The following is a 56,327-nucleotide window of genomic DNA, read 5'->3' on the forward strand; positions in this document are numbered from 1 at the left end:
CCCTCTCAGACGTTGGTGGGCATTTCGGGTGCGGCATGCTGGGAGTGGATTCCCTCGCCCCGTTTACGGGGAGAGGGTTAGGGTGAGGGGCAAATCCCGCTCGCGAAGCCAGGCCATCACGCCGCAGCCCGGAACTCGACCTCACAGTCGTTCATGAAGCACGTCTTGTTGAATAGCGTCAAATCCAACGGGTTTGGAAGCCGAACATTGCTGAGGTCAGGGCAAGGTTTCGCGATCGGGTCATAAGAACGGTCGATCTGCGCGACGAAGACGATAATCAGCCTCCTCTCGCGCGCGAAAACCTGAAGCGTGCGCACCTGCTCCATCAGAGCGGGATTTTCGCGTCGCTGGTCGAGGAGTTGCAGGTAATCGACGACAACGAGGGTGCCGCGTTCTGCCGAAGCCAGCCGACGAATGATGTAGCTCGCACTGATGGCATCCGAACTGTCGAATTCGAACTGATCCTGAAATGACACTCTATCGGCACCGATAGCTTGGAACCGGCCGGTAATATCCCGCTCGGTATATTCCAGCGAGAAGAAATAGCTGCGGTTTCCGGCCTTCATCGCCTCGACCGCGAGTCCAAGGCTCAGCAAGGTCTTGCCGTGGCCCGGCCGCGCGCCGACCAGCAGAAGATCGCCCGGCGCGAGGCCGGCATAAACCCGCTCGGCGATCGTGCGGCGCGACAGCTTGTTTGCCAGCAGGCTCCAATTGGCGAACCCCTCTTCCGCAGCGACAGCATCGAGCGCCTGATGCAGCGGAATTTTCTCCTGACGGGACGCAAGCTTCGCCTTGCGTTTCAATCTATGGACGGGTTGGGAAAGTTTCATCGTGACCTCCTATTGCGAGCCATGACCGCAACCCCTCCTTATGCCGGATGCCCGAACAGTAGGTTCGATGATCAAAAGACCCCGCATGATCGATACTTTCCCGATGGAGGGGGGAGGCTTGGGTCGAGCCGGAAACGATGATAGCCGAGTCGCTTGGAGCAGAAAACAGCAGCGCCCGCCGGTATCCGACGGGCGCGACGAATTTTCGGTACGATTGTCGGCTCAAAGTCGCCTGAGGAAACCGTCCGGCGAGGCCGTGATGGTGATCTTGTGCTCGATCTTATGGTCGATTTCGTAGATCAGCTTTTCGCCATCGCGACCAGTGCGGCCCTCGTTGGACAGGCGCTTCATATATTCCCAGACGGCCGTCTTCGGATTGTCGCCCTTGCCCCAGGGACGGTCGGCGGTAAAGCCTTCCGGCAGGTCTTCGACGCCTGTGTCCCAGACGACGCAATAGGAGCCCTTGCTGACATAGGGTGCGTAGAGCTCCAGTTCCTGCAGCACATGCTCGTGAGTGTGGTTGGAGTCGAGAAATACCATGATACGGCTATAGCCCTTGGCATGGGCGGCGATCTGATCCATGACGTCCGGCGCCACGGAGGAGCCCTCGATCAGGTGGATCTTATGACGCATCGGGTGGGCATCGATGGCACTGCGGTTATGGGCGCGGATGTCGATATCGACGCCGACGACCTTGCGGCGGCTGGCTTTGGGGTCAAGCACCGTGCCCGCGGTGACGGCATCGCAATAGTCGAGCAGCGCCAGTATCGAGGCACTGGTGACCAGTGAGCCGCCATGGGCGATGCCGGTCTCGATGATCAGGTCGGGACGGCAGGACCAGATAAGCTCCTGGATGGCGTAGAGGTCCTGCGGCACCTGGATGACCGGGCGGCCGAGCCAGGTGAAATTCTGCGCATAGCCGTGACGGATCGATTCACGCACCCAGACATTGGAAAGGCCGATGAAATCGCGGTCCTCACCAATCTTCCTGATATTGTCGGCAACGAGCTGGCGAAAATGTTCGACGGGATCCACGGTTTTCTCCTTTCAGTCCTCGATCCAGGCATAAAGCACCGTTTCCATGAACTGCGGCGAATGATGCCGCAGCGCGAAGCGGTAGCCCGGAACGAGCGATTTCAGATAATGGCTGATCACCGGAATATCCGATGGGTAGTGGTAGACGCAAATGGCGAGTTTGGGGCGGTGTTTGCGGATGGTTTCGGCCGCACCGCGCAACAGCGGCATTTCCATGCCCTCGACATCGGCTTTCAAGAAAGTGACGGGTTCGCCGGCAAGGAAGGCGTCCAGGCTTTCGATACGGAATTCTTCGCCGCCATGGGCATCGAGCGCAAGGCTGGTCATCTGGCCGCTCTGGCTTTCGGCGCGTGCGGTTTCGCTCGCCTCGCCGAGAGCGGCGGGGACGAGCGCGATCTGGTGGTCGTCCAGTGCCCATTCGCTGCGCAGGCGCGCTGCACGCGTTTCCAGGGAGCGGAATTGCCGTGCACCTGGTTCGAAGGCGACCGCCCGCTTGAAGACGCCGTAATGCGTCCAGATGAAGCGTTCGAGGCTGTCGCCGACATAGGCGCCGGCATCGACATAGATCTCCTTCTCGATGCCGCAGAATGGCGGTAGGGCGAAATACTGGTCCTTTTCGAAGACCTCCATGACATGGCGGCGGTCGCCGGTCAGCATAGTGGCCATGACAGCCCGCAGCACGGTTCGGGAATGCTCGTCCGCAAGCATCTCGTCGTGGATCGCAGCGAAGGCGGTGAAGTCGCGCGCCACATAGAAGGCATCGCAGGAGACATGGGGGATGCCGAGGGCAGCCAATCGCGCGGAGATCGGCAAGACGGCATGGCGGGCAGAAATGAACACGAGGTCGGGCTTGTCAGTGCCAATGGCCTCCGGTGCGTGTACCGGGACACCGGCGACCGCCTTTCCGGCCATCGTGGGATTACCATCGTAACAGCGGTTGAAGCGGATACCGGACGCCGGCAAATCGGCGAGGATCCAGCGGCCGAGGAAACCCATGCCATAGAGAGCGGCGGGCTGCTCGCCGGCGAGCACAGAAGCCGGGATAGCGGCCAGAATATCGCTTGCCATATGCGACAGTGTTTGGAGATCGAAAGCCATCACCGCATCCTCTCGGCCGGAATGGCATAGACGACTGCGCTGGTGCCGCAATAGCTATGGATACGAAACAACAGCCGATAATCCGGAAGCGTCCGCATCAACCAGAGCGGCGTGCGCCAGATGCCGTCATCATTGTGGTAGACGGTGGCGACGACGATCGGCCGGTGACGCAGCAGCGTCCGGCTTGCGCCCTTCAGCGCTTCGAGCTCAAAACCTTCAAGATGCAGTTTTATGAAGCTCGGCGCGATGTCGAGTGCATCGATCGGCTGAACCTCGATTTCAGTCGTGCCGGTGGCGGAAACCTGCGACGCATAGCCAAGCCCTTCGTGGAAGAGCGCCGTTCCAGCAGACGCACCGAGCGCAACATCGAGCACTTCCGGCCGCTTGCCGGCCTTCGGCCATGTCTCTGCGACAAAGGCGAAGAGAGTATTGCGGTTGGCGCTGTCGGGCTCGACAGCGACAATCCGATCCCAACTGCCATTCGTCAGCTGATCGAATTTATGGATGACACTGCCGAAATGCGCGCCGCCATCCAAAAGCACTTCGTGCGAGTGGAGCGTCGCGAGAATTTCGGGAATGAAGAAGCGGTCATTGACAGTGACGGGTGCGGTTTCGAATGTCCATTCCTGCCGGAGCCGCCGCCAGGCAAGAAAAGCCAGGTGATGGGCGCGAGAAATGTCGTCTCCCCAGCCCTCGGTCACTTTGGCGGTCATGGCGCGGTCGGTCGCGTCGAGGCTGCCGGCGAACCAGCCGTTGGAGAGCGGATGGATGTGACGGAAATTCTCGGCAAAATCGTAGAACGGCATGACATGCGCGAAACCGCGCGCCGCCAGATCGGCCTCGATCGGCACATAGGGCGCCAGCACCACTGAGACTAGCAGCAGATGGCTCTGCTTCAGCGTCGCCGGCACCTCATCGGGGTGATAAAGCGTCATGCCCTGCCAGTCGGGGTTTTGGCGCAGCGCTTCGGCATTGCGATCGACGACGAAGTCGAAATCCAGCCAGACAGCCTGGAGGAAATCACGGGCCATGCGGCCGAGATTGCCGGCGCCGTAGAGCGCGAGCGGCTTTTCCGATCTGGTTTCGGCAATGGCTGGCGTGGCCCCGACGATCTGGCTAAGCAGTGCCGTCGATCGCGGAATATCCGGCACGGCGGCGAAGCGCCGGGCCATATGGCGACCGTCGCTTTCTACGCGCTCGTCTACGATTTCCGCCATCGGTCTCCGAATCTCTCCGTGCAGCTACGAACGATTAGCGCGCCGACGCTTGCCCGTGGCTAGAGCGTGCTGCTATTCAGCGGCGATCGGGAACGCTTCAAGAGATCGAGATGAGCGATATCCTTCTCACAGGCGCCTCCGGTTTCGTCGGCTGCCAGATCGCCAAGGCGTTGCTCGAACGCGACCACCGGTTAAGGCTGGTGCTCAGGCCGAGCGGATTTGCCCGCAGCGGCCTGCCGGATGGCGTAGCGGAGGTCGTCGAGACCGCCGATCTGTTTGCCGAGGGGGCGGACTGGTGGACAGAGGCTCTTACGGGCATAGACACGGTGATCCATGCGGCTTGGTATGTGGAGCCCGGCAAATATCTCGATTCGCCGCGCAATATCGACTGCGCGATCGGCTCCCTGGCGATTGCCGAGGCGGCACTTCGCGCCGGCGTGCGGAAATTCATCGGCATCGGTACCTGTTTCGAATATCGGCTGCCGAATGCCGAGATCACCGAAACGTCCGAGCTTGGTCCGATTACGCTCTATGCCGCCGCCAAGCTGGCACTCTATCGCATGTTGRAAAAGCGTTTCGCGGGGACAGGCACGGATTTCGCCTGGGCCCGGCTCTTTTATCTCTATGGCGAAGGCGAGCATCCGGCACGGCTTTTCCCGACGCTGCATAGCAAGCTGTCATCGGGCGAGCCGATGTCGCTCTCCGCCGGAGACAAGATCCGCGATTTCCTCGATGTCGCCGAGGCCGGCCGGTTGGTCGCCACGCTGGCGGAGACCGACCAGACCGGCGTCGCCAATATCTGTTCCGGCAAGCCGGTCACCATCCGCGAGATCGCCGAGGGGATCGCCGATCTTTATGGGCGCCGCGATCTGCTGAGTTTTGGGATCGCGACCGTGCATCCTCGTGATCCCGCGGCTGTCGCCGGCATCTGCAATGTGAAGCCGATATAGGCAAAGCCCATCGGTTTGCGCCGATGGGCTTTGCATACGCTGCCGTGACCAGAATTAAGCGGCGACCGGCTGGCCGGCTTGACCGAGACGGGCGTCGACGGAGATTTCACCGGCGCCGACCGAGGCAAGCAGGGCATAGCCGCCGGCGAGCGTGATGTTCTTCCACATCATCAGGCCGTTGAAGACGGTCAGCAGGCCATTGGCCTCCGGCGAGAAACCGGGAATATTGATGGCGCCGCTATGGAAGACGAAGGCGGTGAACAAGCAGAAAAGCGCCAGCAGGCCGGCGGCAATGCGGGTCTGGAAACCGACGAGCACGGCAAGGCCGGAGACGAGTTCGAAGACACCGGCAAGATAGGCAAGAGCTGTGGCAGCAGGCAGGCCAGCACCCTGGATCATGCCGGCAGTCATGCCGGGATCGGTGAGCTTGCCGAAGCCGGAAGCGATGAACATGAGCGCCAGCAGCACGCGGGCGACGAGGACGACGATGGACTTGGACATTTCAGAACTCCCGTTCGGTTGAATGGTTGAAATATACTGCATCCTACCGTCTTCGAAAGATTGCCGATGGTTCACATATTGTCCATCAATAGTGAACAATGACTTCTTTCCGAACCGTGCAACCTGTTTCCGCCTTGCGGCCTATATGGACCGAACCTATTTAGCGGGCGTCTTACATCTCCATCTTCCCCATCATTTCATAAGGACTGCCCCCAGATGGCCGATCTTTCCGCCTTTCCGATCACCAAACGCTGGCCAGCAAACAACCCCGATGTCATCCAGCTCTATTCGCTGCCCACTCCCAACGGCATCAAGGTTTCGGCCATGCTGGAGGAGACCGGCCTTGCCTATGAACCGCATCTGGTGGATTTCGGCAAGAACGACCAGTTGACCCCGGAATTCATGTCGCTCAATCCCAACAACAAGATCCCGGCGATGATCGATCCCAACGGTCCGGACGGCAAACCGCTGGCGCTGTTCGAATCCGGCGCTATCCTCTTCTATCTGGCGGAAAAGACCGGCAAGTTCATTCCCGCCGATGCAGCCGGCCGCTATGAGACGCTGCAGTGGGTGATGTTCCAGATGGGCGGCGTCGGCCCGATGTTCGGTCAGGTCGGCTTCTTCGTGAAATTCGCCGGCAGGGAGTTTGAGGACAAGCGGCCGCGCCAGCGTTATCTCGACGAAGCCGCCCGCCTGCTCGGCGTCATCGAAGGCCGGCTTGCGGAGCGCAGTTACATTATGGGTGAAGAGTATACGATTGCCGATATCGCGCTCTGGCCCTGGCTCCGGACCATCAACGGTTTTTACGAAGCTGGCGAACTGGTCGGCATCAATCGCTTTCCGAAAGTGCTCGCCTATGTCGATCGCTGCCAAGCCCGCCCGGCGAGCAAGAAGGCCATCAACATCCCCGCTCGCAACTAAGCGGTCAGGAACCGGCTGGCGGCAGACGTCGCCGGCCCTCGCGGGTGTCAGTGGGTGCCGATAATGTCGGTGACCATGCGCGGGAAAACGAACACGCCCTGCATGCTGCCATGGGCGCTGTCGATGAAGCCGGTGGATTCGCCGACGCACATCAGCGGCTGGCGCTCGCCGGGACCGCCGATGATATAAGTCGAAAAACAGAACGAGGACGGCGTGGACGACGCGTTTTCGAGCAGTTCGAGAATGCTGACCCGGTCATTCGGCTCGTAGCAGCGCAGCAGCGTCAAAAGACCGCACTCCCCCTCGTCCAATCCATGGAAATAGCTGCTCACTTTGCCGATCTGGAACAGTCCGTTGGACAGGTCGCCGGTCCAGTTTTCCGAGGCGCAAAATTTCGATATCTCAAAACTATCCGAAAGTGCGATCGGCATCGGTCCGGAACTGGCTGTCAAAGGCGCTTTCGATTTTGATATCCTAAACACTTCAATGACCTGTCTAGAGCTTTTATGCCGTCGCCGGCCGTTTATTATTGTTCGGCGAAAACCTGTCCAATCCGGTCTCGTGCCCGAGCGTTCGCAGCAATTCAGCTATCCCCTCACATTCCACAGATCAATCGCTTCGGCCAAAACCCGGCGCTGACCGACCCGTACGTGCCATCAATCCAAATGCGTGCAAACGGCGTTTCGCGGACCCCGACTTCGTCCACCCCCGAATCGTGACCCATCTTTATAAGAGCTTTTCGATGAACGGCAATAGAAATTCGAGTCATACCGGGCTATTCAAATTTCTTCTGAGTGTAGATCCATCGTAAGCTGTAGTAGTGCGAGGCAGTTTCCTGACGGTGATTCACCTGCTTCAATATTATTTAGATTTATTCTTTGTAAGAAAAAGCAGGTAAGATCCTATTAACTTCGCAAGATAGACGTCGCCGGCATGCAAATGAATCGACAACAGACAGCGCTGTATGTCGAAGTTAAAATTCCTGAATCTCGAGTGCGAACGGGATTCTATCTTTTGCGTGAATTTGCGCTTCGCAAAAACCGCGCAAATAGTTCAACCTTGACATAGCAGAAAGGGCGCCATTGCTGGCGCCCTATCGGTAAATATACGGATTTATCCGTAAGGAGCTACGAACGAGGGGCAATGACCATCTTCTCGCTGTAAACAGCAAGCTCACGTCCATCGTTCATGCCGCCTTAGCGGCATGAAACCCTTGCGTCCGAACCGAGACGATGATCGTGATAAGGCTGGTGCCTCATCACATCATGTCCATGCCGCCTCTTCATGCCGCTTTGCGGCATGAAGCATCTTTGGTTGATGGGCGGCTTTATGGACGATGATCGTGATAAGGCTGGTGCCTYATCACATCATGTCCATGCCGCCCATGCCGCCCGGCATGCCGGCCGGAGCAGAGTCCTTCTTCGGCAGTTCGGCAATCATGGCTTCGGTGGTGATCAGCAGCGAAGCGACAGAAGCAGCGTTCTGCAGCGCGGTGCGCACAACCTTGACCGGGTCGACGATGCCCATGGCGATCATGTCGCCATATTCGGACGTCTGAGCGTTGTAGCCGAAGTTCTCTTCGTTCTTGTCGAGGATCTTGCCGACAACGATCGAAGCTTCGTCACCTGCATTTTCAGCGATCTGGCGAACCAGCGACTGGAGCGCGCGGCGAACGATGTTGATGCCGGCTTCCTGGTCGTCATTCTCGCCCTTGGCGGAGATCTTCGTGGAAGAGCGCAGCAGAGCGACGCCGCCGCCAGCCACGATGCCTTCCTGGACAGCCGCGCGGGTCGCGTTGAGCGCGTCGTCGATGCGGTCCTTCTTTTCCTTGACTTCGACTTCCGTCGAGCCGCCAACGCGGATCACGGCAACGCCGCCGGCGAGCTTGGCAAGACGTTCCTGCAGCTTCTCGCGGTCGTAGTCGGAGGTGGTTTCTTCGATCTGGGCCTTGATCTGGGTGACGCGGCCTTCGATGTCGGACTTCTGCCCCGAGCCGTCGACGATCGTGGTGTTTTCCTTGGAGATCGACACCTTCTTGGCGCGGCCGAGCATGTCGAGCGTGACATTTTCGAGCTTGATGCCGAGGTCTTCGGAGATCACCGTGCCGCCCGTCAGGWTGGCGATGTCTTCGAGCATGGCCTTGCGGCGGTCGCCGAAGCCCGGAGCCTTGACGGCAGCGATCTTGAGGCCGCCACGCAGCTTGTTGACGACGAGCGTGGCAAGAGCTTCGCCTTCGACGTCTTCAGCAATGATCAGCAGCGGACGCGAGGTCTGGACGACAGCTTCGAGCACCGGCAGCATGGCCTGGAGGTTCGAGAGCTTCTTTTCGTGCAGGAGCACATAGACGTCGTCGAGATCGGCAACCATCTTCTCGGCGTTGGTCACGAAATAGGGGCTGAGGTAGCCGCGATCGAACTGCATGCCTTCGACGACTTCGAGTTCGGTTTCGGCGGTCTTGGCTTCTTCGACCGTGATGACGCCTTCATTGCCGACCTTCTGCATGGCTTCAGCAATGTCGAGACCGACCTGCTTGTCGCCGTTGGCGGAAATGGTGCCGACCTGAGCGACTTCTTCCGAAGTCGAGATCTTCTTCGCCTTGGCAGCGAGGTCCTTGACGACTTCAGACACGGCGAGATCGATGCCGCGCTTCAGGTCCATCGGGTTCATGCCGGCGGCAACGGCCTTGGCGCCTTCGCGAACGATCGAGGCGGCCAGAACGGTTGCAGTCGTGGTGCCGTCGCCAGCGATGTCGTTGGTCTTCGAAGCAACTTCGCGGACCATCTGGGCGCCCATGTTCTCGAACTTGTCGTCAAGTTCGATTTCCTTGGCGACCGAAACACCGTCCTTGGTGATGCGCGGTGCGCCGAAGGACTTGTCGATGATGACGTTGCGGCCCTTGGGGCCAAGGGTGACCTTCACCGCATCGGCGAGAATATCGACGCCACGCAGCAGCTTTTCGCGGGCGGTGCGGCCAAACTTGATTTCTTTTGCAGCCATTTTACAAAACTCCCGGGCTCATGCCCATTGGTTGTCATGGATTGAAGGGAAGGCAATCAGCCGATAATGCCCATGAWGTCGGATTCCTTCATGATCAGAAGGTCTTCGCCATTGAGCTTGACTTCGGTGCCCGACCACTTGCCGAACAGGACGCGATCGCCTGCCTTGACATCGAGAGCGACGAGCGCACCCTTGTCGTCACGGGCGCCGGCGCCGACGGCGATGACTTCGCCTTCCTGCGGCTTTTCCTTGGCGGTGTCGGGGATGATGATGCCGCCCTTGGTCTTTTCTTCGGATTCGACCCGGCGCACAACGACGCGGTCATGAAGCGGACGGAAATTGATGCTTGCCATTGTCTGTTTCCTCGATCAAATGACATTGCCGGGTGCGACCCGGATGAAAGGACTGTTAGCACTCGCCTCGGGGGAGTGCTAACGGCAGGGCATTTAGGCTTAGGCCCGAAGAGAGTCAAGAATTTGTCCCGAAAATTTTTTCAAATGGTGAACGGCGATGAGGCTGCTATCGCCTCGCGCCATCGCGACTCCCCGCACTGATGCGGCGGCAGGATCTGCTGAGAAGCATGCGATCCTAAAGTTCGAAGTCCTGATCGTCTTCAATCTCGATCCAAGGCTCATCCTGCCGGACATGCCTGATATAGAGGATATCGACAGCATCAGTCGCAGCGGCGTAGTGGATTACATAGTCCGCAATGACAAAACGCCTGACTCCGTCGACAGGACAAGCGTCGTCCGGCCGACCCAATTGCGGATAAGACAGAAGATTGCGAAAACCCTTATCGATCTCATGGCGAAATCGCGCGCTCATGGCGAAATCGCGCGGCCGCGGATTGGCTATATTTCTTAAGATACTTGGTTTCGAATAAAATGAATTCGCGCGCGTGATCTGAGAGGCGGAGCTTCCTCAAGCGGCCTCGCCCTTAATAATGGCATCCACGTCACTCAACACATCATCGAGATCGTGATGCCGGCCTGCGGCGATTTCTGCTTTTGCGGCCTGGATGTTACGGATATCCTTGCCCTCCGATGCGAGATAGGCCTTCATCGCCCGCACCATCACCCAACTGCGGCTGCGACTGCAGAGGCCGGCAATCTCCTCGATTTCCGCCAGGACGTCACGCGGCAGCCGCAGCGTTATCGGATCACTCAGGTTCTTATGATTTTCCATCGGAAATCCCGTAGTTTGTAATACAAACCTACCATTCGGCGGCAAATCTGTCAATTTGGACGGGCGCCAACCGATGGCGGGCTGCGACCAAGATGCTCACGACGCGGGAAGCTGCCCAAGCATACGTGCAAGGCCCGGCATTTTGGCGCCGCTTTTCTCGCTGCACTGCATTTAAGCCTTGTCATTGCTCTGCCATTTTGCAATTTGGGGCGCAGGCAAGTCCCGGAGCAATGAATGGCGGAGCGCATCCAATCCTTGAACGACATCGTGAAACATTACGATGTCATCCTTTGCGATGTCTGGGGGGTGCTGCACAATGGCGTGAGCGCCTTTGCTGACGCCTCGGTGGCGCTGAAGGCAGCGCGCGACAACGGCCTGACCGTGGTGCTGATCACCAATTCGCCGCGCCCGCATCCCGGCGTCATGCGCCAGATCGAAGGGCTCGGCGTGCTGCCGGACGCTTACGATCGGATCGTCACCTCTGGCGACGTGACGCGCGGGCTGATCTCGGAGGGCCCGAAGAACATCTACTTCATCGGCGCCGGTAGGGATCACCCGCTGCTCGACGGTCTCGGTGTGACGCTCACGGGCGAAGATGAGGCCGAGATCGTCGTCTGCGCCGGCTTCGTCGACGATGAGAGCGAAACGCCCGAAATGTATCGTGAACTGCTTGCGCGGCTCGCGGCTCGCGATCTCGCGATGATCTGCGCCAATCCCGATCTGGTCGTCGAGCGCGGGCATCGGCTGATCCCATGCGCCGGCGCCCTTGCACAGCTCTACGAGGAACTGGGCGGCGATACCCTTATCGCCGGCAAGCCGCATAAGCCGATCTATTCCGCAGCGCTGGCCGTCGCCGAAGAATGCCACGGCCCCTTGGACCACGCTCGTGTTCTGGCAATCGGCGACGGCATGCCCACCGATGTGCGCGGCGCAATTTCCGAGGGCCTCGAACTCCTTTATATATCGGCCGGCATTCATGCCCGAGACTATATGGACGGCGACACCACCGATGAAGCTGAGCTCAATGCCTTTCTCGAACGCCATCAGGCGCATCCCCGCTGGTGGATGCCGCGGCTTGCGTGAATCCGGAGTGATGGCGCAATGACGGTTTTTCATCGCAACGAACAACGCGGCGAACTGCCGGAAAACCTGCGCGGCGGCGTGCTCGCCATCGGCAATTTCGACGGCGTGCATCGTGGCCATCAGGCGGTGCTGGGCCGGGCGCTGGAGATCGCCCAGGAAAAAAGCCTTCCGTCGCTGGTGCTGACCTTCGAGCCGCATCCGCGCACCGTCTTCAATCCCGAAAAGCCCGTCTTCCGCCTGACGCCTGCGCCACTCAAGGCGCGTATTCTCGAACATATGGGCTTCAATGCGGTGCTCGAATATCCCTTCGACTGGAGCTTTGCCAGCCGCTCGGCGGAGGAATTCATCCAATCGATCCTGATCGACTGGATCGGCGTCAGGGAAGTCGTCACCGGCTTCGATTTTCATTTCGGCAAGGGGCGCGAGGGCGGCCCAGCCTTCCTGCTTGCAGCCGGCGGCCGGCACGGGTTCGGCGTCCAGCTTCTCGACGCCTTTCGCGACGAAAATACCTACGTCGTCTCTTCGACCCATATCCGAGAGCGGATCGCCGAAGGTGACGTCTCTGAGGCCGCCGGCCTGCTTGGCTATCGTTACACGGTGCAGGCGGAAGTGATCCATGGTGCGAAGCTCGGCCGCACGCTGGGCTTCCCAACCGCGAATATGGCACTGCCGCCGGAGACGCAATTGCGCCCTGGCATCTATGCCGTTCGTTTTCGCACCCCCGACGGCGCGCTTCATGATGGGGTGGCGAGTTTCGGTTATCGGCCGACCGTGACCGATAACGGCTCTGCCCTGCTGGAGACCGTGCTCTTCGATTTTTCCGGCGATCTCTATGGCCAGGTCTGCTCCGTCTCCTTGTTCGGCTTTCTGAGGCCGGAAATGAAGTTTGACGGACTCGACCCGCTCGTCGTGCAAATGAACCGGGATGCCGAAGAAGCCCGGGCTCTGCTCTCCGGCGTCAGGCCGCTCAGCCCGATCGACCAGGACGTCTGCTTTTAGTTCCAACCATTTCAAACTGCTAAGCCTCGCTCAAGGGAAGCGTTTTAGAAGCCTCACGTGGGCAGTTGCACGTGATCAGGGCCTCGATTGCCCAGCCGGTGCTCGCAAACCGGACCGCCTTCCGGTTTACGAGCGACTGGTGCCGTGTGACTGCCCTGTCCTATTTGCGGAGCGCGAACGTCGACATGGCAGCCCTGTCCATCCTCATTCCCGTCGAGGCGCATGAGACGCGCCCCACCACGCTGATCGAGGCGATCGCGGCCAAGCCCAATATCGATCTCGAAATCGTCGTCTTGCCGCAGTCCGACGACGTGGCCGTTCGCGAGGACCTCGCAGCCCTTGCGGCCCTTGATCCGCGCGTACGGGTCGTGACCCCTAGCGATCAATCCCTTCCGACCATGGCGCTCTGGAACCGCGCCGTCGCCGAAGCACGTGGCCGCTGGCTGACTTTGGTGAAGCCCGACGATATCATCGAGCCCGAAGCGCTGATGGTAGCCGACTACGCCAAGGGCAAGCTCGGTGCGCTCGACGCCGTCGGCTGGAATGCACTGCAGATTTCGCCTTCCGCCGAGCCGGGCAAAAGCCCGTCCGTAGCAATCCCGACCAAATACGACATCATGGAATTCAACAAGACTGACCAGCTCAAGAGCTTTTACCTCTGGGAAGGCGCCGGCCACGTGCCGAAAGTGCCGTTCGGTCTCTATCATGGGCTGCTGTCGCGCGAGCTTGCCGAAAGCATCGCCCAGACGATCGCCGCTTCGGGTCGCGAACACGCTCTGGCGCAATGGGAATGGACGGCACGCGCCGTGCTGATGGGCGAGAAATTCGTCTTCTGCGCCCGGCCGCTGTCGATCATCGACACCAAGCCCTATAGCGCACCGGCCGAGCCGATCCGCAGCGGCGGTTTTCCGCTCCATGCCGGTCTGGGCGTGACGGGCGGCATTGCCGAGGTGCAATATTCCGTGTTCGCCGAAATGGGCGCCCACTGGACCGGATCGCACGAGAACTTCGTCCGCGCGACCATGTTCGACTGCATGTTCGAGACCGACCAGCCGGCCTTCAACCGGCGCGGCAACGGCTATTTCGCCGCGCTCCAGCAATGGGAGGGCGGCCAGCATGCGCAGCTCTTCCGGCCGCAATTCCTCGGCGAGCGCGCGCCCGACATGCGCCGCGGCCTGCACGGCAATGTGCTGATGATCGACCGGCACATCGCCGGTGCCAGGGACGCGCAACAGTTCTATAAAGTGATCCGCAATTTCCTCGTGCCGATCGGCATTATCTGCGGCGCCCAGGCGGCGGCCTGAACAGTCCGTTCGACGATCGGTTGTTTCTCTCGGACTGGTTTCCGCGTATGCCGGCATGGTATCGCGCCTATGCCGAGAGGAAATTGATCGATGACGACCACTGCCCCTGACAGCCTAGTGATCCTGCTGCACGGTGTCGGCTCGAACGGCGCCGACATCAGCCAACTGGCGTCGGTTTGGCAGTCCAGGCTGCCGACCACGGCTTTTGCAGCGCCGGATGCGCCGCATCGGTCGAGTTTCGGCAATGGCTATCAATGGTTCAGCGTCGCCGGCGTGACCGAAGAAAATCGTCCTGGGCGGATCGTCGAGGCGCGCGCTTCCTTCGACGGGACGATCGAGCAGGTGCTCGATGAGCATGGTTTTGCCGATCGTCTCGACAGGGTTGCCTTTGTCGGTTTTTCGCAGGGCACGATCATGTCGCTCGACGCCATCGCTTCCGGGCGCTGGCCTGTCGCCGGCGTCGTCGGCTATTCCGGCCGCCTCGCTTCACCGCTGCCTTTGAAGCCTTCGCGGGATATTCGGGTGCTGCTGGTGCATGGCGATGCGGATGCGGTGATTCCGGTCGGTGAGACACCGGCAGCGACCGCGTCGCTGCAGGCGCTCGGCGTGCCGGTGGAAATGCATATCCTGCCTGGCATAGGCCATACGATCGACAGCAAGGGAGCGGCACTGGGCGCCGCGTTTTTGGCCGGCTTGTTCGGACAGTAAGTTCAAGCGCGGCCGGCCAAATCCCAGCACGGATCGCCCGGGAAGGCCGACCGGAAATGGGCAAGCGTGCCCTTGGATTGCTTGTCGGTTTTTTTGTCGAGCTTGACTTGCTCGCCGGGCAGGAATTGCGTTGCGCAGTACCATTCGAGCGGCGTGCGGCCGGTAACGGAAGCAAAATCGTGGTGATGTTTCGGTTCGGCCAATAGCGATGACCAAAGTGAGACGAAAGCGTTGACCGAGTGTTCGGGGCTGTATCGTTCCCGTGCCGTCTTTCCGGCATTCCGGCCGATTGCTTCGACTTCTTCCGGTGCATCCAAAAGCCGATCGATGATGATCTGACATTCATCGACCGACGCGGCAATGAAGCCGGCGACGCCGTGCTCGACGATCGCCTTTTCGGCCGGGTTGGCGAGCACGACCGGAACAAGGCCGAGCGACATCGCCTCAATCAAGGCGTTCTCTGCCGTCCCGTAGTGATCTGGCTGCAGAGGATAGAAGAAGATGCGGGACTGCGAGAGGGCGGTTTGAGGGTCGGCGGTCCCTCCCATGAAATGGATGCGCTCGGGATGGCGCATCGAGCGGGCTTTGGCTGCGACATCGCTTGCCGGGTCGTGGCTGCCCCAGATTGCGACCTGCGTATCGTGGGAGAGCGCGTCGATGGCGTCGAAGAAGCCGGGATGCATTTTGATGAAATCGACGGTGCCGAGGTAGGTGATTGGATATCGAACGTTGCGGCCTTGATTACCCCCCTCTGCCCTGCCGGGCATCTCCCCCTCAAGGGGGGAGATTGGCAAGAGGCTCGCTTCCTGCCCCGAACAAAAACCGGATGTAAAGCACACGCCACCCATTTGAGGCAGGGCCGTGCCCCAACCAATCCCCCCCATTGAGGGCGAGATGCCCGGCAGGGCAGAGGGGGGCGCCACGTCCAGAAACTTCAGAGGCGGATTTTTAGCCGGCGCCGACGCAAATCCAAACCCGCTACCGATGCTGGAAAGACGCGCGCGCTGCTCCGCAGGCAAACCCTCACCCGACACCATCGACGCCGGTGTCGTGAACACGAACCTGTCCGCCGCCTCAAAAAATCCCGGCGCGATCACCGGCCTGAACAGCCCCGACACATGCGACCAGAACACCGAGCGCATTGCCGGAAACGCCGCCCTCGCCAGGCATTCTAACAATTTTGGATGATTCCAGAACTCGAACTGGACGATATCCGCCCCGGCACAATGCCGTGTGACATCCTCGACATCCCGGGCGAGAACAATCTCACCGCCATGCGCCGCAATCTCATCGGCATAGCGCCGGTCACGCGGCTCTTCGAGCAACAGGTAGGTCTGACGCACATCCGCCGGCATGACGGCCCTTATCGCAGCATGGGCCTTGCCGACCCCGCCGCCCAGATGGGCCGTCACATGCAGGACATGCATTATTCGGCTGCGACCTGCGGCAGGATTTTCAGCCCGCCCGGCGCAGGTACTGCCGGGTTGATCTTCACCTTGGCCCGGAATTTTTCCAAGAGCATGTCGCGGTGATCGTCGATATTGTCCGGAAGGCAGTGGGTGAGCTGGCCGCAGGAGCCGCAGACCTTGTTCTCGCAGCGGCGGCCTTCAAGATGCTGCAGGCGCAGCGCGTTCATCTTGTCGGAATTCCAGATCTCTTTCAGCGATTCCGTGCGCACGTCGCCGATGATCAGCTTGCGGCCCCAATCGAGGAAACAGGACGAAACCAGGCCGTCGGCATTCACGCTCATGGCGTAGAAAATATAGGGGCATGTATCGGTTGGCTTCAGGTCCTGCTGATAGATGCCCTTATCGCCGATCTTGATGCCAGAGCGTTCCTCGACGTTGAATTCGGGCCAGCAGGGGGCGAAATTCTCGATGAAGATGCGGTCGCAGTAATCACCGAACGTGTCGAAGAATTCCTGGCGCTGGGCTTCGGTAATGAGTTCGCCTGGGATCTTCAGCGAGATTTCCATGTCGCCCTTGTTGGCATAGAGCCATTTCACGCCTTCGATGAACTTCGGGAAATCGAAATTGAAGCCGGTGAATTCCTGGTAGGTTTCCTTGGTCATGCCGTCGACAGAGATGTTGATCTTGTCGAGACCGGCCTCGATCACCGGCGCCAAGCGCTCCGGTGTCAGGAACGTGCCGTTGGTGGTGGTGTCGATATAGTCGACATAGCCGCTCTTCTTGGCATAGCGGATCATGTCGGCAAGACGCTTGTTGAGGAAGGGCTCGCCGTCCTTATACATGCGCAGCACCTTGATCGGCTTGCCGAATTCGGCGAGGTCGTCGATCGCCTTGGTAAAAGTCTCGTATTTCATCGCGCCCTGATAACGGCCGGTATCGGCGATCAGTTGGCGGTGCCCGGTGGGGCAGAACGTGCATTTGAAATTACAGGAGCTGGCCGGATCGATGAAGACGATGAAGGGCGTGGGAAGCGGGATCACGGTTTCCAGCGGGGTCCGCCCTTCGAGGTTAATTCTCGGCTTCAGCTGCGCTTTCATGGGTCTCTCCGGTTCCGATCCGGTTCAAAATCCGAATCGTTCACAATGCCTCGGGCGTAATTCCGCAGACGACAGCTAATCCGGAAACCATGGTGCGAGGCTGACCGCGCGAGAACGCGTGCGGCCTCCCACCAGGCGCGTCATCGCGTTTCGGAAGAGACTGTCCGCGTCCATTCGCGTCGACGGGAAGTGTGAACGGAGACGGTTATTTTTTCGTGAAAATGCGGACAGACGGAGCGAAGAAGCAGGCCCGAGGGCCTGCCATCCGTTGTGATGAATTCTCAGGCGTCGAGGATATTGGCAAAACCGCCATAGACCATGCGCTTGCCGTCGAAGGGCGGCTTGAGCTCCTGCATACGAGGATCGGTCATGAGCTTGGCCCAGGCCTCGTCGCGTAATGTTTTCGACGGCCATTCGACCCAGCCGAAGACTACGGTCTCATCGGTCGTTGCCTGGACTGCGCGGCCAAAGTCAGTGATCTCGCCATCCGGAACGTCGTCGCCCCAGCCATCCACCAACCTGGTCGCGCCATAATCGAGAAAAAGCGCGGACGATTGCGCGGCAAAGGCCTTATACTCATCCTTCCTGTCATCCGGGACGGAAATGAGAATGCCATCGACATAGCCAAACGATCCGCCGGGGCCAACGTCCGATATCACGGCGAAGCCGCCATAGATCATGCGCTTGCCATCGAAGGGCATGTCGGCGAACGCATCCATGCGCGGATCTTCTATCATCTTCTTGTTGGCTTCGAAGCGGGCCTCGCGGCTGGGATAGGTAAACCACGAGAAGACGATCACTTCGTCGGGCTCGGCTTTGACCGCGCGGCGGAAATCGGTGAGCTTGCCCTCGGGCACATTGTCGCCCCAGTTCTCGACCATGCGGCTGGCGCCGAATTCCCTGATCAGCGGCAGCGCGGTGTTTGCGTGCTTGAGGTAAAGTTCCTTGTTGGCGGCCGGAACAGCAGCCACGAAGCCTTCGATATAGCTCATTTCTTTCTCCTCAGTGTGTGACATGCACGCTCGGACTGTGGCAGCCGGGCGCCGCAAATACTCAATCGCTTCAGATGCAGAATTTTGACAGAAAGGTTGATATCAACTCATCATGAACGCGTCAAACGGCCAATGGGCGAAGCCTGCAAGATTGCGAATGGATATCAGGTCGCAGCCCGGACCTTTGCGACGATATCGGCAATCCGTGCATTGCCTTCATGCTCCGGCTTTCGGGCGCGGACAAGGCAGGCTTCGGATTTGAGGACGACGCCATCCGAAAGGATTCTCAGATGGTTGGCCTTGAGCGTCGAGCCGGTCGAGGTGATGTCGACGATGATATCGGCCTGACCGGCTGCCGGCGCGCCTTCGGTGGCGCCGAGACTTTCAACGATGCGGTAGAGTTGGATGCCGTGCTTGGAGGAGAAGAATTGCTGTGTCAGCCGCCAATATTTGGTGGCGATCTCCAGGCGGCGGCCGTGGCGGGCGCGGAAATCCGCAGCGACGTCGCCCAGATCGGCCATGCTGTCGACGTCGAGCCAGATTTCCGGCACGGCGACGACGACATCGGCATGGCCGAAGCCGAGCCTAGCGCAGAATTCGGCCTTCTTGTCCGCCTCGGCCAGGTCTTCGCGCACCAGATCCTCGCCAGTGACACCGAAATCGACCGTGCCGGCACCGATCTCGCGGGCGATCTCGGACGCCGACAGGTAAGCGATCTCGATATCATCGGCGCCCTCGACGCGACCGCGATAGGAGCGGTCACTGCCGACGGCGGCGATTTTCAGGCCGGCGCGTTCGAAAATCGCCGAGGCATCGTCTTTCATCCGGCCCTTGGAGGGCAGAGCGATGGTGATCATGCGCGTTCCCCTCTCGCGGTTTCGATCCGATCGAGCCAGAGCGAGAAGCCGACAGCCGGAATTTCCTCGGCCGCACCCAACAGTGTCAGCATCCGGTCGAAACGACCGCCACCGGCCAGCACGCGATGGTCGCCGCGTAAGCCAACCTCGAACACCAGACCGGTGTAATAATCGAGCGGACGGCCGAAGGCGGCGCGCCAGGTGATGTCGGAGAGTTTCACACCAGCATTGGCGAAGGCGGCAACGCGGGCATCGAAATGGTTGACCGCGCCTTCAAGCGGCAAGCCGGTGCTTTTGGCAAAATCGGTGAGCACGCCCGGCGCATAGCGCAGGCTGACATTCAGTGAGAGGAATTCGCGCAGCACATCCAGCTTGGCGGGATCGAGCGATGTGTCGGCCAGCGCCAGTTTTTCCTTGAGACGGCGGGCAATGTCTTTTGGCGCACGGCTGGCATTGGTGAGATAGCCAGTGACCTGCATCCGGTTGTCGATCCAGGCGACGAGGCCACCGTCGTCGCCGCTTGCCAGCAGTGCCTCGATTTCGGGAGCAAGGCCCTGGACCTGTTCAGGCTTGGCGAGGCGCAGCATCAGCGCCTCCAACTGTTCCTGCTCGCCAAAAGCGTGGATCAGCCGTTTCTGCCAGCCGGCCGGCAGGCCAAGGGCGGCGACCACCGCCTCGAACACAGCCTGGTCGCCCATGGTGACCGACAGCGCTTTGCCTGGGAGCAGTTGGCTGAGAATGGTCATAGCGTCGGCAACGGCGCGCGCATCGGCGCTCGCCGTGTCGCGTGTGCCGAGATCCTCGATACCGGCCTGATAGAACTCATTGCTGCCGTCGCGGCGCTGGCGAAAAACTTCGCCGAGATAGGAATAGCGTTTCGGCGTGCCGGTGGCTGATTCGATATGGCGTCGGCAAACGGGAATGGTGAATTCCGGCCGCAGGCAGAGATTCTCGCCGGTCTCGCTCTGGGTCAGGAAGATGCGGCGGCGCAGATCTTCCCCGGCTATGTCTAGGAAAGGCTCGGCTGGCTGGATGACGGGCGTGTCAACGCGCTCGGTCTTCAGCTGAGTGAAGAGCGAGAGGAGATCGGAGGCGAAGTCGGGGAGGTTGATCAGGGCCATGATGTGGCTCCGATGATGCTTTTGTTTGCCGCGCCCTTGCATTCACCCCTCACCAAGCGCGCCCAAGCACTCGACTTCGTCTCGCGCGGGCTTGCTATCCTCTCCCACAAGGGGAGAGGTAAGGTGCCCCGAACGGCCGTCTCAATTGTGGCAAGGCCGTGCCGCAGGTTTTCCTCTCCCCTTGTGGGAGAGGATACGAAGGCCGCGAGAGGCGGAGCCGATCGCTTGGCCGAAGTTGGTGAGGGGTAATCCCACATCTCAGCCAGACCGCTTCCGATCCTCGGCCTGATCGGCCAGCATTTCACGAACCTTGGCGACAAGTTCGCCCTCGGCCACCGACACCTGTGCCACGCGCGCTCCGCGCCAAGCAACATTGTCGGTGATCTCGCCGGAGAGGCGCTTGCCCTCGATCAGATCCTTGATCTGAACCACGCCCTGCGCACGTTCGTCGCCACCCTGGATGATGGCGAGCGGTGCGCCACGGCGGTCGGCATATTTCAGCTGGTTGCCGAAATTCTTCGGATTGCCTTGGTACATTTCGGCGCGGATGCCGGCGTGACGCAGCTCCTGGACGAATTTCTGGTAGCGGCCGAGGCTTTCGACGTCGCGGTCCATGACGCAGACCACGACCGGGGCGATGACTTCGTCGGCGCCGAGCTTGCCGAGATTCTTCAGCGCCGTCATCAGGCGCGACACACCGATGGAAAAACCGGTGGCCGGCACCGGCTGGCCCATGAAACGGGAGACGAGGCCATCATAACGGCCGCCGCCGCCGACGGAGCCGAAGACGACCTTTTCGCCCTTTTCATTGGTTACGTCGAAGAGCAGTTCGGCTTCGAAGACCGGGCCGGTATAATATTCGAGGCCGCGGACGACCGATGGGTCGATCTTGATGCGGGTCGCATCGTAGCCACCACTCACAGCGAGCGCGCCAATCGTATTGAGTTCGTCGACGCCTTCCTGGCCCTTGGTCGTGCCGGCGAGCAATTTGGCGAGATCGTCGGCGCTTGCCGCGTAATCCTTGATGCCGACGAAGAATAGGACCTTGTCGATCTGTTCGTCGCCGAGGCCGGCGCCCTTGGTGAAGTCGCCGGATTCGTCCTTGCGGCCAGCGCCGAGCAACAGCCTCACACCCTCAGTGCCGAACTTGTCAAGCTTGTCGATGGCGCGCAAAACCGTCAGGCGACGGCCGGCATTCTCCTCGCCGCCGAGGCCGATGGCTTCCATGACGCCATCGAGGACTTTGCGGTTGTTCACCCGGATCACATAGTCGCCCCGCTTGATGCCGAGCGCTTCCATTGTGTCGGCCATCATCATGCACATTTCGGCATCCGCCTGAACGCCGGCGGCGCCGACCGTGTCGGCGTCGAACTGCATGAACTGGCGGAAGCGTCCAGGGCCGGGCTTTTCGTTGCGGAAGACGTAGCCGGCACGGTAAGTGCGGTAGGGAAGCTGGATTTCCTGGAAATTTTCCGCGACATGGCGGGCGAGCGGCGCGGTCAGGTCATAGCGCAGGCTCATCCATTGCTCGTCATCGTCCTGCAGCGAGAAGACGCCTTCGTTCGGCCGGTCGCTGTCGGGCAGGAATTTACCCAGCGCATCGGTATATTCGAACAGCGGCGTCTCGACCGGATCGAAGCCGTAGCGCTCATAGACTTCGCGGATTTTCGCGGTCATCTCGTTGACCGCACGAATGTCGGATGCCTCGCGGTCGACGAAGCCGCGCGGCAGGCGGGCCTTCAATTTTTGCGGCTTCTTGGGCTTGTCATTCATGGCGGGCGGTCCGGGCGTGATGGCTTTGCGGCTTGCTCTAACGGATTGACGAATAAGCGGCAAGAGTTATGCGCAACGGTTTGAGAACCGGCAAGAATCTCCTATTCAGGCGACATGCTGCTCGAAGCCCTGAATTTCGCCGCTACCTATGCGCAGTCGCCGCGCCGCAAGGCCGGTGAAATCAATTCTTCGGTCATGCTCTGGGCGCGGGCGCGGCGTTGCGCGCGAGCCTGGGCGGCACATGAGCAGAATTGCCGGGCCTTCATCCAGAAGGCGATGGAGGCTTTGCCCAAACGGCGGGTGGCGGTTGTGCTCGGTTCCGGCCTGCTGCGCGACGTGCCGATCGAAGCCCTTTCCCGGAATTTCGACGAAATCCGGCTCTACGACCTGCAGCATCTGGCGAGCGTCAGGACATGGGCGACGCTGAAAGGTCTTCGCAATCTGCGCTTCGAGCATCGCGACATAGCGGGCTTTTCGGGAATCGGCGAAGGCCGTGTGCCAGGACCGCTTGATTTCCTCGACGCAATCGCCGATCTCGATTTCGTCATCTCCGCCAATGTCATTTCGCAAATCGGCATCGGGCTCGGCGGCGTGGTCGGCAAGGATGGTGCTCTGCCAAACGATACGATAGCCCGCTTGCTGCAGGCGCATATCGACGGGCTGAAGGCGCTTGGCGGGAAAAGCTGCCTCTTGACCGACACCTCCTATGACGTCGTCGACAAGGCAGGCATGGTCGTCGAACACGATGACCTGATGCGTGGCATCACCCTGCCCGCACCTGAGGCCGAATGGCTCTGGCCGGTGGCGCCGTTCGGCGAAGTCGATCCGAACTGCCAGGCCATTCACCGCGTTATGGCGGCAGTGCTGTAGCCTGCAAGCTTGGCGCCGAATTGGCATTTTTCAATTTTGAACGATCGGCTGCAATTTTTGGGCTTTATTCAACTGATGGCGCGGCCTAGCTTCCGCGCGCAAAGCCATGGGAGGATATCAGATGGCGTCCACCGACATCACACTCTGGAACGGCAAGACAATCCCGCGTCTCGGCATGGGTTGCTGGGCGATCGGCGGCCTCTACTACAAGGGCGACATGCCGCTCGGTTGGGGCGAAGTCGATGACGACGAGTCGGTCGCAGCAATCCACAAGGCGCTCGATCTCGGTATCCGCTTCTTCGACACGGCGTCCAACTATGGCGCCGGTCATTCCGAGATCGTGCTGGGGCAGGCACTGGCCGGGCTCGACGACGTTATCATCGCCACCAAATTCGGCAATGTCAGCGATCCCGACACACGGCAATCCACAGGCGTGTGCGCCGACGAGGCCTATATCCGCGACTCCGTCGACACCTCGCTTCGCCGGTTGAGGCGCGACCGGTTGGACCTGCTGCAATTTCATCTCAACGACTTTCCGCTGGAAGAATCGGATGCAGTGTTCGACGTGCTCGGACGGTTGCGCGAGGAAGGCAAGATCGCGGCCTTCGGCTGGAGCACCGACTTTGCAGATCGCGCGGCACGGCATGCCGGTCGCAGCGGCTTCGTCGCGGTGCAACACCAGATGAACGTCTTCTCGCGGGCCGATGAAGTATTGAAGGTCATCGAGAGCAACAACCTTGTTTCGATCAATCGTGGTCCATTGGCGATGGGGTTGCTGAGCGGCAAGTACAGGCCGGACACGCAGATCGCGGCCAACGATGTCCGGGCTTCCGGCGTCAACTGGATGATCTATTTCCAGGATGGCCGCGTGGCGCCCGAATTTGCCGGCCGGCTCGATGCAGTCAGGGATTTGCTGCAGAGCGGTGGCCGGACGCTGTCGCAGGGTGCGCTCGCCTGGCTCTGGGCCAAATCGGCGCGCACGCTGCCGATCCCCGGCTTCCGCACGGTGGCGCAGGTAGAGGAGAATGTCGGAGCCCTGGACAAGGGGCCGCTGTCCGCTTCCGTCATGGCCGGGATCGATGCGGCGCTCGGCGCGCTGGCTAACGCCGCCTGATCGGCCATCCCTCCGGACGCTCGGCCACGACCGAGACCGGGTCGCCGATAGCGATCCGGCCGGTGCTGCGCGGCACGACATTCCAGCCGAACAGCACGCCGGTCACGCGACGATCGTCTGACATCCGAAGCCTGCGCATTGCCGGCATCGGATCGGGGCCGCCGCGTTCGCCGGTCAACTGGTCCTGCGTCGTCATGATGCAGCGGGTGCAGGGTTTTACCAGTTCGTAACGGATACCGGCGATCTCGACCGCCGCCCAGCGGTCGTCGGCGAAGGGTTCGTCATCCTCGACGACGATGTTGGGGCGGAAGCGATCCATGCCGAATGTCTCGGCACCCATGGCCTGCGTCATATCGGTCAGCGCCCTGAGCGACCCGGTCGTGGCGATCAGGATCGGATAGCCGTCGGCAAAACCGGTTTGCACGCCCTCGCCGGCCCAGGTGGCGCTGCAGGGCCGGACCGTGCCGTCGTCGGCATGGACAAGGCGCACCGGCGCGGCCAGCCAGTTGCTGAGCGTCATATTGACAGCGTCCGAAGCGACGCTGGCATTGGTCGGCGTGCCCCAGATGTCGACATCGACGCGACGGTCGGGGTCGAAGGTCACCGTCAGATGCTCTTCGCTGCCGGCCTTGGAGAGATGCAGCGCGCCGTGCGATGCGACGGCCGTCACCTGCGCCAAAGCCTGCAATTCCCGCTGGGTGATGAATTTGCCGTCGCGGTCGACGACCATGTAACGGCGGTCGCCCGCCAGGCCCCAGGGCGTCACCTCGGCTTCGTCCCGATCAATGACGCGGCCGCTTTTCAGGGGATAGATGTGCAGCGATTTGACCTTCACGCGCCGATTTCCTCCAGCATCATATCCCGGAAAAGGTGGAGCCGGCGATGACGCTCCGCGGCCATTGTCCGTCCCGCCTCGGTCTGAAAACCATCCGCGAGCTTGAACAGCTTGGCGGGAAAATGCTCCAGCGCAAAGCGCTTGTCGTCAAGCGGTCGCTCCTCGGCTCGCGGGTTCGACGGATCGTAAAGCAGCGAGCCCATGCGGCCGCCGATATAGAAAAGCCGTGCGACGCCGATCATGCCGATGGCGTCGAGCCTGTCGGCATCCTGGAGAATTTTTGCCTCCAGAGTTTCAGGCGGGATAGCCGCAGAAAAACTATGGGCGGCGATGGCATGGGCGCAAGCCTTGATGCGCTCTTTCTCCCATCCCATTTCGGCCAGGATGTCGCTTGCCTTCTCCGCCGCCAGCCGTGAGGCCTGGGACCGGAGCGGTGAATTCTTTTCGACAGAGACGCAATCATGCAGCAGCACGGCGGCGGCGAGCATCTCGCCATCGCCCCCCTCCTCAGCATGAATCTGCATGGCATTGGCAAACACCCGGCCGATATGGCCGATGTCATGCGCGCCGTCGTCGCTGGCGACCGCGTGCGGAATCAGCTTTTCGGCAAGTTGTTCAAAGGGCTTGAAGATCGGGGCGAAATCATTGTGCTGCATGCCCCTCTTCTAAAGGCTTTCAGGGCCGAAGGGAATGTCGAAAGACTATTCCGCGGCAACCGGCACCGGGCGCTGCCGGTTGCGCCAGAGCCCGGTGAGGAAGCGCCGCGAGGGGTCCTCGATCACAGTGTAGCTTGCCCAGGCGACGAGATAGGCGAGCGCGATCGACAGCGCGAGCGCGGCTTCCACCGGCAGGAAATGGAAGAAGTGCATGCCGAGGAACATGATCGGCAGGTGGAAGAGATAGAGCGAGAAGCTGATCTTGCCAACGAACGCCAGAGGCTTCGAGGCAAGAACGGCCGCAGAAATCCGGTTGCCGCAGGCGGCCAGATAGACGATCACCGTCCCGGTCAGCGCCGAACTTATGCCCCAGAAGGACGTCTTGAGCGGCCAGAAACCGCGCGCGACGATGAAGAAGACGAGGAGGGCAAGGACCGCAATGCCGGTTATGTCGCCGTCCGGATGGTTTTTCTGCTGACCATAGAAGCGGCCGGCAAGTGCGCCAAAGAGGAAGTAGGGCAGCTTCGACGTCAGCAGGATGCCGGGGCCGGGAAAGTCAAAATAGGCGTCGACGACCAGGAAGGCGGCGGTTGCCACCGCGACGATCTGATATTTCCTGGGATCGCTGAACCAGAGCCAGATCAGCAGGAAGAAGATGTAGAACTGGATCTCCGGCGGGATCGACCAGAAGACGCCGGTCGAGCCGAGGAGCAGCACGTGGCGCAGCAGTTCCGTGGTTCCGGTAATCGGATGGATATACTCGGCGCCGTAGATCGCCGACAGCGCCGCGACGAACAGCACCGCCACGAGATAGACCGGATAAATACGCGCGAAGCGGTGGACGAGATAGTCTCCGGCCGCCACAGGACGATTGCCGTAAAGCAGCGCCATCAGGAAGCCGCTGAGCGAGAAGAAGATCGCCACCGCTTCGTCGCCGGTCGGCAGGTTGATCCAGGGATTGGACGACGGATAGAAGAAGTTGATATGCGCATAAACGACGGCCGACGCGGCAATGCCGCGCAAACCGTCAAGGCTGCCAATCCTGAAATCCTGCGCCATCGAAAAACCTGCTCCGGTCCGCGGGCCCATGCGGACGACCGGATCGACGTTAGGCGCCGGGCGTTAACGATCGGTCAACGGCCGCCTTCTTCAGCTGGCGTCTCGGAAGACGGCATCGGAATGTCCGCTTTCGGCACATCCTTGTTCAGGCCGGTCAGGATGGTCTGGTAGAAGCGTCCTATTCCGATCAGGGCGACGCCGAGACCGATGAAGGAGAGCACGCGGAACAGGCCTTCGAGATTGGCCATGTCGACCAGGAACACCTTGACCACGGCAATCAGCACCAGCACGGCGGAGGCGATGCGCAGGCTCTTTGCGCGGAAGCGGTAGCCGACGACCAGAAGCGCGACGCCGAGCAGCAGCCAGACCACCGAATAGGTGTAGAGTTCGGGCTGCAGGAAGCCCTTCCACTCCGAAATGTCGGCACCGTGAAACGTGCGGCGCACCGTCAGCGACACATAGGCGAAGAGCAGGCTTGCGCCAGTTAGCGCCAGCGCAATGACATAGTGCAGCGGCCGGCGCGCGCGGGCGAACAGCGCGGCGAAGCCATAGGCCAGGCCCGGCAGGAGGTAGGCGAGGAAAAGCAGGTTGAAGACCGGGATCTTACCGGTTGGCTCACCGGTGAAATAGGGGTTGAGGCCGACATAGTGAGCGGAAATCACGAAGACCATAGAGATATAGCCGACCGCCATCGAGCCGGTGCGGAAGACGATGCTCGGCTGGCGCAGATCGAGCGCCATCAGTGTCACGGAAGCGCCGATGGTGAGCAGCGTACAGATCGACTGTTCGGCCAGCGTCTCAGTGGCATCGTTGAGCACGCCGCCATTCATCGCATGGCGGACCAGGATGGCGATGGTCAGCAGCGCAAACAGGCTGGCAAGCGCCTCGAGCACGCTGCGGATGCGCAGATCCGGGCTGTTGCGCATCAGCCAGGCGGAGATGATGAGAAGCAGCGACGGTGTGCCATAGCCGAGCAATAGCGCGTTGAAGACGGGCGTCTTGGAAAGGTGCGTGACGCCGACGATGGTCGGTTCCCAGGCGATGCGGCCGGCGACGAAGATCGCTGCGGCAGCCATCGCCCAGGGCAGGCTCGGCCAGGCTTTCGTACGGCCGGCAAGAAGATAGACGAAGCCGAGGATGGCGGCGCCGATCGTGGTCGGGGCGTCGTTGGTCATCACCAGGAGCGCGTAGAGGAAGCTCGCCCAGGACGCGGCGACGAAGAGATCACGGGTGAAGACGTAGCGGCCGTCGAATTCCGGCGACCGGAAGGCCATGAACGCTCCGGCCAGATAGGCGAAGCCGAGGACGATCGCGAACAGGCCGTGCTGCAGATCGAAGAAATAGTTGCCGAAATAGACGAAGCTGATGGTGGCGAGCGCCAGCGGAGTGACGGCCGAGATGACGCTCCAGACGATCGTGTGCGGGCTCTGTTCGCCGCGACGCAACAGGTTGAGCGCGATGCCCATGGCGGCGAAGAAGGCGCCGAGGCCAAGTGCGATCCAGGTGACGAGGACCGGGTCGAAATAGACCGGTGCTTTGGGAGCCGTGGTCGTGTTGGTGGCGAAAGTCGAGGTGCTCGTTGCGGCAACGACGACATTGAGGCCGCCGAGTGCTGCGATGGCGGAGAAGATCGCCGGGTAGATCGCATATTTCCGCGCCGCGCCGAATAGCGCCAGCGCAAGGGTGAGCACGATAAAGCCCGTAAAAATGTAACCGCTGCTAACGAGATCGGGCGCGAGGAAGATGACGGCTGTGATAGTGGTGCCAATCGCCGCGACGAGGGTGCTTGCCATGTGCGGCGGCGCGAGCAGCAATTCCCAGGGGCTCGTGGTCTTGATCGGCGTCTTCTCAATGGCCGGCACCTCAGCGCTCTCTGGCTGTTCGGCGCCTTCCGGCACAACGGCTTCACTTTCCAGYGGTTCAGTCGCGGGCACCGAGGGAGCGGATGTCAAACGTCCGGGCCAGATAAAGGCAAGCCCGGCAATCATGATCAGTAGGGTGAGCACGACCGGCAGGACCTGGAAGGGATTGGCGCCCATGACATAGAGAATGGCCCAGCCCACCAGTCCGGCATTGGCGATGGCTGGTGTCACCCGCCATTGCCTGAGCTTGGAGGCAAGCGTGCCGGCGATCCAGGCGATCGACAGGAAGCCGAACAGCGGCCAGGGGCTCGGATGCTCGGAGTGGACAAGCAATGGCGTCACGAAGGAGGCGATCAATCCCAGGCCCGCCAATCCCTGGCCGTGCAGCAGCGATAGCGCCAGCGTCGCCAGCGAAATAGCGCAGAGCAGCAGGAAGGTCGTGGCCGGGCCGATATAGGCGTAGATTTCGTGGGAAGCGAACACCACGCCGAACAGGGTCAACGAACCGGCGGCGGTGAGGACACCCGGGATCATCGCATTGGCGAAGGTCTTGGCAGTGTCGAGCGCGGTGCGGCGGCGCAGCACTTCGCCGACAACCATCAGCGTCAAGCCGAAGAGAGCCGCGAGCGACAAACGCACGGCGGGGCTGAGAAGCCCCTGGTCAATCGAATATTTGACCGCGAAAATGCCGGCGAAGGCCAATGCGAGGCCGCCAACCCAGACGGTCCAGCGGGCGGCGAGCCTGGATTCGAGGCTTTCCTTGGGTTTTGCCGGTTCGGTCACGGCGGCAGGGCTGGCTGCGGTTTCGGCTATGGGAGGAACGGCTTCTGAGAAGGCAGCGGCCTCGGCTGCGGCTTGTTCGCGCGCCGCGTCTTCGAGCGCAGGTTCTGCATTTTCCTGTTCAGTGACTTCAGAAGCGGCTTCCGGCTGGCCGACGTCGACCAAAGCGCCGCGCTCGTCCTGTACCTGTTCGACATGCGGTGCTTCCATTGGCACAGCATTTTGCGAGACGGGACCGCCCCTGAGCGCCTCGATCCGCTTCAATTCACCCTTAAGCGCGGCGATCTCGGTCTCCAGTCGGGCGCGAACGCCGCGGGCGGAGGCAAGGGCCGCGATCGCCAGCGCGATGGATATCAGCGAGATCAAATCGAACATCGTGGACGAATAGCCTTTCCGGCAGCGCCAGGCGCCGCCATTGTCTGTCGGTGCGGGAGACGTTTGGCCAATGGATTTTATTTAGCCGGCATGCTGTCCGTAAGATTTATTCCCCCATGCCGATGATGCCGAAAATTTCCGAAAGCGCAATCGTGCGGGGCAAATCGCAAATAGCGTCTGCACCTTCATCTCCCAAGTGCGTCCAAAACTGCCTGCACAAACCCCTCTCGTGCCGAAACCGGCTCGATTCCACGCGGCTCATAGACATGCCGCACCAGAAAATATTGCGTCAGACGGAAGGCATCGGCAAGGCTGGCGCGGTCTGCCGCCACCCGCGACGTCGGCTTGAGAAATTCCGGCAGGTTGAAGAGCTTGTCGTGATAGGGCTGTCCGGCATCGCGGCTCACCGCCCTGCCCGATTTCGGCGACACATAGTCGAGATTTTCGCGGCTGCCGGTCGAGGCACATTGGCTGAGATCGAGGCCGAAGCCGAGGTCGTTGAGAACCGCGAGTTCGAAGCGGATATAAAGCTCGCCGGCCTCCGACGGGTCGCCGAGATGATCGAGCACGATATTCAACATGTCATAGAGATGCGCATGCGGGTCGCGCTCAGGCAACAGCCGGAGCAATGCTGCCAGCGCCTGGACGGCGTTTAGGCTGGCGGCGTGCTCCATCAACTGGGCGGCGCGATAATCGAGCGGTTCGATCGAGAAATTGCCGAGATGCTCGTCGAGCCGCGCCCGCCAATTGACTTCGACGCGGTTGCCCGGCTGCAGCACCGGCTGCATGCTGCGCGAGCGGCCGTTGCGGAGCAGTCCGAGATGGCGGCCACGACCGCGTGTCATCACCTCGGCGATGACACTGGTCTCGCCGTGGCGCTTGACGCCGAGGATGACCGCTTCGTCGGCCCATTCCATGCTACCGACCTCGCTGAGCCAAGGCGATCGGCCGGCAATAGCAGCCGTCGAGATGGTCGTTGACCAAGCCCATGGCCTGCATGAAGGCGTAAACCGTCGTCGGGCCGACGAACGTCCAGCCGCGCTTCTTCAGGTCCTTGGACAATTTCTGCGAGGCGGATGAAGTCGGATTGGCTCTCGCCCAGGCCAGATCGATCGCCTCGGGCCGATCGCCAGGCTGTGGCTCATAGCTCCAGAAATAGTCCGACAGCGTGCCGAATTCCCGCTTCAGCTCGATCGCCCGCTTGGCATTGTTGATGGTCGAGGCGATTTTGCCGCGATGGCGGACGATGCCCTTGTCGGCGAGCAGCCGCTCCATGTCGGCCTCGTCGAACAGCGCCACCTTTTCGATGTCGAAATTGGCAAAGCCGGCGCGGAAATTCTCACGCTTCCTCAGGATCGTCAGCCAGGAGAGGCCGGACTGGAAGCCTTCGAGGCAGATCTTTTCGAACAGCCGCCGGTCGTCGCGCACCGGAAAGCCCCATTCCTCGTCGTGGTAATGCATATAATCGGCGAGCCCGCCATGCCAGAAGCATCGGGTGCGGCCGTCCTCGCCGGTGATCAGACCATTTTCGCTCATTGGAATCCTTGACTCATTTCGCTGCCGGAAGCCGGTTTACCACTGCGTAACCGTGTTTCCAAACCCTCCGGTAACCCTGACAAAAGGTTTCCTGACAGGGATAAGGTTTAATGAACACCCGTTTACCATTCGCTTGCCAAAGCGGTCGCATGGTCTTGTCATCGACAACATGGCTTTCAAGTTCAGAGTAGGCCCAATGGTGAACAAAACGCTTCTCCTCGCCGCGGCGATGCTCGCCCTGGCACCTCCCGCCCAAGCCGACGACCGTTACAAGATCGTGCGCCCGGTGATCATCGAATCCGGCATTGCCGGACAATGGGTGATGCAGCTTTCCGGTCCGGTCCGCCCGGTCGTCTATCAGCGTGTCAGGCCCACCGCCTCTCGGCAGCGCGTGCAGCCGGTGCAGAACGACCAGGCGACGGTCAACGGCAACGTCTACTACCAGCAGCAATATACCGATCAGCAGGGTCAAGTTCAAAATATTGTCTATCCGGCGAATGATCCGAACTATACAAGGATCGAACCGCAATATCTGCCGCAGATGGTCGCCTACCAGACCAAGGAAAAGCCCGGCACGATCGTCATCGACACCAACAATCGCTTCCTTTACCTGGTGATGAACGATGGAAAGGCCCGTCGCTACGGCGTCGGCGTCGGCAAGCCGGGTTTTGAATGGGCCGGCGTGCACAAGATCACCCGCAAGGCGGAGTGGCCGGACTGGACGCCGCCGTCGCAGATGATCTCCCGCGAGGCCGCCAAGGGTCATTTCCTGCCGGCGCATATGGACGGCGGCGAGGCCAATCCGCTGGGCGCGCGGGCCATGTATATCGGCACGACCGAATACCGTATCCATGGCACCAACGCGCCCTGGACGATCGGCTATGCGGTCTCGTCGGGCTGCATCCGCATGCGCAACCAGGATGTCGTCGATCTTTACGAGCGCGTCGGCGTGGGCACACGCGTGATTGTCATGTAACACCCGGCAAAAAACGCGACGATTCACGGCTTTGTGACTATTGGCAGGCTGAGCTGCGCGCGTTAGCCTGCTTGAAATTATCGACTCACCCGGTAATTTCGATAGATATTTTCGATGTGGGGGATTCTCGAATGCTGAGACTAATGAATGCCGTGACCGCCGGCATTTTCGCAGCCATGAGTCTGTTCGCCGCCGATGCCGGCGCCGTCACTCTGTCCAAGGCCAAGCCCGTCCAGACGACGAGCGACGTGACATCCGTCGTCATCATGAAGGACCCGCCCCCTCAATTTCGCCGCCGTGTGGTGACCTTGGTGACGAGTGAAAAGCCGGGCACGATCATTGTCGATACCAATCACAAATTCCTCTACCATGTGCTGGGCAACAACAAGGCGACGCGCTACGGCATCGGTGTCGGTCGCGAAGGCTTTGGCTGGTCCGGCGTCGTCAAGGTGGCGCTCAAGGCCGAATGGCCCGGCTGGACGCCGCCGAAGGAGATGATCGCCCGCGAGCGCAAGAAGGGCCATATCCTGCCTGATTATCAGGAGGGCGGCATCGACAATCCGCTTGGTGCTCGCGCGCTCTACCTGTTCGGCAAGAAGGGCGATTCCGGCTTCCGCATCCATGGAACGAACCAGCCCTGGACGATTGGCCTCAACATGTCATCGGGCTGCATTCGGATGATGAACAAGGACGTCGAGCATCTCTATGATCGCACGCCTGTCGGAACCAGGGTGATCGTTGTCGGCCCGGGCAACAGACAGGGCAAGGTGGAATTCGCCGACCAGGGCGTCGATTATTTCCGCGACCTGTTCGCCTCCTTCGAACGATAGACCGAAAGACCAATGATTTCGAAGGCCTGCGGCACCCGCCGCAGGCCTTCGCATTTTGCCCCACTGGTACAATCGTGACAAAAATGTTGCCAATCCGGCACAGGCTTTCGCAGAATTGCATTTTTATGAGCGACCCGCATTTTCCGAGCGCCCGCGACACTATATGAAAACCGAAGCGGGTTTCGCCCAGCAACGGGTCAGGGGACAAGTGCATGCATATTCGGATTTCTTCGGCCATCGGCCTTACGCTTCTTTCTCTGACGGCCCTGCCCGCCGTCGCAGGCGATTGGGAAACCTGGATGCCGACGCTGTCGTTCTACGGCGGTTATCAGACGGCAGCCAACAGCAAGACCAAGGTCAGCGACGGCACCGAATTTGAGACGCAATGGGAGGGCAAGTCCTTCTCGATGCCTCCCTATTGGGGCGTCCGCGGCACTTGGTGGCTAAACGGCATAGGCTATGACAATCTCGGCATCGTGCTCGACTACAGCCACACCAAGGTCTATGCCAGCAAGAATACGCTTGCCAATCGGACGCCGGGCTGGACGCACTACGAATTCACCGACGGCCTGAACCTTGCTACCGTCAACGCCGTCTATCGCTTCCCGCAGGCCGGCCAGCCGTGGACGCCCTATATCGGCGCCGGACTTGGCGTCAACATTCCGCATGTCGAAGTGATTCGTCCCAACAAGGCCGGCACCGACACGAACAAGACCTGGAACTACCAGTTGGGTGGCCCCACCGGTCAGTTGATGGGCGGCGTCGAATATCGCTTCACCGATCACATTTCCGGCTTCACCGAACTCAAGCTCAATTATTCGCATGTCGACGTCAACATCGATTCGGGCGACAAGCTGAAGACCAACCTCTTCACCACCGCGATCAACGTCGGCATCAACTATAATTTCTGATCAATCCGCCGAGCAGGCGACGGCGCCATTCTCATGATGAATGGTGCCGTCGGGTAGCGTGAGCCGCAGGTCATAAGTGCCGCGATAGTCTTCTTCCTCCACCGACTTCGAAATGACGACCAGTTGTACGCTGGCGAAATTCTGCGCTTCCGTGCCGATTTGGTCGATCTTCAACCGCACGTCCTTGTCGTCCCACCAGCGTTCGCTGAGAGCGGTGTCGCCGATCTTGAACTCGGCGAGATTCGCCGGCAGTGCGCCTGACGATTTGACCTTGAGCGACCCGGCGATATTGAACCAGCCTCCGGTGCCGTCGCGGCTCGATGCCGCGCTGAAATGAAAGGCAAGATTGGTGTCGTCGGCGTCGCACCAGACGCCGCCGGTCGCCAAAGCGCTGAGCGGCGTGGCGGCAAGCATAAGAATTCCGAAGGCAAGTGAGACGGGTCGCATGGTTCAGCCCGCCGAGCAGGCGACATCGCCTTCCTTGACGATCACCTCACTGTCTTGCCCCTCGACGACCGCCGGCTGGATTTCCAGCCGATACTTTCCGGCATAGCTGAGCTCATCCTCGTCGGCGACGGTCTGGATCGTCAACTTCACCGAGGCGAAGGGCGTCTTCTCGCTTTCGGTTTCGGCATAGAACTGCAGCTTCAAATCCTTGTCCTGATACCATTGCTGGATGAGACGAAATGAGGACGCGTCGAGCTTTTTGAGAGCCGGATCAATCTTGGGATGTTTGGCTTCAAACGCACCCTTGGACTGGAAAAGCGGGCTGTTGGCGGAGTAGCTGAACAGCGCCTCATAATGGAAATCGAGATTGGCGTCGCCGATCTCGCAGTCGAGCCCGCCTGTGGCGAAGGCTTTCGCCGGTAGGCTGGCAAGCAGGCATAGCGCCAGACATTTTATCATCGTCTTCATGATCCGCCCCTTTTGGAAACTTTCCCATCTGACGGATCAAAAGCTGGTTTTATTTCAATCCAGCCGGCTTTCTACCACCATAGGCCCAATTCAGCAGTTCGACAGTGTGTACGACCGGCACGTCCATGCCACCACCGATCTGGGTGATGCAGCCGAGATTTCCCGCCGCGATCACATCCGGCTTCAACGCCCTGAGGTTCCTCACCTTGCGCGCCTTCAGCTGATCGGCGATATCGGATTGCAGCATGTTATAGGTGCCGGCCGAGCCGCAACAAAGGTGGCCCTCCGCCGGATCGCGCACGGTAAAGCCCGCGCGGCGCAGCAGCGATTTCGGCTGTACGGTGATCTTCTGGCCGTGCTGCAACGAACAGGCCGCATGATAGGCGACAACCATGCCTTTCGACGCCTGCTCCGGCAGGTCGAGGCCATCGATATATTCGGCGACATCGCGGGCCATGGCCGAGACTCGTTTTGCCTTTTCGGCGTAGGTCGGGTCAGCCTTGAACATGTGGCCATAGTCCTTGATCGTGTTGCCGCAGCCCGAAGCGGTGATGACTATCGCATCGAGGCCGGCGCTGTCCATCTCGGCAATCCAGGCATCGATATTTTTGCGCGCGGCATCCAAGGCAGGCTTCTCGTGGCCCATATGATGCCTGAGCGAGCCGCAACAGGCCTCGCCCTTCGGCAGTACGACCTCGACGCCGAGATTGGTGAGCAGTTCGATCGCCGCTTCGTTGATGCCCGGATCGATGACGGGCTGGACGCAGCCGGTCAGCATGGCGACCCGCTTCTGTGTCGCGCCCTTGGCCGGAAATGTGCCTGGCTCAGCGAAACGCGACTTCGGCGGCAGCGTGCGCGGTGCAAGCTCGACCATGGCGGCGAAGGATTTCAACGCCGGCACGCGCCGCATCAATCCGGCAAATGGCCGGCCGAGCGCGGCGAGCGTCATCGCGAAGCGGAAACGGTTTGACGAGGGCATGAAATAGGCAAGCAAAGCGCGCTGCAAGCGGCGCATCGGCGGGCGCTTGTAGGTCTTCTCGACATGGATGCGGGCGTGGTCGATCAGATGCATATAATCGACGCCGGAGGGACAGGTGGTCACGCAGGCCAGACAGGAGAGACAGCGATCGACATGCAGCGCCGTCTTCTCGTCTGCGGGACGGTCGTTCTCCAGCATTTCCTTGATCAGGTAGATGCGGCCGCGCGGGCTGTCGAGCTCGTTGCCGAGCGTCACATAGGTGGGACAGGTGGCGGTGCAGAAGCCGCAATGGACGCATTTGCGAACAATGCCTTCGGCTTCGGCGGTCTTGGGATCGGCAAGCTGGGCTGGGGAGAAATTGGTTTGCATCAGATATCCGTCTGATCTTCGCAGTTCAGGTTGAGAGCGACAAAAAGCTCGTCAAGAGATCGAACGGTCGTCACCTCTCCCCGTCGAACAGATTGAATAGCCTCTATCGTCTCAGCGTTGGGGATGATGGGCAACGGGCCGGATATGCCGATTGAGTGCTTTTGAGACACAAGTCTTTTCCTACGCATCAAGCCATCCTCCCTGGATTGAAGATGCCGGTCGGGTCGAATTTCTCTCTAACCCGCGTGTTCAACGCCGCCACCGCTAGTGTCTGAGGCTCGAAGACCGGGATCGCCTGCCGTTCCGCCTCAATGGCGCGCATCAAGGTCGCATGCCCCCCGCCGAAATGTTTTATCCCGGCGCGCAGCACCTCAGCCTCGGGACCAGCCTCCATCCTCAGCCACAGCAAGCCACCTTGCCAGTCATAGTAGCCGTCGATGCCAATCTGCAGGCGCAGCGCCGATAGAAGCTGGTGGCCGGCGGATGGAGCCATCGATACTTTCCAGAGCGGGCGCGGCTTGCCGTCCGCGTGGAACGGTTTCACATCGCGGATTTCGTGCCAGAGGTCGGTGCTACGTTGATGGTCGAGCACAGTCAGCGTAACGTGCTTGAATGCAGCCTTTAGCCGGTCCAGCCGTTCGTCGACGGAAAAGGACATGCCTTCCAAGCGGAGCGTGGTCGCCGCACCGTCGGGAAGGCTGCCGCCGAGAAACTGCCATTTGCAGCTTTCCGGCAGATGTGCCGCGCCAGAAACTTCAACCGACAAAGCAAGCGCCTGGGCCATGCCTTTTGCCGCGGCTTCGTCATCCAAGCCCGAGAGTATAAGCGTAGCCGAGGTTTCCGGCCGCGGCAGGACCTTGAAGGTCAGTTCGGTGATCAGGCCGAGCGTGCCCATCGACCCCGCCATCAGCTTGACGATATCGAGGCCCGTGACATTCTTCATCACCCGGCCGCCGGCATTGATGATTTCGCCCAGGCCGTTGACGAAGCGGACGCCGAGCAGATGGTCGCGCGCCGCGCCTGCCTGGAAACGGCGCGGGCCGGAAATGTTGCAGGCAAACAGGCCGCCTATGGTGGATTCACCTGAAGCACCGTAAATGCCGCGCCAATCAGCCGGTTCGAAGGCGAGCATCTGGTTCTGTTCGTGCAGGGCTTCGAGGATGTCCTTGAGCGGGGTGCCGGCTTTGGCGGTCATGACCAATTCGGCGGGGTTGTAAGCGATGATGCCGGAAAGCGCTTCGGTGGAGAGAATGTCGGAGGTTTCGGTCAAGGCGCCAAGACCGCGTTTGGTGCCGCCGCCGCGGATTTCCAGCGTCAGCTTGCTACGAGCCGCGACTTTGACGAGTTGGGCGGCTTCGGCGTCTGTGTGCGGGGTCAGCATGTAGCGGGCTCCGCGAAATCGCTTGCGACGCGGACGGGATACCCCCCTCTGCCCTCCTGAGCTTTGGTCGAAGGGCGGGCATCTCCCCCACAAGGGGGGAGAATAGATGAGGCGCTGTCTCGCGTCCCTTCGCCATTGCATTCGTAGCGAAGTTTGTCTGGGGCGAGGAGTGTGCCCCCAGCCACTCTCCCCCCTTGTGGGGGAGATGCCCGGCAGGGCAGAGGGGGGTGAACTGCGGAATTCGACATCAACTCACACGCCCCTCCAGCGGAAACACTTTTGACGGATTGAGTATCCATTTCGGATCAAAAGCCGATCTCAACCGCATCTGCTGCGCCAGATCCGCCTCCTTATACTGATGCCGCATCAAATCCCGCTTCTCGATCCCGACACCGTGCTCGCCGGTCAGGCAGCCGCCATGGTCGACGCAGAGTTTCAGGATGTCGTTGCCGGCGGCTTCGGCCTTGGTGCGCTCCTCGGCATCGTTGATGTTGTAGAGGATCAGCGGGTGCATGTTGCCGTCGCCGGCGTGGAAGACATTGGCGACGCGCAGGCCGTAACGCTCGCAGATCTCATAGGTGCCTTTCAGCACATTGGTGAGTTCGGAGAGCGGCACGGTGCCGTCCATGCAGATATAGTCGGCGATGCGGCCGGTGGCGCCGAAGGCGGATTTGCGGCCTTTCCAGATTAGCGCCGCCTCCATCGCCGACTGGCTCTCTTTGACGGTCTTGACCGCATGTTTGCGGGCGATGTCGATGATGCGCTTCAGCATCATGTCCATCTCGCTTTCCGAACCCTCGACCTCGACGATCAGCAGCGCTTCGACATCCATCGGATAGCCGGCATGGGCAAAGGCCTCGCAGATATCGATCGCCGGCTTGTCCATGAATTCGATCGCCACGGGGATGACGCCGGCGCCGATGACGTCGGAGACGCAGGCGCTTGCCTGCTCGGCGGTCGGGAAACCAAACAAAACCGGGCGGGCGCCTTCCGGCCTGGCGATCAGGCGTACCGTCGCCTCGGTGACGATGCCGAGCTGTCCTTCGGAACCGCAGACGACGCCAAGCAGGTCGAGCCCGCCTGCATCGAGATGCTTGCCGCCTAGTTCGACGACCGTGCCGTCGAAGAGGACCAGCCTGACGCCGAGCAGGTTGTTGGTGGTGACGCCATATTTGAGGCAGTGGGCGCCGCCGGAATTCATGCCGATATTGCCGCCGATCGTGCAGGCAAGCTGCGAGCTCGGATCGGGGGCGTAGAAGAAGCCGTCGGCCATGACGGCTTCGGAGATCGACAGATTGGTGACGCCGGCCTGCACGACAGCGGCGCGATTGGCGAAATCCACGTCGAGAATGCGGTTCATGCGGGTGAGCGCAATCACCAGCGCGTCCTCTTGCGGTATCGCACCGCCCGATAAAGATGTGCCGGCGCCACGCGGCACGACCGGAATGCCATAGCGGGCGCAATATTTCAGCAGTGCTGACACTTCCGCCGTCGTCCGCGGCAGAGCAACGGCGAGCGGCAGGTTCCGGCAGGCGATGAAGCCGTCGGTCTCGAACGGGACGAGTTCACGGGCTTCGGAAACGATGCCTTCGGGGCCGACAAGCTCGCGCAGGTCGCCGATGATCGTATCGCGACGCGAGAGGATTTTGCCGTCGGGCGGCAAAAACGCCAGTGATTGTCCCATGTCATGCCTCCCGATGCCGGCGCATCAATGTTCCCATCGCGACCATGGCGTCAACGTCTTTGTCACCGGGATCATTGTAAACACTCTTGTCCAAACTGGAACAAATTTGCTCTATCCTTGCCTTCATGGGCAAGGGCACATCATGACGAATCTGGCCGATCTCGAAATTTTTGCACGCGTGGTGGCGAGCGGCTCGATGTCCTCGGCGGGCCGTGAACTTGGGCTGCAGCCGGCGATCATTTCCAAGCGCATCAAGCGACTGGAGGAGCGGCTGGGCACCCGTCTTTTCCAGCGAACCACGCGGCAGCTGTCGCTGACGGAGGCCGGCGAGGGTTTCCACGAACGCGTGGTGACGGCACTGGCAGGGTTGGAGGAAGCGGAGGCCTTCGTCTCAGGGCGATCGGGCGAAGTCAGGGGGCGGCTGAGGATCTCCGCGCCGACCTCCTTCGGCCGCATGCACATTGCACCGCATCTCAAGGCCTTCTTCGATCTCTATCCGGAACTCAAACTGCAGCTCATCCTGACCGATGAATTCCAGGATATCGTCGCGGAAGGCTTCGATCTGGCGATCCGCATTGCCGAACTCGATGATTCGAGCCTTGTGGCGCGCAAGCTCGCACCCGTTCACCGCGTCCTCTGCGCAGCACCGGATTATGTCGCGCGGCACGGCATGCCGGTGACCATCGCCGATCTTGACCGGCATATCTGCATCCCCGCCCACAACAACGCCCCTTGGCATCTTGCCGGGCCGGATGACGAGGTCTCGCTGAGACCAGAGGGACCGCTAGCCAGCAATTCCAGCGAGGTCGTGCGCGAAACGGTGCTCGCCGGCCTCGGCATCGCGCTGCGCTCCACCTGGGACATCGGCCCGGAGCTCAGAGCCGGCCGGCTCGTGCGCGTGCTGCCGGACTGGCATGGATCGGCCAATGTCGGGCTCTATGCGGTCTACCCGTCCCGCCAGTTCCTGCCGGCCAAGGTAAGAGCCTTCATCGATTTTCTTGCTGGGCTTTACGGACCGGAGCCTTATTGGGACAGGTGAAAGCCTATTTCATTTCGTCAGGGACGTGTTCCCAGAACGCGTATTTATATCTGTGCTTCCGCCTGACCTCGTCCATGAGACTGTCGTGAGCGACAAAGGGTAATTCGGCCGGCAACCGATCCTTCATGGCATACATAGCTGCGAGATAAGTCGCGGCATGCGTATAGGCCGCACTGGCACTGCGGTCGAGAATATCCTTGAGGAGAACGCGATAGAGCAGCGTCGCCGCGACCGGATGGTCTGCGGACAAAGCGTCCGCTGCATCTGCCAGAATAGTATAAGACCTGCCCTGCCACTTGCTGGCATGTTGCATCACGTGGCTGGCGGCCAGGTCTAGCTTCGGCCAGCTGGTGAAAAACGCCAGTGCCGGATAGATGTCCGTGCTGTTGCGCACCAAATCGAAAGCCTTGTCGAGTTCTTCGAATTCGGCGAAGTCATCAAGCTTGGCGATATAGGCCCGCAAGGCGATCGGGCTCAAGCTCCGTTCGAATTCCTGCCAGCGGATGACCTGTGCCTCACTGCGACGCTTCAAACCATCGAGGATATCCGCCTCCAGACGGCGCCGTTCGCGATCCGGTGCACCGCCGACGACGGCTCCGACCATGCCGCCCACGGAGATGAGCCGCACGCCTTTGTCCTTGCGGCGCACCCAATCGAGCGCCTCGGCGTAACGCTTGGCGTCATAAAGCACTTCCGCCACGCGGAGACTATCTCGGCGTGTTTCGGGCTTATATGCCTCGTAGGTGATATAAGCGTCGATGTCGTTGGCCGACAGCGCCAATTGCTGGAGGAAATCGACCGCCGTGTTCGGCGTCCAATCGTCCTTCTTGGTCAGCGGCTTTTTCGCAATGTCCAGCAGAAGCGCTTTCCATGCATCGGTGCCCTCCGGATGCAACCTCTGTGCAATGTCCATCAAGGGAGCGACAAAGAGCCGATAACCATCGGCCTTGCGAAGGCGCTCGAGCCGCGCAACAACCTGCACCTGCTGTTCCGGGCCGAGCCTGGCGACCAGATCGACTGCCAATGCGCCTGCCTCGTCGAAGACCTTTTGCAGGCGAACGCTGTCCTCGCGAAGGCGCGCGTGGATCAAGCAAGCCACCTCCATGAAACGCAGCAGCCGGTCCGCGGCCATGCCGGCGTCCAGCACAGCGAGTTCGGAGACGATGTTGCGGGCGAGGCCCTGCAATTCAACGGCAAGTTCCCTGCCCTTCGCCGATGACAGGCGGGATCTGGCCTTCTCCAGCGTGTCGAGCCGCACGTCGATCAACCGCGCCACTCCGTCCGCGCCCGACATGCCGGCCAGTGCCGACAATAGTCTCGACTTGAGCTGTTTGTTGATCGTCACCTCGTCGAGCAAAATCTCGACGAGCTTCTCAAGACCAAGATCGGACAGCCCCTTGCGGTCCAGTCTTGCCTTTGTCTGCTTGGCCATCGATCCATCCAGGGTTTACGGAATCACCCAGTGGCATGCTTCGTCCGAAGTCTGCCAGGGGTCAACCGTCCCCAGGGCAAGAAAACGCCGGATCGGAAATTCCTCGATCGGCGAAGAAGGCGTCTATGGCAGTTTTCCGGCTTTGGCAGCCAGGACGCTGTCGAAAAGGGCCTGGCACTCTTTCACCAACCTGCCCTTTTCAATGCCTTCGGCAATCGTTCGCCTCAGCTCTTCTATGTCTTCCTCCGCCGCCACATCGCCGTCGCGTTGCAGCCGTGCGAGCTCTTCAATCATCAGCGTGCAGATTTCGCGCGCGTTGTCCGGCGATGCGGGCAAGTGGCCGCCGAACGCCAAGCTGTAAATATGCAGATAGGAGAGGATCCCCTCTGCATCGCAGATCAGATGCAACTCATCAATGAATTCCGCGTATTTCTCGGGATCGTTTTTCGCCGCCTGCCATTCTTCATCGAGAGCGGCAGAGACTTCCGTGACCTGGGCAGCCATAGCTTCATCGAGCTCGTCGTCCGTCAGTTCGCGTTGCGGAATTGGGGTCACGCCTTCGCGGATCGCATGTTTGTAGACGGCGCAGGCACAGCGGTAGGGATTGATGATGCCTTTGCCCGGACGATAAAAGCCCTCGATGATTGCGAATGACTCCCCGGTCAGCGCGAAAGGAAAACTGATCAGGATGTAACGCCCACTGTCGAGCCGGCAAAGCCGCATCAATACATCGAACCCTTCGCTCTGCTCGACAAACTCGCTATCGACAAGCGTGAGGCGATCGTTGGAAATCATGTCCTCGAGGATGATGAGATCGGGTTCGATGCGGTTGTGGATGCGAACCTGCCGTATTTCGGACCGCGACAAAGCCTTGAGCGCCTGCCGGGATAGAGGATCATCCGTTTTGACGCTGGCGAGGAACCGACTCATTGGCGTCGAACCACTCAGCGACGGCGTGAAAAGGCAGGCGTCGAGAGCGAGCGACGCCATCAGCTCGACCTGATCTTCGTCGGGCTCTTCCAGCAGGTGTCCCTTGGCCCAATCCTTGAGCATGTCATCCACCTTCTTGGGTGGGATCGTGTTCATGGCTTGCAGGAGAAATTCACTGGCAATCTCGTAGAGCCTCAGATCGTCTACAATTTCGCTTTCGTCCGACACGGTATCCAGCTCCCTGGTGGCGATTCCTTCAATGCTCCCCATGTCTCTGACGGATTCGCCTGACGGTCAACCATACAAGGACAACGGCGACCGGTACGAACAGACCGGTCGCTACCGCGGGATCGACCGGCATGATGTCATGGGCGACCGCCTTGATCAGATAACCGAACAGACCGACGACATAGTAGGAAATCGCCGCCACCGACAGGCCTTCGACCGTCTGCTGCAGGCGAAGCTGAAGTTCGGCGCGGCGGTTCATGCCGGCAAGCAGGTCGCCGTTCTGGCGTTCGAGCTCGACGTCGATCCAGCTGCGCACCAGGCTGTTGGCGCGGGTCAATTTGCGCGACAGGTTGGCCTGGCGCTCCTCGACCGACTGACAGGTGCGCATGGCGGGCGCCAACCGCCGTTCGAGGAAGAAGCCGAGCGCCTCGAAGCCGGGGATGGAGGTTTCGGCGAGTGTCCGGACGCGTTCCTGGACGATGCCATAATAGGCGCGCGAGGCGCCGAAGCGATAGAGCGACAGCGCCGCATTGGCCTCGAGATCGGCGGAGAGGCGCGTCATGTCCTCCAATCGCTCATCGGCGTCTTCGCGCGGATTGGATTTCATCTGCTGGGTGACCGCCGTCAATCCATCCTCGATGCGGCGGATCTCCGGCGACAGCGTCTGTGCCAGCGGCAGGCCGAGCATGGCGAGCGTGCGATAGGTCTCGATGTCGAGCAGGCGCTGCACCAGTGGGCCAGTGCCGGCATGGCTCAGCCCCCGATCGATGACCAGGATCGGCGTCAGGCCGTCGCCATTCTGGCGGAAGTCGGTATAGATCAGGGCCTGGCCATCCTTGACGCTGGAGTGGCAAAGGCTGGTCGGGTCGAAACTGGCAATCGCCGCCTCGGCTTCCGGACCTTCGGGGCGGATTTCCAGGCGGATACCTGAAATCAGCGACCCCGGCGGGCGAAAACCATCACCGAACGGATGGGTCGTGACCTCACCGCCGAATTTTTCCGAGACCGGCCCATCCCAGAACCAGGTCGAGAATTCCGTATGCTGTTCCCAGCGTAGCGTGCCGGGACCCCATTGCATGGCGTGATGGCGCGCGTCACGGCCCGGCGGTGTCACGCCACGCTGGCGCGACAGGTCCGCCATGACCGCATGATCGACACCCGAACCACCATCGAGCATGAAGGCAAGCTGGAAGATGACGCGCGGCGACTGTACGAGCACATAAGGCCGCGAATGTATTTCTCCGAGCGCTCTTGCCCGGTCCGGTGCCTGCGGAAACGAAAAGGCGCCGTTGCCCATAAATTCCCCCTGAATTTTCCCCGACTGCATTGTTCACGAAGCCTGGATGAAAATCAAATAGGCCACATTGCCGCATGATCAACGGAAAAATCCGTAAGACTGGCGTGCTGTACACTGGTTTCCATCGCCAATTTCAGCCGGCAGGGCCGGATCTGCCAAGATAGATTTTTCGCGTAGTAAAAGTGGACAAAAAATTTGACCACTTTTCCAAACGATGGTATAGAGACCATTCATGACAATGGACCGACTCTTTACCCAGATCGATCATGCACGCACTGCCRACGAAGCCGTGCGGCAAATCGAGCTGCTGCTGCTGGACGGCGTGCTCTCCAGCGGCGACCGATTGCCGAGCGAGCGCGAGCTGGCGGAGCAGCTCGACATTTCGCGGCCAGTGCTGCGCGATGCACTGAAAGAGCTCGAAAACCGCCAGTTGATCGTCAGTCGGCATGGCGGCGGCACCTATGTCGCCGACCTGATCGGCCAGGTGTTTTCCAAGCCGGTGGCCGAGCTCGTCTCGCGGCATGAGCGGGCAACGCGCGACTATCTCGAATATCGGCGCGAACTGGAAGGGCATGCCTCCGCGCTTGCGGCAAGGCGTGCGACGCCGGCCGATCACGAGCGGCTCACCACCATCATTGCGCGGATGAAGACGGCCTATGCGGACGAGGATTTCGGCGTCGAACTGGATGCCGATGTCGAATTGCACAATGCCGTGGGTGAGGCAGCGCACAACATCATCCTGATGCACACGCTGCGCGCCTGCTACAAGCTTCTGAGCGAAGGTATTTTTCATCATCGGCGGCTGATTTTCGAATTGCCGGAGGCGCGGGAAAAGCTGCTTGCCCAGCATGAGGCGATCGTCGCTGCGATCCTGGCTTCCGATCCCGCCGCGGCACGTACCGCCGCCGAGCAGCATATCGACTATGTAGCGGCGTCTGCAGCCGAAGCGGCACTGGCGCTGGAGCGGCAGCAGATCGCCAATCTCAGGAAGATCCAGCGGGAGACCGGCAAACCCGCTCCCGCACCGGAGGAGCGTAGCGCAAAAGGAAAACGGACATGACGCAGAACAGCGAAGTCGATGCCGTCAAGACGGAGAGTGCCGTGCGTGAGCCCGAAATCCTCAATAGCCGCGCCGTCGTGCCAGCCAGTGCCCAGACTTTGCCGGCGAGGGTGCCTGTTGGCGAAACAATGAAATACGAACTTGTCAGGAAAGAAAGCATGAAATCGGTCCTCACCATTGCCGAAATGAAGGAAAAAGCCCGCCGTCGCGTACCAAAGATGTTCTTCGACTATGCCGATAGCGGCGCCTGGACCGAGAGCACCTATCGGGCCAATTCGGAGGATTACGACAAGATCAAGCTGCGCCAGCGGGTGCTGGTCGACATGGCCGGGCGGACGCTCGAAACCACCATGGTCGGCCACAAGGTGAAGATGCCGGTCGCCCTCGCCCCGACGGGCCTCACCGGCATGCAGCATGCCGATGGCGAAATGCTGGCTGCGATGGCGGCCGAGGAATTCGGCGTTCCCTTCACGCTGTCGACCATGAGCGTCTGTTCGATCGAGGATGTGGCCTCGGTGACGAAGAAGCCGTTCTGGTTCCAGCTCTATGTGATGCGCGACCGCGAATTCGTCGAGAACCTGATCAACCGCGCCAAGGCGGCGAAATGCTCGGCGCTGGTGCTGACACTCGATCTGCAGATTCTCGGCCAGCGCCACAAGGACATCCGCAACGGCCTGTCGACGCCGCCGAAATTCACGCCGAACCATATCTGGCAGATGGCAACCCGGCCGTTCTGGTGCATGGAAATGCTGCAAACCCAGCGACGCACTTTCCGCAACATTGCCGGGCACGCAAAAAACGTCTCCGACCTGTCGTCGCTGTCTGTCTGGACGGCGGAACAATTCGATCCGCGGCTTTCGTGGAAGGATGTCGAGTGGATCAAGGAGAAATGGGGCGGCCCGCTGATTCTCAAGGGCATTCTCGACGAGGAGGACGCGCGGGCGGCGGCGGATACCGGCGCGGATGCGATCATCGTCTCCAACCATGGCGGCCGGCAGTTGGATGGCGCGCGCTCGTCGATCTCGATGCTGCCCAAGATCGTCGAGGCGGTGGGCGACAGGATCGAAGTGCATGTCGACGGCGGCATCCGCTCCGGCCAGGATGTGCTGAAAGCGATCGCGCTCGGCGCCAAGGGCACGTTCGTCGGCCGCGCTTTCCTCTGGGGCCTCGGTGCCGGCGGCAAGGCAGGCGTCACGCGCGTGCTCGAAATTCTCGAACGCGAAATGGACGTCACCATGGCGCTCTGCGGCAAGCGGGACATCAAGCAGATCGATAGCAGCATCCTGGCGCCGTAGCGGGCTTCTCACGCGGCCGGGCTTTGTCGAAAGGCTAATCCCGGCTGCACTCATAACGGTCGAGATTGGTCCAGTAGTAATTGCCGCCCAGCGGCCGTGCCGCGCCCCAGCAGGAAAAGGCCTGCGGCATCCGGTCGAGCCATTCCTTCGGCCGGTCCTCGATCGGCAAAGCCAGCATTTCGGCGAGCTGGCTGGTTGTATCGTAGGCGATGCCGTGCACCATCTCGAAGGATGAGTCCGTCTCGAGATAGGCCGCAGCCGGGGTGGCCATGAAGCGCTCCGGTGGCGTCCGCCCCGCCTTGGCGTCTGCGATCGCCTGTTCCAGGCCGGCGCCCCTGACACGGATCAGCCATTGATCGCCGGCAAACTGCCCGGCATTGCCGATGGCGAAGCCCAGCACAAAAACACCCAGGCAAGCGCCTGCCGCGCGCCAGCGCCGCCGGTAGAGCGCGATCAGCAGCCGGATTAGAACCCATATCGGTATGGCCACCAGGAAAATCGTCAGAAGCAGTGCTGGCATGACCATGACGATCATGGCGAACAGGACGTCGTCATCGACATCGCTGACGAAGACGACGGCGAAGATCGCCAGCAACCAGAGCACGATCAGAGCCCAGCGGAAAAAGGGTGGCCGTGTCCGCAAAGCAGCCTTGTCGTTCCCGTCTTCTGCATCCGGCATGGCATTGTCGATCCTGTCTCGTCACAGTGACGTGCCGGCTGCGACAATTATTTCGGCCCCCTCCCGGGTTGCCCCTGCCCGTCATCGGGGGTAAATCCTCGGCGCTTTCCAGGTGAGATCACAAATTTCAACGAGGAAGAGGAAATGTCGAAATCAGTGAATGCCGCAGCCGTGCTCGTTTGCCTGTCTTTGCTGCCGTCGGCGGCTCATGCCGTTGATCCCAAGATCCGCGAACAGCTGTTGAAGCTCGATCCGAATACCCGTCTCGAACAGGCCTGTGACACCGAGGCGATGGTCCGAATCAAGAGCGATGACCGGCAATACCGGCCCGACAAGGTGATCGCGTACACTTTCCGCGATCCGACCTATGGACCGAACTCGTTGATGGCACCGGGCGCGGTGTTCCGCAGCCGGGGTGAGTGGTATCACCTTTCCTATCAGTGCGAGACAGGGCCGCATCATGTGCATGTCCGCAAGCTCGATTATGAAATCGGCGGCAAGGTCGCCAAGGCGAACTGGGATAAATATTTTCTCTATGACTGAGGGAGTGAAACAATGGCACGCGTTTCAAGCATGGTGATCTCCCGCTTGCCCAAAGACTTGGTCGAAAAGCTCGACCAAGTTGCTCACGCCGCTCGACGTTCCCGCTCGTGGGTGATCCGGAACGCGCTCGAACATTATCTGGAGAACCATCCCTCCAATATGCCGGACAAACTCATGCGCTATGCGGGCGCGGGTGTTGCGCTTTCAAAACGGCGGACGACCGAAGAAGTTGACGCAGAAATTCGATGGTTGCGCGGCGATGACTGAGGGACGACACGCTTTGTTGAACGAGAGTGTCTCAGGCTGAAACTCGCAGATGCCATCCGTTATTTCAAAGCAATCCATTGCGGATGCGACCCATTTCTCGCCAACGACCGGCATTTGAAATCGGCCCAGTCAATGCAGGTTGAACAATGATCCGGCGCCGACTGATCAATCGGCCTCTTGGATTGAGGGAAAAAATGGTGATCTATCCACAGAATTAACGAACACGAAACAATTTCGCCAAGATGATGCAATCTATCTGTTACAATCGGGAACGATAATTTCAGTTTGATTCGGAGTTTGGAGCATAGACTGAGTTGAGCATTCTTTCTGGCATCACGGAATCCGTGCAGCTACTCGTCCGGCGGCCGCGCCGGTTTCAGTTTGCGGCCTTGTGTTACCGGCTGGAAAAAGACCAGAAAGAACCGGAAATCCTGCTTTTGACCAGCCGCGGCACGGGCCGTTGGGTGATTCCCAAGGGTTGGCCGATGGGCAGCAAGCCTGGCCATGAAGTCGCCAAACAGGAAGCGTTCGAGGAAGCCGGCGTCGTCGGCGATGTCGAAAGCATCTCGATTGGTATCTACCAGTATGAGAAAGCGATCAGCGACGATTTCGCCGTGCCTTGCGAGGTGCATGTACATGCGCTCAAGGTGACGGGCACCGTCGACCGCTTCAAGGAAAAAGGTCAGCGCCGGGTCGAATGGGTGGCGCCTGACGTTGCCGCGCGCCGCGTGCGGGAGCCGCAGCTCAAGCGCCTCATCCGCCGTTTCGCCGAGCGCCTCGGCCCCACTGCCCTTTGAGATGGCCGATTCCCGCTCGCCGCTGGAAAAGCAGACGCTCGACAAGGACCTCGAAAAGTTCGGCATGATCGAACAGGCGACCCAGTTCGTGCTTGGCCGCGCGGCGGCACCCGGCCTTGCCCTGATCTTCCTCATTGCAGCGGCGGTGTTCGTCGCGGTCTTCGTCTCCGCCGGCACGGAGTCGGTGGTGATCGTCGCCGCAGCGGTGCTCGCCGGCTATATGGCGATGAATATCGGCGCCAATGACGTCACCAACAATGTTGGAGCAGCGGTCGGCGCGCGCGCCATCAGCATGTCGGGTGCGCTGCTGCTTGCCGCTTTCGCAGAGATCGCAGGTGCCGTGATCGCCGGCGGCAATGTCGTGGCCACCATCAAGTCGGACATTGTCAGTCCGCTTCTCCTGCCGACCCCGGACCAGATGGTCGATATCATGCTGGCCGCGCTCCTGGCAGCTGCGCTCTGGATCAATCTTGCCACCTGGACCAACGCTCCCGTCTCGACCACCCATTCGATCATCGGCGCCATCATGGGCGCGGCCACCGCGGTGGCTGGCTTCAACGCCGTGCACTGGGAAAAGCTTCTCGGGATCCTGATCAGTTGGATCATTTCTCCGATCTTCGGCGCGATCATTGCCGTCGGCCTCCTGTGGTTCATCATGGAGCGGATCACCTATCAGGAAGACAAGGTCGCTGCGGCGCGCAAATGGGTACCGTTTCTGCTGTCGCTGATGACGGGATCCTTCCTCGCCTACCTCATGGTGATCACCACGCACGGCGTTGCCGATTTCCATGTCTGGCAGGCGCTGCTGATCGGGGTCTTCATCGGTGTTGCAAGCCATTTCTGGTTCCGCGACGCCGTGATGAAGCATTCGCAAGAGACGGAGGACGGCAACGTTTCGATGAAAGCCGTTTTCCGGCTGCCGCTGATCCTGTCCGCCGGGCTCCTCTCCTTCGCCCATGGCAGCAATGACGTCGCCAATGCGATCGGTCCGCTTGCGGCGATTGTCGATGCGAGCGGCATACAGAGCGTTGCGCGCAATCTCGATGCGCCTTTCTGGGTGACGATGGTTGGCGCGCTCGGCATTTCTACCGGCCTGTTGCTGTTCGGGCCGCGCCTGATCCGCATCGTCGGCAGCCAGATCACCAGGCTCAATCCGACGCGCGCCTATTGCGTGGCGATGGCGACGGCGATCACCGTCATCATCGCCTCAGCGCTGGGACTGCCTGTCAGCACCACGCATATCGCCGTCGGCTCTGTGTTCGGCGTCGGCCTGTTCCGCGAATGGTACACCGCCCGTTCCAATCGCCGGCGGGCATACATCGAATTCAAAGCCGCCGCGGGTGACGCAAAGGCCGCCTCACTGCTGACCGCGACGCCCATTCCGGTGCATGGTCCGGGACAGGAGCACCGCTATCGCTATCTGGTGCGGCGCTCCTATCTTCTGTCGATCCTGGGTGCCTGGCTTGTCACAGTGCCCATTTCCGGTCTACTGGCAGCGCTGCTGGCTTTGGTGACAATCCACCTGCCGGGCTGAGGATTCTCGGATGCGCGCCAATTTCCGCATGCAGCGGCTGTTCGTCGACCACGCTCTTGCCAACGCGCATGCCGTGCCGACAACGGACGACCAATATAACTATCTTGCCAATGTGCTGAGGATGACTGATGGCGCCGAGCTTCTGGTCTTCAACGGCCGCGACGGCGAATGGCGGGCACGCCTGGCTTTTCCCTCGAAGAAGAAGATCGCCCTGGTCCCAGTCGAATTGACCCGGCCGCAGCCGGCGCCATCCGATCTCCACTATCTCTTCGCGCCGCTCAAGGTCGGCCGGCTCGATTATCTCATCCAGAAATCGGTCGAGATGGGCGCGGGAGTCATCCAGCCGGTCATGACCCAGCATGTGCAGGGCAAGATCACCTCGATCGAGCGGCTGAGGGCCAATGCGGTCGAGGCGGCGGAGCAATGCGGCATCCTCGCCATTCCCGAGGTCCGGGAGACGGTCAGGCTCGTCGATCTCCTGGAAGGATGGCCGCGCGAGCGCCGCATCATCTATTGCGACGAGGGCGCGGAGACCAACAATCCGCTTCACGCGCTCCAAGCGATCAGAGAGAAGAAGCACGCGCTGCTGATCGGACCCGAAGGCGGCTTTTCCGAGGAAGAACAGACGCTTTTGCGCAGGCTCGACTTCGTCACGCCGATCCCGCTCGGACCACGGATATTGCGCGCCGATACCGCCGCCGTTGCGGCTTTGGCGCTGATCCAGGCCACCATCGGCGACTGGGCGTGATCAGGAATTTTGAGCAGAGCTTGAATCCTTTTCACTTGCAAAACATATAGAGACGGTTCAAGCACTCTCCCGGCGGTTTGCGGCCCGGCAAACCCTTCCCTTTATAGAAGAAAATGACATGGCGCGCGACACCACCGACGACACTCTTGTCTCTTCGATCGACGAACTGGCAGCGCATATTGCCGGCGGTGAAAAGCCGAAATCTGCCTTTCGCATCGGCACCGAGCACGAGAAATTCGTCTTCCTCTCCAAGGACAAGGGGGCGGTTCCCTATTTCGGCGATGCCAGCATCAAGACGCTGCTCGACACGCTCAAGGAAAAATCCGGCTGGGAGCCGATCATCGATGCCGGCAACATTATCGGCCTCGTCGGACCCGACGGCATGGGCGCGATTTCGCTGGAGCCGGGCGGCCAGTTCGAGCTGTCGGGGGCGCCGCTCCTCACCCTGCATGAAACCTGCAAGGAGACCGGCCATCACCTCTCGATGATGCGCGAGATCGGCGAGCCGCTCGGCATCGCCTTCCTCGGCATGGGCGGCAGCCCGAAATGGACCTTTGCCGAGACGCCGCGCATGCCGAAATCGCGCTACGGCATCATGTCGCGCTACATGCCGAAGGTCGGCACGCAGGGCCTCGACATGATGTACCGCACCTGTACGATCCAGGTGAATCTCGACTTCTCGTCCGAGATCGACATGCGCCGCAAGATGCAGGTCGGCCTGAAGCTGCAGCCGCTCGCCACCGCGCTCTTCGCCAGTTCCCCCTTCACCGAGGGCAAGCCGAATGGCCTGAAGTCGTGGCGCGGCAATATCTGGCGCGACACCGACAATCAGCGCTCAGGCGCCATGCCCTTCGCCTATTCGGCCGATTTCGGCTATCGCGACTATGTCGAGTGGGCGCTCGATGTGCCGATGTATTTCGTCGTCCGCGACGGCGCCTATCACGACTGTACGCATGTCACCTTCCGGCAGTTCATGGCCGGCGCGCTCAAGGGCGAGATCGCCGACTGGCAGCCGAATATGGGCGATTGGACCAACCATCTCTCCACCCTCTTCCCCGATGTTCGCCTGAAACGCTTCCTCGAAATGCGTGGCGCCGACGGCGGCCCGTGGCGGCGGATCTGTGCGTTGCCGGCCTTCTGGGTCGGCCTGCTCTATGACGACGCCGCGCTCGACGAGGCTTTCGAACTCACTAAGGACTGGACTTACCAGGAGGTCGTGGCGTTGCGCGACGCCGTGCCGGCCCAGGCGCTCGAGGCTGAATTTCGTGGTCGCGGGCTGCTCGATCTGGCAAAGGAGGTTGTCGCCATCTCCCGCCGCGGGCTTAAGGGCCGCGCTCAGATCAACTCCTCCGGCCAGGATGAAAGCATCTTTCTCGCACCGCTCGACGAAATGCTGGCCAACAAGGCGACGCTCGCCGACGACATGCTGGCGCTGTGGAACGGCCGCTGGCAGCAGAATATCGACATGGTGTTCGAGGATTACCAGTACTGATCGGCAGGCGCGAAACCGGCGTAAAACCATGAGATTCCTGTTTGATAATTGCCGGATCGCGATATAGTGGAGAGAATTGCCGCCGCCTGAAAGGATTGCCATGCTCCCCCTCTTCGACATGATGACGCATGCGCAGAATGGCGACGCGATCGAGGCGATGGCAAAACAGTTCGGCCTGGCGCAAGAGCAGATGACGGAGGCAATGGCAGCGCTGATGCCGGCCTTCTCGACGGGGCTCAAGCGCACCGCGACCAACCCTTACGATTTTTCATCGCTGATGACGGCGGTCGCTTCGGGCAATTATCTCAAATATTTCGAGGACATGGGCCAGGCTTTCTCGCCCCAGGGGGTTGCCGATGGCAACACCATCCTTGCGCAAATCTTCGGCTCCAAGGAGGTTTCACGCGCTGTCGCCGCCCAGGCAGCACAGATGTCCGGCATCAACCAGGATATCTACAAGCAGATGATGCCGGCCATCGCCAATGCCATCGTCGGCGGCTTTTTCAGGCAAATGGCCGAGCAATTCCAGGCGGCCGGCGACGCGCTGACGGGCGGCAAAGCGCCGAATTTCTTCGAACAATGGATGCAGGCGACGGGCATGGCCGAAAAACCCAAGGCTCAGCCGCAGAACGTGTTCGACAACCCATTCACCCAGGCCTTCCAGGCGATGTTCGTGCCGAAGGCCGACACCGCCAAGCCCAGCGCCGCTTCCAATCCATTCGCGGCCAATCCCTTCCTGCAGGCCTTTGAAGCCATGGCGAAACCAGCCGCCCCCAAGCCGGCGGAAACCCCGTCGCCGGATGGCGCGGCACTGACAAGCTTCTTCAATCAGATGTTCGACAGCGGCATCGAAGTGCAGAAGAGTTATCAGAAGAGCATGGACGGCATCTTCGATACCTACCTCGCCGGCCTGAAAGCGGGTAGCAACGGGAAATGAGGCCGCTCCAGGCGAAGACGACGGCACCGGGTTTTATCTTCGCAAGCGCAGTATATTTTACGCTATATTCTTTACGACTGGGAGCAAAGGGCGACCGATTAGTTAAAATTCATAGTTAATTTCAGAACAAGTGGATTTTTAGCTTTGCAAATAACGCAATGCTGGCATGCATTTTTGGATATGCCAATGATCTCCCATGCCCACGAATTATGCAGCGCGGCGCATCCGTCGCACGGAAATCACGTTTTTTGCGGGAACATTGCCTTAATTTGGAACGTTTGTTAGCGTGAATAGCATGCGTTGCCCCAATGCAACGAAGACTGCGATGGCTAAGGATGCGTTAATGGGTGATGACATTTAGCCGGGATTGGTCTATCGAATATCCAAAGTCCGCTCAAAAAATAATCAAATTCAGGCAATCAATTATGTATCCTGGAACGGCAAGCACTACAGTTGCGCTCAATTCCCGTGTTCATGAAAATGTGATTCCGTTCGTCACACGTGACGTTTCCGTCCACAAGGATGAAAGCTGGATTCACGCCGCACTTGACCGACCACTGCAATTCGGCGTCAAGCGGGCGATGGATATTTTCATTTCCGGCCTGGCATTGGTCGCCCTGATGCCGTTCTTCGTCGCCATCGCTGCGATGATCGTTTACGAAAACCGCGGTCCTGTCTTCTTCAGCCAGATCCGCTGGGGCAAGGGCGGCAAGCTGATCCGCATTTACAAGTTCCGCTCGATGCGGACGGATATGTGCGACGTTTCGGGTGTCGCACAGACGACCGAAAACGATCCGCGCGTGACGCGTATCGGCGCCTTCCTGCGCAAGACCAATCTCGACGAGCTGCCGCAGCTGATCAACATCCTGATGGGTGACATGTCGCTGATCGGTCCCCGCTGCCATGTACCGGGCATGCTCGCCGCGGGCAGGCTTTATGAGGATCTGGTCGGCGAATATCACCTGCGCCATCTCGTCCGCCCGGGTCTGACCGGCCTCGCCCAGGTCAGCGGTTTCCGTGGCCCGACGGATCGTGAAGACGCTGCGCGCGGCCGTATCGCCTGCGACCTCGAATATATCCGTAGTTTCTCGGTTCTGACCGATCTCAAGATCCTGGTCCGCACGGTCATCAATGAGATTCGTGGCGGCACCGGCTTTTAAGTCAAGGGACGCATACTGCTTTTCGAGCCTCGGCAGGCTCTCATCGATTGCGGCCGGAAGGATATCTCCTTCCGGCTTTTTCGTTGCCGGCTTTCCGCGTAGGAGCCGCATGATTCGGATATCGGCGGCGATCGCGCTCGCCGCCATCGTGTCTTTCATCGGAACAGTTTCAGCCGATGCCGGTGATGACGTGCTGTGGACAGGGCATCCGGTCAAGGTCGACAGGTCCAAGCAGACCTATCAACGCCTACCCGCCAACCAGCAGCCGATCGACACCCGTATCTGGCTCAGCGTCCCTGACCGCATCAGGCTGATCGACAGCGCTAGCTTCTCCATCGGCGCCAAGGTTTACAGGATTGCCGGCATACATCCCGTCACTATGAGCCGGATGTGCAGGGACGTCGAAGCGGGGCGCTGGTCCTGCGGTCGGCTGGCCGGCATCCTGCTCGGCAATCTCGTCCGCAGCACGCGATTGCTTTGCGAGGTCGCCCCATCAACATCCGAAACCGTGCTCAAGCGGTGCCAGTCACGCTCGAAGGACGTCGCCAGGGAGATCATTGCCGCCGGCTTCGGCCGCGCGGACGGCGACAGCACGCTCGAAAGCGTCGAGGCGCTCGCGCGTACCAATAAAGCCGGCCTCTGGCGCAACCCAGCCTGTCTTGCTGATTTCGATCATTGCTGAGCCCAATCTGGAATGGTTCTTAAAAGCCGCTGATTTCGTTTACTTTTTCGCGCTGTGTCGCCGTTTATTTCTTGACACTTTTTCTCATGTTTAATACTGACTTTTCTAGTCAAGTTTTAGACGAGAGGACTTTCCATGGCGATCACAATCACCGTCAGCGACGCCAACAAGGACGACAAGGGCATCGATATCGCCGCCTATTTCAAGGCATTCGAAAAGACCTATTCCGACGCCACCGGCATGGGTGATTTCAGCGGCAAAGTGACCGGCGACTATGCCTCGCAGGACGATCCACTGCATGCCAGCGCCTATGTCACCATCGATAACGAGGATGGCGGCGGCACAAGCGTGATTTTCAATGGCGACAAGAATGGTTTCGCCTATAGCGGCCCCTACGAGCATGATGGCGCCGAGCATGTGATCTACGGAAATCTCAAATCCATCGTCTTCGGCACCGACACCTCCGTCACATCGGTGAGCAGCAGCGAGACCGACTATAGCAACAGCGCTGACATCACGATCTCCGGCTTCAAGAACTATGAGACGACATCGCAGGATGGCGACGTACTGGGCGATATCCTGAAAGTCGATACCAACGGCCTCGACAGCTTCTACGCCCTGCTGCAAAGCGACGCGATCGTTTTCAAGGGATCGACCGGCAAGGATGTGTTCACAGGCTATGATCATGACGACAGGCTCAAGAGCGGTGCCGGCAATGATGTGCTCGACGGCGGTAAAGGCGACGACCTGATTCAGGGCGGTGCCGGAAACGACAAGCTGACCGGCGGCGAAGGCGCCGATACGTTCGTTTTCGCCAAGGGCGACGGCAAGGACACGATCACCGATTTCGAAGCCGGCAAACATGGCACGGATGTTATCGAATTCGGCAAAAACCTGTTCGACAATTATGCCGACGTCATCGCGCATGCCAAGGATACCGACACTGGCCTATTGATTTCCTATGACGGCGGCAAGCTGACACTTGACGATGTCCACAT

The 56,327-nt window shown here is 60.5% G+C and carries 55 protein-coding genes (1 of these 55 running past the window's edge); 24 read left to right on the forward strand and 31 right to left on the reverse strand.

Annotation, left to right across the window (positions count from 1 at the left end):
* Nucleotides 1-116: 116 nt before the first annotated feature.
* The 4 genes from AC1DYF_RS30075 to AC1DYF_RS30090 all read right to left on the reverse strand — a co-directional run bounded on the left by AC1DYF_RS30075 (nucleotide 117) and on the right by AC1DYF_RS30090 (nucleotide 4,180).
* A complete protein-coding gene (locus AC1DYF_RS30075) occupies nucleotides 117-830 on the reverse strand; it encodes a DNA helicase (RefSeq protein ID WP_477881230.1) in 714 nt (237 codons plus the stop codon).
* Between the two features lie 222 nt (nucleotides 831-1,052).
* Entirely contained in the window at nucleotides 1,053-1,865 is an 813-nt protein-coding gene (locus AC1DYF_RS30080; protein WP_477881232.1) for a cephalosporin hydroxylase family protein, read from the reverse strand.
* 12 nt (nucleotides 1,866-1,877) lie between these two features.
* Entirely contained in the window at nucleotides 1,878-2,963 is a 1,086-nt protein-coding gene (locus AC1DYF_RS30085) for an FkbM family methyltransferase (protein WP_477881233.1), read from the reverse strand.
* On the reverse strand, nucleotides 2,963-4,180 hold the full coding sequence (locus AC1DYF_RS30090) for an FkbM family methyltransferase (RefSeq protein WP_477881235.1): 1,218 nt from the start codon (nucleotides 4,178-4,180) through the stop codon (nucleotides 2,963-2,965). The genes AC1DYF_RS30085 and AC1DYF_RS30090 overlap by 1 nt, the downstream gene beginning before the upstream one ends.
* A 110-nt stretch (nucleotides 4,181-4,290) precedes the next feature.
* Between AC1DYF_RS30090 and AC1DYF_RS30095 the strand changes: the two genes are divergently transcribed.
* A complete protein-coding gene (locus tag AC1DYF_RS30095) occupies nucleotides 4,291-5,130 on the forward strand; it encodes an NAD-dependent epimerase/dehydratase family protein (RefSeq protein ID WP_477881236.1) in 840 nt (279 codons plus the stop codon).
* A 54-nt stretch (nucleotides 5,131-5,184) separates the two neighbouring features.
* Here the strand turns inward: AC1DYF_RS30095 and AC1DYF_RS30100 are convergent, their stop codons facing one another.
* On the reverse strand, nucleotides 5,185-5,631 hold the full coding sequence (locus tag AC1DYF_RS30100) for a DoxX family protein (RefSeq protein ID WP_477881238.1): 447 nt from the start codon (nucleotides 5,629-5,631) through the stop codon (nucleotides 5,185-5,187).
* Between the two features lie 216 nt (nucleotides 5,632-5,847).
* On the opposite strand from AC1DYF_RS30100, the gene AC1DYF_RS30105 reads away from it, so the two are divergent.
* Nucleotides 5,848-6,552, forward strand: a complete 705-nt coding sequence (locus tag AC1DYF_RS30105) for a glutathione S-transferase C-terminal domain-containing protein (RefSeq protein WP_477881240.1) — start codon at nucleotides 5,848-5,850, stop codon at nucleotides 6,550-6,552.
* 47 nt (nucleotides 6,553-6,599) lie between these two features.
* Here AC1DYF_RS30105 and AC1DYF_RS30110 read toward each other — a convergent pair whose 3' ends face one another.
* The 5 genes from AC1DYF_RS30110 to AC1DYF_RS30130 all read right to left on the reverse strand — a co-directional run bounded on the left by AC1DYF_RS30110 (nucleotide 6,600) and on the right by AC1DYF_RS30130 (nucleotide 10,734).
* On the reverse strand, nucleotides 6,600-7,004 hold the full coding sequence (locus AC1DYF_RS30110; RefSeq protein WP_477881242.1) for a hypothetical protein: 405 nt from the start codon (nucleotides 7,002-7,004) through the stop codon (nucleotides 6,600-6,602).
* A 910-nt stretch (nucleotides 7,005-7,914) separates the two neighbouring features.
* Entirely contained in the window at nucleotides 7,915-9,549 is a 1,635-nt protein-coding gene (gene groL, locus AC1DYF_RS30115; RefSeq protein ID WP_477881244.1) for a chaperonin GroEL, read from the reverse strand.
* 56 nt (nucleotides 9,550-9,605) lie between these two features.
* Nucleotides 9,606-9,902, reverse strand: coding sequence for a co-chaperone GroES (groES, locus tag AC1DYF_RS30120; RefSeq protein ID WP_477881245.1), 297 nt, complete (start codon nucleotides 9,900-9,902; stop codon nucleotides 9,606-9,608).
* A 235-nt stretch (nucleotides 9,903-10,137) separates the two neighbouring features.
* A complete protein-coding gene (locus tag AC1DYF_RS30125) occupies nucleotides 10,138-10,374 on the reverse strand; it encodes a type II toxin-antitoxin system RelE/ParE family toxin (RefSeq protein WP_477881246.1) in 237 nt (78 codons plus the stop codon).
* A 96-nt stretch (nucleotides 10,375-10,470) separates the two neighbouring features.
* A complete protein-coding gene (locus tag AC1DYF_RS30130; protein ID WP_477881248.1) occupies nucleotides 10,471-10,734 on the reverse strand; it encodes a CopG family ribbon-helix-helix protein in 264 nt (87 codons plus the stop codon).
* A 234-nt stretch (nucleotides 10,735-10,968) separates the two neighbouring features.
* Here AC1DYF_RS30130 and AC1DYF_RS30135 point away from each other — a divergent pair, with 234 nt between their 5' ends.
* The 4 genes from AC1DYF_RS30135 (at nucleotide 10,969) to AC1DYF_RS30150 (ending at nucleotide 14,828) form a co-directional block, all read left to right on the forward strand.
* Nucleotides 10,969-11,817, forward strand: coding sequence for a TIGR01459 family HAD-type hydrolase (locus AC1DYF_RS30135; RefSeq protein ID WP_477881250.1), 849 nt, complete (start codon nucleotides 10,969-10,971; stop codon nucleotides 11,815-11,817).
* Nucleotides 11,818-11,835: 18 nt separating this feature from the next.
* The gene (locus AC1DYF_RS30140; protein WP_477881251.1) at nucleotides 11,836-12,816 is read left to right on the forward strand and encodes a bifunctional riboflavin kinase/FAD synthetase; all 981 of its coding nucleotides are present in this window, start codon (nucleotides 11,836-11,838) and stop codon (nucleotides 12,814-12,816) included.
* Between the two features lie 185 nt (nucleotides 12,817-13,001).
* Nucleotides 13,002-14,120 (forward strand): glycosyltransferase, encoded by a 1,119-nt coding sequence (locus AC1DYF_RS30145; protein ID WP_477881252.1) that lies wholly within the window; start codon nucleotides 13,002-13,004, stop codon nucleotides 14,118-14,120.
* Between the two features lie 90 nt (nucleotides 14,121-14,210).
* Nucleotides 14,211-14,828, forward strand: a complete 618-nt coding sequence (locus tag AC1DYF_RS30150; protein ID WP_477881254.1) for an alpha/beta hydrolase — start codon at nucleotides 14,211-14,213, stop codon at nucleotides 14,826-14,828.
* A 2-nt stretch (nucleotides 14,829-14,830) separates the two neighbouring features.
* Here AC1DYF_RS30150 and AC1DYF_RS30155 read toward each other — a convergent pair whose 3' ends face one another.
* From AC1DYF_RS30155 to hisS, 6 genes are all read right to left on the reverse strand, one after another.
* On the reverse strand, nucleotides 14,831-16,255 hold the full coding sequence (locus AC1DYF_RS30155; protein WP_477881255.1) for a glycosyltransferase: 1,425 nt from the start codon (nucleotides 16,253-16,255) through the stop codon (nucleotides 14,831-14,833).
* Complete coding sequence (locus AC1DYF_RS30160; protein ID WP_477881256.1) at nucleotides 16,255-17,334, reverse strand: radical SAM/SPASM domain-containing protein; 1,080 nt, start codon at nucleotides 17,332-17,334, stop codon at nucleotides 16,255-16,257. The genes AC1DYF_RS30155 and AC1DYF_RS30160 overlap by 1 nt, the downstream gene beginning before the upstream one ends.
* Nucleotides 17,335-17,615: 281 nt before the next feature.
* Nucleotides 17,616-18,326 carry a DUF1428 domain-containing protein gene (locus tag AC1DYF_RS30165; RefSeq protein WP_477881258.1) on the reverse strand — a complete coding sequence of 237 codons (711 nt, stop codon included), beginning with the start codon at nucleotides 18,324-18,326 and terminating at the stop codon, nucleotides 17,616-17,618.
* Between the two features lie 164 nt (nucleotides 18,327-18,490).
* A complete protein-coding gene (gene hisG / locus AC1DYF_RS30170; RefSeq protein WP_477881260.1) occupies nucleotides 18,491-19,183 on the reverse strand; it encodes an ATP phosphoribosyltransferase in 693 nt (230 codons plus the stop codon).
* Nucleotides 19,180-20,304 (reverse strand): ATP phosphoribosyltransferase regulatory subunit, encoded by a 1,125-nt coding sequence (locus AC1DYF_RS30175; RefSeq protein ID WP_477881261.1) that lies wholly within the window; start codon nucleotides 20,302-20,304, stop codon nucleotides 19,180-19,182. Before AC1DYF_RS30175 ends, hisG begins: the two co-directional genes overlap by 4 nt.
* 258 nt (nucleotides 20,305-20,562) lie before the next feature.
* A complete protein-coding gene (hisS, locus tag AC1DYF_RS30180) occupies nucleotides 20,563-22,077 on the reverse strand; it encodes a histidine--tRNA ligase (RefSeq protein WP_477881263.1) in 1,515 nt (504 codons plus the stop codon).
* A gap of 114 nt (nucleotides 22,078-22,191) precedes the next feature.
* On the opposite strand from hisS, the gene AC1DYF_RS30185 reads away from it, so the two are divergent.
* Together AC1DYF_RS30185 and AC1DYF_RS30190 are read left to right on the forward strand one after the other, a co-directional pair.
* Nucleotides 22,192-22,947 carry a hypothetical protein gene (locus AC1DYF_RS30185; RefSeq protein WP_477881265.1) on the forward strand — a complete coding sequence of 252 codons (756 nt, stop codon included), beginning with the start codon at nucleotides 22,192-22,194 and terminating at the stop codon, nucleotides 22,945-22,947.
* Nucleotides 22,948-23,068: 121 nt separating this feature from the next.
* On the forward strand, nucleotides 23,069-24,061 hold the full coding sequence (locus AC1DYF_RS30190) for an aldo/keto reductase (protein ID WP_477881266.1): 993 nt from the start codon (nucleotides 23,069-23,071) through the stop codon (nucleotides 24,059-24,061).
* Here AC1DYF_RS30190 and AC1DYF_RS30195 read toward each other — a convergent pair.
* The 6 genes from AC1DYF_RS30195 to AC1DYF_RS30220 form a co-directional block, all read right to left on the reverse strand.
* Nucleotides 24,048-24,896 (reverse strand): MOSC domain-containing protein, encoded by an 849-nt coding sequence (locus AC1DYF_RS30195; protein ID WP_477881268.1) that lies wholly within the window; start codon nucleotides 24,894-24,896, stop codon nucleotides 24,048-24,050. The two genes, AC1DYF_RS30190 and AC1DYF_RS30195, sit on opposite strands and share 14 nt — an antisense overlap.
* On the reverse strand, nucleotides 24,893-25,552 hold the full coding sequence (locus tag AC1DYF_RS30200) for an HD domain-containing protein (protein ID WP_477881269.1): 660 nt from the start codon (nucleotides 25,550-25,552) through the stop codon (nucleotides 24,893-24,895). The genes AC1DYF_RS30195 and AC1DYF_RS30200 overlap by 4 nt, the downstream gene beginning before the upstream one ends.
* Before the next feature lie 45 nt (nucleotides 25,553-25,597).
* Nucleotides 25,598-26,611, reverse strand: coding sequence for an acyltransferase family protein (locus AC1DYF_RS30205; protein WP_477881270.1), 1,014 nt, complete (start codon nucleotides 26,609-26,611; stop codon nucleotides 25,598-25,600).
* A 74-nt stretch (nucleotides 26,612-26,685) separates the two neighbouring features.
* On the reverse strand, nucleotides 26,686-29,628 hold the full coding sequence (locus AC1DYF_RS30210) for a DUF2339 domain-containing protein (RefSeq protein WP_477881272.1): 2,943 nt from the start codon (nucleotides 29,626-29,628) through the stop codon (nucleotides 26,686-26,688).
* A 185-nt stretch (nucleotides 29,629-29,813) separates the two neighbouring features.
* Nucleotides 29,814-30,545, reverse strand: a complete 732-nt coding sequence (recO, locus tag AC1DYF_RS30215) for a DNA repair protein RecO (protein ID WP_477881273.1) — start codon at nucleotides 30,543-30,545, stop codon at nucleotides 29,814-29,816.
* Nucleotide 30,546: 1 nt separating this feature from the next.
* Nucleotides 30,547-31,164, reverse strand: coding sequence for a DNA-3-methyladenine glycosylase I (locus AC1DYF_RS30220; protein ID WP_477881274.1), 618 nt, complete (start codon nucleotides 31,162-31,164; stop codon nucleotides 30,547-30,549).
* A 196-nt stretch (nucleotides 31,165-31,360) separates the two neighbouring features.
* Between AC1DYF_RS30220 and AC1DYF_RS30225 the strand changes: the two genes are divergently transcribed.
* The 3 genes from AC1DYF_RS30225 (at nucleotide 31,361) to AC1DYF_RS30235 (ending at nucleotide 33,881) form a co-directional block, all read left to right on the forward strand.
* Nucleotides 31,361-32,140 carry a L,D-transpeptidase gene (locus tag AC1DYF_RS30225; RefSeq protein ID WP_477881275.1) on the forward strand — a complete coding sequence of 260 codons (780 nt, stop codon included), beginning with the start codon at nucleotides 31,361-31,363 and terminating at the stop codon, nucleotides 32,138-32,140.
* Between the two features lie 131 nt (nucleotides 32,141-32,271).
* Nucleotides 32,272-32,970: a L,D-transpeptidase gene (locus tag AC1DYF_RS30230; protein ID WP_477881277.1), complete on the forward strand. Its 699-nt coding sequence runs from the start codon at nucleotides 32,272-32,274 to the stop codon at nucleotides 32,968-32,970.
* Between the two features lie 212 nt (nucleotides 32,971-33,182).
* Nucleotides 33,183-33,881: an outer membrane protein gene (locus tag AC1DYF_RS30235; RefSeq protein WP_477881278.1), complete on the forward strand. Its 699-nt coding sequence runs from the start codon at nucleotides 33,183-33,185 to the stop codon at nucleotides 33,879-33,881.
* On the opposite strand, the gene AC1DYF_RS30240 is transcribed toward AC1DYF_RS30235, so the two are convergent.
* The 5 genes from AC1DYF_RS30240 to AC1DYF_RS30260 form a co-directional block, all read right to left on the reverse strand.
* On the reverse strand, nucleotides 33,882-34,295 hold the full coding sequence (locus tag AC1DYF_RS30240) for a hypothetical protein (RefSeq protein WP_477881279.1): 414 nt from the start codon (nucleotides 34,293-34,295) through the stop codon (nucleotides 33,882-33,884).
* Nucleotides 34,296-34,331: 36 nt separating this feature from the next.
* The gene (locus AC1DYF_RS30245; RefSeq protein ID WP_477881280.1) at nucleotides 34,332-34,796 is read right to left on the reverse strand and encodes a hypothetical protein; all 465 of its coding nucleotides are present in this window, start codon (nucleotides 34,794-34,796) and stop codon (nucleotides 34,332-34,334) included.
* 49 nt (nucleotides 34,797-34,845) lie between these two features.
* Entirely contained in the window at nucleotides 34,846-36,144 is a 1,299-nt protein-coding gene (gene glcF, locus AC1DYF_RS30250; RefSeq protein WP_477881281.1) for a glycolate oxidase subunit GlcF, read from the reverse strand.
* Nucleotides 36,145-36,331: 187 nt separating this feature from the next.
* Entirely contained in the window at nucleotides 36,332-37,525 is a 1,194-nt protein-coding gene (glcE, locus tag AC1DYF_RS30255; RefSeq protein ID WP_477881283.1) for a glycolate oxidase subunit GlcE, read from the reverse strand.
* Between the two features lie 247 nt (nucleotides 37,526-37,772).
* Nucleotides 37,773-39,209 (reverse strand): FAD-binding oxidoreductase, encoded by a 1,437-nt coding sequence (locus AC1DYF_RS30260; RefSeq protein ID WP_477881285.1) that lies wholly within the window; start codon nucleotides 39,207-39,209, stop codon nucleotides 37,773-37,775.
* 142 nt (nucleotides 39,210-39,351) lie between these two features.
* On the opposite strand from AC1DYF_RS30260, the gene AC1DYF_RS30265 reads away from it, so the two are divergent.
* Entirely contained in the window at nucleotides 39,352-40,248 is an 897-nt protein-coding gene (locus AC1DYF_RS30265) for a LysR family transcriptional regulator (RefSeq protein WP_477881287.1), read from the forward strand.
* A 4-nt stretch (nucleotides 40,249-40,252) separates the two neighbouring features.
* Here AC1DYF_RS30265 and AC1DYF_RS30270 read toward each other — a convergent pair whose 3' ends face one another.
* From AC1DYF_RS30270 to AC1DYF_RS30280, 3 genes are all read right to left on the reverse strand, one after another.
* Entirely contained in the window at nucleotides 40,253-41,680 is a 1,428-nt protein-coding gene (locus tag AC1DYF_RS30270) for a DUF6880 family protein (protein ID WP_477881289.1), read from the reverse strand.
* Between the two features lie 123 nt (nucleotides 41,681-41,803).
* A complete protein-coding gene (locus tag AC1DYF_RS30275; RefSeq protein ID WP_477881290.1) occupies nucleotides 41,804-42,880 on the reverse strand; it encodes a hypothetical protein in 1,077 nt (358 codons plus the stop codon).
* Nucleotides 42,867-44,135, reverse strand: a complete 1,269-nt coding sequence (locus AC1DYF_RS30280) for a DUF3422 family protein (RefSeq protein WP_477881291.1) — start codon at nucleotides 44,133-44,135, stop codon at nucleotides 42,867-42,869. The genes AC1DYF_RS30275 and AC1DYF_RS30280 overlap by 14 nt, the downstream gene beginning before the upstream one ends.
* Nucleotides 44,136-44,373: 238 nt before the next feature.
* Here AC1DYF_RS30280 and AC1DYF_RS30285 point away from each other — a divergent pair, with 238 nt between their 5' ends.
* Both AC1DYF_RS30285 and AC1DYF_RS30290 read left to right on the forward strand, forming a co-directional pair.
* Nucleotides 44,374-45,195, forward strand: coding sequence for a FadR/GntR family transcriptional regulator (locus AC1DYF_RS30285; RefSeq protein WP_477881341.1), 822 nt, complete (start codon nucleotides 44,374-44,376; stop codon nucleotides 45,193-45,195).
* Between the two features lie 158 nt (nucleotides 45,196-45,353).
* Nucleotides 45,354-46,490, forward strand: a complete 1,137-nt coding sequence (locus tag AC1DYF_RS30290) for an alpha-hydroxy acid oxidase (RefSeq protein WP_477881343.1) — start codon at nucleotides 45,354-45,356, stop codon at nucleotides 46,488-46,490.
* Nucleotides 46,491-46,524: 34 nt separating this feature from the next.
* Here AC1DYF_RS30290 and AC1DYF_RS30295 read toward each other — a convergent pair whose 3' ends face one another.
* The gene (locus AC1DYF_RS30295; protein WP_477881292.1) at nucleotides 46,525-47,169 is read right to left on the reverse strand and encodes a hypothetical protein; all 645 of its coding nucleotides are present in this window, start codon (nucleotides 47,167-47,169) and stop codon (nucleotides 46,525-46,527) included.
* A 144-nt stretch (nucleotides 47,170-47,313) separates the two neighbouring features.
* Between AC1DYF_RS30295 and AC1DYF_RS30300 the strand changes: the two genes are divergently transcribed.
* From AC1DYF_RS30300 to AC1DYF_RS30345, 10 genes are all read left to right on the forward strand, one after another.
* Nucleotides 47,314-47,712 carry a DUF930 domain-containing protein gene (locus AC1DYF_RS30300; protein WP_477881293.1) on the forward strand — a complete coding sequence of 133 codons (399 nt, stop codon included), beginning with the start codon at nucleotides 47,314-47,316 and terminating at the stop codon, nucleotides 47,710-47,712.
* 12 nt (nucleotides 47,713-47,724) lie between these two features.
* Entirely contained in the window at nucleotides 47,725-47,979 is a 255-nt protein-coding gene (locus AC1DYF_RS30305) for a ribbon-helix-helix domain-containing protein (RefSeq protein WP_477881295.1), read from the forward strand.
* A gap of 314 nt (nucleotides 47,980-48,293) precedes the next feature.
* Nucleotides 48,294-48,776: an NUDIX hydrolase gene (locus tag AC1DYF_RS30310; RefSeq protein ID WP_477881297.1), complete on the forward strand. Its 483-nt coding sequence runs from the start codon at nucleotides 48,294-48,296 to the stop codon at nucleotides 48,774-48,776.
* 1 nt (nucleotide 48,777) lies between these two features.
* Nucleotides 48,778-50,310 (forward strand): inorganic phosphate transporter, encoded by a 1,533-nt coding sequence (locus tag AC1DYF_RS30315; protein WP_477881298.1) that lies wholly within the window; start codon nucleotides 48,778-48,780, stop codon nucleotides 50,308-50,310.
* 10 nt (nucleotides 50,311-50,320) lie between these two features.
* Complete coding sequence (locus AC1DYF_RS30320; RefSeq protein ID WP_477881300.1) at nucleotides 50,321-51,058, forward strand: 16S rRNA (uracil(1498)-N(3))-methyltransferase; 738 nt, start codon at nucleotides 50,321-50,323, stop codon at nucleotides 51,056-51,058.
* Nucleotides 51,059-51,176: 118 nt separating this feature from the next.
* Nucleotides 51,177-52,550, forward strand: a complete 1,374-nt coding sequence (locus AC1DYF_RS30325) for a glutamate--cysteine ligase (RefSeq protein WP_477881301.1) — start codon at nucleotides 51,177-51,179, stop codon at nucleotides 52,548-52,550.
* Nucleotides 52,551-52,650: 100 nt separating this feature from the next.
* The gene (locus AC1DYF_RS30330; protein WP_477881303.1) at nucleotides 52,651-53,487 is read left to right on the forward strand and encodes a DUF937 domain-containing protein; all 837 of its coding nucleotides are present in this window, start codon (nucleotides 52,651-52,653) and stop codon (nucleotides 53,485-53,487) included.
* Nucleotides 53,488-54,068: 581 nt separating this feature from the next.
* Nucleotides 54,069-54,647, forward strand: a complete 579-nt coding sequence (locus AC1DYF_RS30335; RefSeq protein ID WP_477881344.1) for a sugar transferase — start codon at nucleotides 54,069-54,071, stop codon at nucleotides 54,645-54,647.
* 109 nt (nucleotides 54,648-54,756) lie between these two features.
* Nucleotides 54,757-55,329, forward strand: coding sequence for a hypothetical protein (locus AC1DYF_RS30340; RefSeq protein WP_477881305.1), 573 nt, complete (start codon nucleotides 54,757-54,759; stop codon nucleotides 55,327-55,329).
* 135 nt (nucleotides 55,330-55,464) lie between these two features.
* Nucleotides 55,465-56,327, forward strand: partial view of a calcium-binding protein gene (locus AC1DYF_RS30345; protein WP_477881306.1) — the 5' portion only. It continues 37 nt past the right edge of the window; the window shows 863 of its 900 coding nt (coding positions 1-863); its start codon is at nucleotides 55,465-55,467; its stop codon lies beyond the right edge, outside the window.

The sequence above is a fragment of the Rhizobium sp. P2_G9 genome, assembly GCF_056403475.1.

Bases quoted from the DNA above. Each gene is read 5' to 3' on its own strand.
- AC1DYF_RS30235 (WP_477881278.1), top strand. From the start codon at position 33,183: ATGCATATTCGGATTTCTTCGGCCATCGGCCTTACGCTTCTTTCTCTG.
- AC1DYF_RS30160 (WP_477881256.1), bottom strand. From the start codon at position 17,334: ATGAAAGCGCAGCTGAAGCCGAGAATTAACCTCGAAGGGCGGACCCCG.
- AC1DYF_RS30140 (WP_477881251.1), top strand. From the start codon at position 11,836: ATGACGGTTTTTCATCGCAACGAACAACGCGGCGAACTGCCGGAAAAC.
- AC1DYF_RS30265 (WP_477881287.1), top strand. From the start codon at position 39,352: ATGACGAATCTGGCCGATCTCGAAATTTTTGCACGCGTGGTGGCGAGC.
- AC1DYF_RS30135 (WP_477881250.1), top strand. From the start codon at position 10,969: ATGGCGGAGCGCATCCAATCCTTGAACGACATCGTGAAACATTACGAT.
- glcE (WP_477881283.1), bottom strand. From the start codon at position 37,525: ATGCTGACCCCGCACACAGACGCCGAAGCCGCCCAACTCGTCAAAGTC.
- AC1DYF_RS30105 (WP_477881240.1), top strand. From the start codon at position 5,848: ATGGCCGATCTTTCCGCCTTTCCGATCACCAAACGCTGGCCAGCAAAC.
- hisS (WP_477881263.1), bottom strand. From the start codon at position 22,077: ATGAATGACAAGCCCAAGAAGCCGCAAAAATTGAAGGCCCGCCTGCCG.
- AC1DYF_RS30280 (WP_477881291.1), bottom strand. From the start codon at position 44,135: ATGGGCAACGGCGCCTTTTCGTTTCCGCAGGCACCGGACCGGGCAAGA.
- AC1DYF_RS30325 (WP_477881301.1), top strand. From the start codon at position 51,177: ATGGCGCGCGACACCACCGACGACACTCTTGTCTCTTCGATCGACGAA.
- AC1DYF_RS30320 (WP_477881300.1), top strand. From the start codon at position 50,321: ATGCGCGCCAATTTCCGCATGCAGCGGCTGTTCGTCGACCACGCTCTT.
- AC1DYF_RS30245 (WP_477881280.1), bottom strand. From the start codon at position 34,796: ATGAAGACGATGATAAAATGTCTGGCGCTATGCCTGCTTGCCAGCCTA.
- AC1DYF_RS30295 (WP_477881292.1), bottom strand. From the start codon at position 47,169: ATGCCGGATGCAGAAGACGGGAACGACAAGGCTGCTTTGCGGACACGG.
- AC1DYF_RS30190 (WP_477881266.1), top strand. From the start codon at position 23,069: ATGGCGTCCACCGACATCACACTCTGGAACGGCAAGACAATCCCGCGT.
- AC1DYF_RS30220 (WP_477881274.1), bottom strand. From the start codon at position 31,164: ATGAGCGAAAATGGTCTGATCACCGGCGAGGACGGCCGCACCCGATGC.
- AC1DYF_RS30335 (WP_477881344.1), top strand. From the start codon at position 54,069: ATGGATATTTTCATTTCCGGCCTGGCATTGGTCGCCCTGATGCCGTTC.
- hisG (WP_477881260.1), bottom strand. From the start codon at position 19,183: ATGATCACCATCGCTCTGCCCTCCAAGGGCCGGATGAAAGACGATGCC.
- AC1DYF_RS30125 (WP_477881246.1), bottom strand. From the start codon at position 10,374: ATGAGCGCGCGATTTCGCCATGAGATCGATAAGGGTTTTCGCAATCTT.
- AC1DYF_RS30330 (WP_477881303.1), top strand. From the start codon at position 52,651: ATGCTCCCCCTCTTCGACATGATGACGCATGCGCAGAATGGCGACGCG.
- AC1DYF_RS30305 (WP_477881295.1), top strand. From the start codon at position 47,725: ATGGCACGCGTTTCAAGCATGGTGATCTCCCGCTTGCCCAAAGACTTG.
- AC1DYF_RS30270 (WP_477881289.1), bottom strand. From the start codon at position 41,680: ATGGCCAAGCAGACAAAGGCAAGACTGGACCGCAAGGGGCTGTCCGAT.
- AC1DYF_RS30260 (WP_477881285.1), bottom strand. From the start codon at position 39,209: ATGGGACAATCACTGGCGTTTTTGCCGCCCGACGGCAAAATCCTCTCG.
- AC1DYF_RS30315 (WP_477881298.1), top strand. From the start codon at position 48,778: ATGGCCGATTCCCGCTCGCCGCTGGAAAAGCAGACGCTCGACAAGGAC.
- recO (WP_477881273.1), bottom strand. From the start codon at position 30,545: ATGGAATGGGCCGACGAAGCGGTCATCCTCGGCGTCAAGCGCCACGGC.
- AC1DYF_RS30290 (WP_477881343.1), top strand. From the start codon at position 45,354: ATGAAATCGGTCCTCACCATTGCCGAAATGAAGGAAAAAGCCCGCCGT.
- AC1DYF_RS30100 (WP_477881238.1), bottom strand. From the start codon at position 5,631: ATGTCCAAGTCCATCGTCGTCCTCGTCGCCCGCGTGCTGCTGGCGCTC.
- AC1DYF_RS30230 (WP_477881277.1), top strand. From the start codon at position 32,272: ATGCTGAGACTAATGAATGCCGTGACCGCCGGCATTTTCGCAGCCATG.
- AC1DYF_RS30225 (WP_477881275.1), top strand. From the start codon at position 31,361: ATGGTGAACAAAACGCTTCTCCTCGCCGCGGCGATGCTCGCCCTGGCA.
- AC1DYF_RS30205 (WP_477881270.1), bottom strand. From the start codon at position 26,611: ATGGCGCAGGATTTCAGGATTGGCAGCCTTGACGGTTTGCGCGGCATT.
- AC1DYF_RS30075 (WP_477881230.1), bottom strand. From the start codon at position 830: ATGAAACTTTCCCAACCCGTCCATAGATTGAAACGCAAGGCGAAGCTT.
- AC1DYF_RS30145 (WP_477881252.1), top strand. From the start codon at position 13,002: ATGGCAGCCCTGTCCATCCTCATTCCCGTCGAGGCGCATGAGACGCGC.
- AC1DYF_RS30090 (WP_477881235.1), bottom strand. From the start codon at position 4,180: ATGGCGGAAATCGTAGACGAGCGCGTAGAAAGCGACGGTCGCCATATG.
- AC1DYF_RS30130 (WP_477881248.1), bottom strand. From the start codon at position 10,734: ATGGAAAATCATAAGAACCTGAGTGATCCGATAACGCTGCGGCTGCCG.
- AC1DYF_RS30240 (WP_477881279.1), bottom strand. From the start codon at position 34,295: ATGCTTGCCGCCACGCCGCTCAGCGCTTTGGCGACCGGCGGCGTCTGG.
- AC1DYF_RS30175 (WP_477881261.1), bottom strand. From the start codon at position 20,304: ATGGCCCTGATCAACCTCCCCGACTTCGCCTCCGATCTCCTCTCGCTC.
- AC1DYF_RS30085 (WP_477881233.1), bottom strand. From the start codon at position 2,963: ATGGCTTTCGATCTCCAAACACTGTCGCATATGGCAAGCGATATTCTG.
- AC1DYF_RS30275 (WP_477881290.1), bottom strand. From the start codon at position 42,880: ATGGGGAGCATTGAAGGAATCGCCACCAGGGAGCTGGATACCGTGTCG.
- AC1DYF_RS30155 (WP_477881255.1), bottom strand. From the start codon at position 16,255: ATGCATGTCCTGCATGTGACGGCCCATCTGGGCGGCGGGGTCGGCAAG.
- AC1DYF_RS30340 (WP_477881305.1), top strand. From the start codon at position 54,757: ATGATTCGGATATCGGCGGCGATCGCGCTCGCCGCCATCGTGTCTTTC.
- AC1DYF_RS30300 (WP_477881293.1), top strand. From the start codon at position 47,314: ATGTCGAAATCAGTGAATGCCGCAGCCGTGCTCGTTTGCCTGTCTTTG.
- AC1DYF_RS30200 (WP_477881269.1), bottom strand. From the start codon at position 25,552: ATGCAGCACAATGATTTCGCCCCGATCTTCAAGCCCTTTGAACAACTT.
- AC1DYF_RS30150 (WP_477881254.1), top strand. From the start codon at position 14,211: ATGACGACCACTGCCCCTGACAGCCTAGTGATCCTGCTGCACGGTGTC.
- glcF (WP_477881281.1), bottom strand. From the start codon at position 36,144: ATGCAAACCAATTTCTCCCCAGCCCAGCTTGCCGATCCCAAGACCGCC.
- AC1DYF_RS30165 (WP_477881258.1), bottom strand. From the start codon at position 18,326: ATGAGCTATATCGAAGGCTTCGTGGCTGCTGTTCCGGCCGCCAACAAG.
- AC1DYF_RS30185 (WP_477881265.1), top strand. From the start codon at position 22,192: ATGCTGCTCGAAGCCCTGAATTTCGCCGCTACCTATGCGCAGTCGCCG.